Here is a 57,671-nt window from a genome sequence, read left to right on the forward strand (position 1 = left end):
CCTGAAAGCTGGTACCGACATTATAGAAACCAATACCTTTAGTACACAGCGTATTTCACTGGCCGACTATCAGATGGAAGAGCTAGACTATGAAATGAGCTTTGAAGGTGCTAAAATCGCAAAAGAAGCCGTCAATGAGTTTATGGCCAAAAATCCAGACCGCCGGTGCTATGTAGCAGGTGCGATTGGACCGACCAACCGGACTCTATCCATTTCACCAGATGTGAACGATCCTGGTTACCGCGCTTTAACATTCGACGAACTTTCAGATGCCTATTTTGCGCAGATCAGAGGCCTGGTAGACGGTGGATCCGACCTGTTAATGATCGAAACTATTTTTGATACACTGAATGCAAAAGCAGCGATTATTGCCATTCGTAGATATGAAGCAGAGATTGGCCGTAAAATAGAGATTATGATCTCCGGTACCATTACCGATGCCTCCGGAAGAACCCTCAGCGGCCAGACTGTAGAAGCTTTCTTAAACTCGGTAATCCATGCCCGTCCGCTAAGTATTGGTTTTAACTGTGCTTTGGGAGCTAAAGACATGCGTCCGCATATTGAAGAGCTTGCTGCAAAAGCTAACTGTTATGTATCGGCCTATCCAAATGCCGGATTACCGAATGAATTTGGCGCATACGATGAAATGCCTAACGAGACAGCAAACCTTGTAGACGATTTTATACAGCATGGCTTTGTCAATATTGTGGGTGGTTGTTGTGGCACCACACCAGAGCATATTGCTGCTATTGCAGCGAAAGCCAAAGGAATCAGGCCAAGAGTTCTCCCCACACCGGAGCGTTACCTGCGCCTAAGCGGATTGGAACCCGTAACTATCACCCCCGAAAGCATCTTCGTCAATATCGGTGAAAGAACCAACATTACCGGATCTCCTAAATTCTCTAAACTAATTCTGAGCGGTGACTATGAAGCCGCTTTGACAGTAGCCCGACAGCAGGTTGAGGGCGGGGCACAGGTCATTGATGTCAATATGGATGAGGGAATGCTGGACTCAGAAGCGGCAATGACCAAGTTTTTGAATCTTATCGCCTCAGAACCAGATATATCTAAATTACCAATCATGGTAGACTCCTCTAAATGGAGTGTTATCGAAGCCGGCCTGAAATGCCTTCAGGGTAAGGGCATTGTCAATTCAATTTCCCTGAAAGAAGGCGAAGATAAATTCCGTGAAAGTGCGCGTAAGATTATGGATTATGGCGCAGCGGTCGTAGTTATGGCCTTTGACGAGAATGGACAGGCCGACAACTATGAACGCCGTAAAGAAATCTGTAAAAGATCTTACGATATTCTGGTAGATGAAATAGGCTTCCCTGCAGAAGATATTATCTTCGATCCGAATATTCTGACGGTTGCAACCGGACTGGAAGAGCATAACAATTATGCTGTGGATTTCATAAATGCTACACGCTGGATTAAAGAAAACCTGCCTTATGCTAAAGTAAGCGGGGGTGTCTCCAATATATCCTTCTCTTTCCGTGGAAATAATACGGTAAGAGAGGCCATGCACTCGGCGTTCCTGTACCATGCGATCAAAGCAGGTTTAAATATGGGAATTGTAAATGCCGGAATGCTCGAAGTATATGAAGCTATCCCACCTGAAATGCTGGAAAGAGTTGAGGACGTCCTGCTAAACCGTAGAGAAGACGCAACAGAGCGCCTGGTAGATTTTGCAGAAACCGTCAAATCAAAAGGAAAAGAACTCGTAAAAGATGAAGAATGGCGGAAAGCAAGTGTAGAATCACGCCTTTCCCACTCACTGGTTAAAGGTATTATCGAATATCTGGATGCCGACGTGGAAGAAGCCAGACAACAATATCCAAGACCGATACATGTCATAGAGGGGCCTTTGATGGACGGAATGAACATTGTCGGTGATCTGTTTGGTGCCGGAAAGATGTTTCTGCCGCAGGTAGTTAAATCTGCGCGTGTCATGAAAAAAGCAGTGGCCTATCTCCTACCCTTTATTGAACAGGAAAAACTAGATAATCCAGATGGTGATCAAAGCTCATCAGCAGGAAAAATATTACTTGCCACCGTGAAAGGTGACGTTCATGATATCGGTAAAAACATTGTAGGTGTAGTACTCGCCTGTAATAACTTTGAAATTGTGGATCTAGGCGTTATGGTTCCCGCACAGGAAATCATTAGAAAGGCTAAGGAAATCAATGCAGATATTATAGGCCTGAGCGGGCTGATCACACCTTCACTGGATGAAATGGTGCATTTTGCTAAAGAGATGGAACGTGAAGGATTTACTTTACCTCTGTTGATTGGCGGAGCGACGACTTCAAGAATCCATGCAGCGGTAAAAATTGCACCTAATTATTCGGGACCTGCGATCCATGTGCTGGATGCATCCAGAAGTGTAACCGTTTGCAGCACACTTATGAACCCCGATAACCGGGGGGAATATATTCGGCAGATCCGTGAGGACTACGATAAGGCCAGGGAAAACCACCTGAATAAAAGATCAGATAAACGTTTCAAATCATTAGAAGAAGTAAGAGCAGACCGCTTTAAGATAAATCCGGCACTGGTCGCTCCTGCTCCAGCTTTTACCGGCACACGTACATTTGAAGACTATCCGCTTGATATTCTGGTACCCTATATAGACTGGACACCATTTTTCCATACCTGGGAACTGCGCGGCAGTTACCCGAAAATATTCAGTGATAAAAACGTCGGTATTGAGGCTCAGAAACTTTTCGATGATGCCCAGGTACTGCTTAAAAAAATAGTAAAAGAGAAGCTTCTTACCGCTAAAGCCGTTATTGGTTTCTGGCCCGCCTACGCACAAGGAGATGATATCTTTCTGGAAACAGAAAATGGCCCCGTAACCATTCACACACTTCGCCAGCAGGCCGAGAAAGTAGCAGGGCAGCCCTATTATGCCCTTTCGGATTTCGTAGCAACCAAAGAAGATCAGGTAGCTGATTATTTCGGTGGTTTTGCGTTGACAACCGGAATAGGCTGTGATGAAATGGTGGCTGAATTTGAAGCTAACCACGATGATTATAACAGTATTATGGTAAAAGCTCTGGCCGACAGACTTGCTGAGGCCTTTGCCGAGAGAATGCATGAACTTGTCCGCAAAGAATACTGGGGATATGCCAGAGAAGAGTCTCTGACCAATGAAGAACTGATCAAAGAAGAATATGCCGGTATTCGTCCTGCGCCGGGTTATCCGGCCTGTCCTGACCATACAGAGAAAGATACCTTGTTCCGTTTACTGGATGCAGAAGCCAAAATCAACCTCAAACTAACCGAAAGCTTTGCCATGTATCCTACTGCAGCTGTCAGCGGTTTCTATTTCGCCCATCCGGAATCGCGTTATTTCGGATTAGGTAAGATTACTAAAGACCAGGTAGAAGAATACGCCCTGCGAAAAAACATGAGTCTTGAAGACACAGAAAGATGGCTTAGCCCGAATTTAGCTTATTAAACCAAACCATGAAAATTACCGACCACATTAGTAATGCCGGGGATAAAACCCTTTTTTCTTTCGAACTTCTTCCTCCCTTAAAAGGCAAGAGTATTCATGAAATCTATAAAGCTATAGATCCGCTCATGGAATTTAACCCGCCATTTATTGACGTAACCTATCACAGAGAAGATTATATCTATAAACAACATACCAGCGGTTTACTCGAAAAAGTTTCTTATCGCAAAAGACCGGGTACAGTAGCAATTTGTGCAGCAATTATGAACCGTTATAAGGTAGATGCCGTACCCCATTTAATCTGCGGTGGATTTACCAAAGAAGAAACAGAAAATGCATTAATAGATTTGCAGTTCCTGGGTATCGACAATGTACTGGTACTTCGGGGAGATGCCCGTCAGGCAGACTCCGGCTTCATTCCGACACCCGGTGGTCATGCATTTGCGACAGATCTGCTGGGTCAGGTAAAAAGCATGAACGAAGGCCGGTACCTGTTCGAAGATCATTCTGCTTTTCAAACAAATTTCTGCATCGGAGTTGCCGGGTATCCCGAAAAACACTTTGAGGCACCTAACCTGAAAGCAGACTTCAAATACCTAAAGCAAAAAGTAGATATGGGTGCAGAGTTTATTGTGACCCAAATGTTTTTTGACAATGCTAAATATTGTGAATTCGTAGCTAATTGCAGGGCGAATGGGATAAATGTCCCCATAATTCCCGGGTTAAAACCTATTACGAGTTCTAAACAACTGATCAGCCTGCCTAAGATATTCCATATAGATCTTCCCGAAGACCTGACAGAGGCGGTTCAGGCCTGTAAGAATGAGGAGGCTGTAAAAGAAGTAGGAATTGAATGGATGATCCAGCAGTGCAAGGAGTTAATAAAAGTTGGCGCCCCGGTATTACATTTTTATACCATGAGTAATCCCGAGCCGACCAAAAGAATTGCGAGAGCGGTCTTTTAAAAAAAGCTTTAAAAAAAATCGAATCCTTATTCTGGCAGATTCTTTGTATATTTCATTGACGAGAAATCTGCTAAAGCTATGAGAAGAACGACATTATTATTGCTTGCTGTGACAGGCACATTAACCTCCTGCAATACATTGAAGAACACAGTAGATGCTAGTTCCGACCTCTCTAAACTAGGAGGTAACTGGGAACTGAATTATATATCGGGCCCTAGAATTGCATTTAACGGTCTATATCCTGGGAAGAAACCTGTATTAACTATTGATCTGCTGGAGAAACGGGTAAATGGTAATACGAGCTGTAATTCTTTCTTCGGTAAACTGGTTGCTGACGATACCTCTATCAATTTCAATGAACCTATGGCGATGACCAAAATGGCCTGCCCGGGAGAAGGAGAAAATATATTCATTAATACCCTGAAAAAGGTAAATAAGTATACGATAACAGGAGATACCACACTGAACTTCATGATGGGTGATATCGCCATCATGAGATTCAAAAAGGTTAAGTAACTGAAGGGATGTTATTCCCCTTCAGCATTTAATAGATATTTTTTAAAAGCATTAAAGTCCGCGTCCATTGCAGTCGCGGATTTTTCTTTTCCAAGCATTTCCGCTACCTGCTCCGGCAATTCTATCCGGCGGGCAATCTCCTCAGGAAAAACATCCGGGAATTTACAAGCATGTGCTGTAGACAAACAAACATAAACATCCTCATTATTTGCTTTTTGTTCTTGCACTTTCTGCATAGCCAGCCAGGCAATAGCAGTATGCGGACACGCTATATAATTATACCGGTTATAGATTTCAGCAATTGCTTCCAGCGTCTGCTCATCCGTATAACTGACACCAAGAACCATTTTTAATGCCTCTTCGCGGTTTCCCTTAAACAGTTCCATAATCCGGACCCAGTTACTTGGCGCACCTACATCCATAGCATTAGCGTAAGTCTGTACAGATGGCCTGGTCTCATAGACTCCACTTTCCAGGAAGCGCGGGACGGTATCGTTCGCGTTGGTAGCCGCAATAAACGACTTTACCGGAAGTCCCATTTTCCAGGCAAGTAAACCTGCGCCGATATTCCCGAAATTACCACTTGGAACAGAGAACACTACCGACCGCTTACCTTTTCTGAATAACTGAGCAAGCGCATGAAAATAGTAAAATGTCTGCGGAATCAGTCTGGATATATTAATTGAGTTTGCAGAAGTCAGACGAAGAGATGCATTGAGCTCGGGGTCTGCAAAAGCCTGCTTAACCAGTTGCTGACAATCATCAAAAGTACCTTTTACAGTAATTGCCCGAATATTCTGTCCATTGGTACATAATTGCAGTTCCTGAATAGGACTAACTTTTCCCTCCGGATATAAAATTGTCACCCGCGTATGCGGCACGCCTAAAAAACCCAGTGCGACAGCTCCTCCGGTATCTCCCGAGGTTGCTACCAGTACATCGAGCAGTTGCTCTCCATCTTTCAGGAAATAAGCCATTACTCTGCTCATAAAACGTGCACCAAAATCTTTAAAGGCCAGAGAAGGTCCGTGGAAAAGTTCCAGCACGTAGTTCTTTTCATCAAGCTCATGAACAGGCGCATCAAAATTTACCGCATCCGCAATGATTGCCCGCAGATCATCGGCAGGGATTGCGTCTTTCAGCAAAGCTGAAGATACTTCAAATGCGATTTCCTGTAAGGTATACCGGTCCAGATTATCCAGAAACTCCTGACGCAGCACAGGAATGTCTACAGGCATATATAAACCTTTGTCCTGGGGCATGCTGTTAAAAACAGCAGTCTGAAAATCGACCTGGTTCTGTTTGTTTTGTGTACTATATAATTTCATAAATTTCAGCTTGGTTTAGATTGTGGTTAATGTTAGTCCAGTACTACCGGCCCCTTAGCATTAACCGGTGATACAAATGACAGACTATTAATCTGTACAGTTTTCAAACGTGCCTGCAGCGCATCTGTGATTTTCCGGGCAGTTTCCTGATTCCGTGTAAGCGCAAATACAGACGGTCCGGAACCGGAGATACCAAAACCTACAGCCCCCAGATCCATAGCCAACTGCCTCATAGCATAGAATTCCGGGATCAGAATAGAGCGGACAGGTTCTACCAGAACATCTACCATGCTGCGTCCGATCAGGTCGTAATCACTAGTATACAGACCCGACACCAGACCGGCGACATTACCCCACTGCTTAACGGCGTCTTTCAAAAATACTTTGGAACGGATCATCTGCCTGGCATCCTTAGTAGGCACATCCACTTCAGGATAAACAATTGCTGCACAAAGATCTTCCGGGAAAGGCAGGCTGATTACGTCCAGCGGTTCGTAACTACGAACCAGCACAAATCCACCCATCAATGCCGGGGCAACATTATCTGCATGCCCGTAACCACAGGCCAGCTCCTCCCCTTTCATTGCGAAAGGCACCAGCTCTTTCCTGCTTAAGAGGTTTCCGAACAATGTATTTACTGCAAATAATCCTGCTACAGTACTTGCCGAACTCGAACCCAGACCACTGCCAATAGGCATCTTTTTATGCAGCTCAATCGTAATTCCAGCATCTTCCCTGCCGATATGTTTCAGGTAATCCTGTACACTCGCACTTACTGTATTTTTAGCAGGATCTAGCGGAAGACGACCATCATCTCCCGTAATTTTTGTGATTTTAACACCCGGCTCATCAACCAGACGCATGATAACTTCATCACCGGGCGCATTGACTGCAAACCCGAGCACATCAAATCCACACACCACATTCGCCACTGTGGCGGGGGCAAAAACCTTTACTGAATCTCTCATTGTTTACCTGTATTGATTATATCTGCAAATACGCCTGCTGCTGTAACTTCTGCACCGGCACCTGGTCCCTTAATAACCAGCGGTCTGTCTTTGTAACGGTCTGTTGTGAATGAAATAATATTGTCACTGCCTGAAAGCATATAAAAAGGATGCGAATCATCAACCATCTGCAACCCGATAACTACCTTTCCATTTTCCAGTTTACCGATATAACGCAATACCTTTCCAGCTGCAGCAGCTTCCTCTTTTAAGCCTTCAAAATAAGCTGCATTCTTTTCCAATTCCTCATAAAACTCCGGCACCGAAGCTGCAGCAAGGCATGCGGGAGGCAACATACTTTCTATCTGCACATCATCGGCTTCCAGCGGGTATCCGGCATCTCTGGCCAGGATCAGCATTTTACGCATAAAGTCTTTGCCATTTAAATCATCCCTTGGATCCGGTTCGGTATAACCTTTATCCTGCGCTTCTTTCACGACTTCATGGAAAAGCACCTGGTCTTTATAATTATTAAAAATATAAGAGATCGTTCCAGATAAAATAGCTTCAATACTGAAGATATTGTCACCGCTCATCATCAGATCCTTCAAGGTGCGGATAATAGGGAGTCCGGCACCAACATTCGTCTCGTACATGAAATCAACGCCATGTTTGCGTGCTGCATCCTTAAACGCTGCATACTGCTCGTACTCCGCAGAATTACCAATCTTATTGCAGGTAACCAGAGAAATACTCGATTCCAGGATCTGCTGATAATAATTTACCGGATTAGCACTCGCCGTATTGTCTACAAAAACACAATTTGGAAGGTTCATTGCTTTCATTCTAGTTACAAATTCTTTCAAATCTGCCGGTTCTGCAAACTGTTCGAGTTCCTGAGGCCATTGAGCCAGGTCTATCCCCTGCGGTGATAAGTACATCATTCTGGAGTTACTAATTCCCATTACTTTCACCTCCAAATCATTATTTACTGCCAGCAGCGGTCCCTGAACCAATAACTGACGGAATAAAGTCTGACCGATATTACCTGTACCCAGGCAGAAGACATGAAGCGTTTTTTTACGATCCGCAAAAAAGGCATCATGCACAGCATTTACAGCTTTCGATAAATCGGTTTTAGACAGGATCACAGAGATATTATACTCAGACGAACCTTGTGCAATTGCACGTACATTTACACCATTACGTCCCAGCGCATGAAACAATTTACCAGACATCCCTGACGTACGCTTCATATTCTCTCCAACAATAGCGAGTACTGACAACCCATTTTCTACCTGCGGATATTCCAGTTTTTTAGCCTGCAGCTCGAGTTCAAATTCTTTACTGATTATTGCCAGTGCTTTCAACGCATCTGCCGGGTTAACCGCAAAAGTAATACTGTGTTCAGAAGAACTCTGGGTAATCAGGATCACATTGATCTGCTCTCTGGACAACAAAGAGAACAGTCTCCCGCTAAAACCAGCCTTTCCTACCATTCCACTTCCTGAAAGGTTCAGCACACTGATCTCGTCAATAGACGAGATCCCCTTAATTGGCAGATTGGAACTCTGCACGTCATGGCGAATATAAGTACCTTCAAAAGAAGGCTCAAAAGAATTCTTAATAACTATAGGAATCCGTTTTAAAAACGCAGGAATCATTGTCGGCGGATAGATAACCTTGGCACCGAAATAAGAAAGCTCCATTGCTTCAGTATAGCTCAGTTCCGGCAGGGAGAAAGCTTTTTCTACCATCCTGGGATCTGCCGTCAGCATACCATTTACATCTGTCCAGATCTCAATTCTGGACGCACCCAGTGCCGAGCCCCAGATTGCTGCGGTATAATCACTTCCTCCTCTGCCCAGTGTGGTGGTTCTGCCTTCCGGGTTACTGGAAATAAAGCCTGTAACAATGAGCAATTTACCTTCATTCGCCTGGTAATAATCACGAATCAGGATTTCAGTCAGTGGCATATCTACCTTTGCCTGTCCGAAATGGCTGTCTGTTTTAATCAGTTCTGATCCATCAACACCAATTGCATCCGGAAACTCCAGTTTGGCAATATGACTGATCATCAACACGGAGCATCGCTCGCCATAACTCAAGATCAGATCTCTGGTCTGGGCACTCAATTCCTTTAGCAGAGATACCGAGCTTAAAATATCTTCCAGTTCATTCAGGTAGATCTTTAACCGGGTATAAACCGGATTTTGTGCCGCAGCAGGAAGTAAAGTTCTGATCACCTCAAAATGCTTTTCCTCTATAGTTTTAAGCTCCACGCTGTAATCTTCTCCAAGGTTAGCTTTCTCTGCCATCGTTTGAAGCAGGTTGGTTACTCCGCTCATTGCAGAGAGTACCACGACCGGATAGGGTTGCTGATCCTGCTCCCGAAGGATACTGATCAAGGCTCTTATACCTGCTGCTGAGCCGACAGAAGTTCCTCCGAATTTTAAAATGTTCATAGTTTTTATCGCTTTAGGTTAAAAAAAAAGCGCCTTCCCGGTTTAGAGGAAGGCGCTTCAATGGTTATTTTTTTTATGATTTACTCATATACCATTATTCACCTCCCTCTGGTTTCCCCGATGGTGGTAATAATAATGGATGTAATTGTTGAATTATTTATCATATAGAATAGCGGATATCGCTTCGTGTTTCGCTATGGCATAAAGTAAAGTTATATTTCTCTAAAAACCAAACCTTTTTTCTTTTTCCTTACCTTTACAGCAGAATATGCGAGGATTAGTAATTAAATCAACAGGAAGCTGGTATCAAGTTCACGGAGAAGATGGCCGTGAATATGACTGCCGTATTAAGGGTAAATTCAGGATTAAAGGCATTCAGACCACTAATCCTATCGCGGTCGGCGACCAGGTGGAGTTTGAGATGGAGCCTAATTCTGATAATGGTGTCATTCACAAACTTCATGTGCGGAAAAATTATATTATCCGTAAATCCATTAACCTTTCCAAACAGGCGCAAATAATTGCAGCCAATATGGACCAGGCTTTTTTAGTGGTTACCCTCGCCTCGCCCAGAACATCACTGGGTTTTATAGACCGTTTTCTGGTCACAGCCGAAGCTTACAGTATTCCTGCGGTTCTCATCTTTAACAAACTTGATTTGTATAATGAAGACGGCCTGGAGGTATTGGAAGAATATAAAGCTATTTACGAACAACTGGGTTATCCCTGCTATACAGTCTCAGCAATCGAAGGCACAAATATTCCTTTAATAGAGAGTCTGCTAAAAGACCAGACCACTCTGTTCTCCGGACATTCAGGTGTTGGTAAATCCAGCCTGATCAATGCCCTGCTTCCTGGCAGAAGCATTAAAACGGGAGAAATTTCTGAATCGAGCGACAAAGGGCAACATACCACAACCTTTGCTGAAATGCATACTTTACCTTTCGGTGGTTATCTGATAGACACCCCGGGAATCCGCGAACTGGGTATCTATGATATCAAACCCGAAGAACTCAGCCACTATTTCCGCGAGATGCGGGATCGCATGCACCTGTGTAAATTTCATAACTGCCGCCACCTCAATGAACCGGGATGCGCCGTATTACAGGCTGTAGAAAATGAAGAGATAGCGGGCAGCAGGTACGATAGTTATCTTAGTATTTATCACAACAACGAAACCCGCTCCTGATTTTACGCTTATTTTCGGCTGCAACTTTGTTAAAATAGAAAAAAGATAGGAAGGACTATCTTTTTTTATTTTGCCTCGTTTCGCGAGAAAATAAAGCATAAAATAGTTTGACATATATGGAAGGGTGGAAATATATGGAGGACTTTATCGGTTCATGGAAGACTTTTTGTATGGCTTTATGGAAGGCTTTTGTTTAGCTTCATGGAAGGCTTTTGTTTAGCTTCATGGAAGGCTTTTGTTTAGCTGGGTGGAAATATATGGAAGGCTTTGTACAGTTTCATGGAAGGCTTTTGTTTAGCTGGGTGGAAATATATGGAAGGCTTTGTACAGCTTCATGGAAGGCCTTTGTTTAGCTGGGTGGATATGTGTGGAAGGCTTTGTCTCGTTTCATGGAAGGCTTTGTACAGCTTCAGGGAAAGAATTTGAAATTGTTATTTTAGCGGTAATATGAGAGCTGTAATACAAAGAGTAAAAAGGGCCAGCTGCCATGTAGAGGAAAAGCTGACCGGTGAAATTAAGGATGGGCTGCTGGTGCTGCTGGGAATTGAAGATGCAGACGAACAAGAGGATCTGGAATGGCTTGCTGCGAAAATATGTAACCTGAGAATTTTTGGGGACGATGCCGGGCTAATGAATAAATCACTGCTTGATTTAGGTGGTGAGATACTTTTAATTAGTCAGTTTACTTTATTTGCTGCGACAAAGAAGGGCAACCGACCGGGTTTTACCCGGGCAGCGCGACCGGAAAAAGCCATTCCGCTTTACGAGCAGATGCAGCAGCAACTAGCCAGATTACTGGGTAAACCAGTTGCTACAGGAATATTTGGGGCAGATATGCAAATCAGTTTAGTCAATGATGGTCCGGTAACCATTACTATAGATACAAAAAATAAAGAATAGCTATGACGATAGAAGAAGCTCAGCAGACTGTCGACCGGTGGATACAGACTACCGGCGTAAGGTATTTCAACGAATTAACAAATACAGCTATCCTAATGGAGGAAGTAGGTGAAGTAGCCCGTATTATGTCACGTAAGTATGGCGAACAGAGCTTTAAGAAAAGTGATGAAGCCGTTGATCTGGGAGATGAGATGGCAGATGTACTTTTTGTCCTTATTTGCCTGGCCAACCAGACTGGGATTGATCTGAATGCTGCACTGGAGAAAAATCTGGAAAAGAAAAGTATCAGGGATGCCGACAGACATCATAATAATCCAAAACTGAAGTAAGGAAGTATCTTAAAGTTTAAGCGGTTAAGCAAAAAAAGTGGGTGTCTGAAATTATCAGACACCCACTTTTTTACTAGCAAAGATGTGTATCAGATGGTTATTAACCTCTGGTATTGTCAGATAGTTCAGCTCTGATTTTTGCAGCAGCCTCTTCCAGTTCTTCCTGCGTAGGATTCAACTTAGGCTTGCTGAAGTTCATATCCCCAACATGATTCATTGGAATTAAATGGATATGTACATGAGGAACTTCAAGTCCGATTACAGCCATTCCAACCTTAACACAGGGAAATGCCTTTTTTAATCCTTCAGCGACAATCTTTGCGAAAAGAGTTAGTCCGAAATAGCTTTCCTCGTCCATATCAAAGATATAATCAATCTCCTTTTTAGGTATAACCAGGAGATGGCCTGGCGCTAGAGGGTTAACATCCAGAAAGGCCAGAAAGTCTGCTGTCTCTGCAACGATATGTGCCGGAATTTCACGGTCTGCGATTTGTGTAAAGATAGTAGCCATAATTACCTGATTTTATCTGCTGATTTCTAAGATTTCAAATTCAATTTTTCCTGCCGGAACTTCAATTTCAGTTGTATCTCCAACTGACTTTCCTAATAAACCTTGTGCAATCGGAGATTTAACTGAGATTTTGCCAGTCTTCAGATCAGCTTCAGTTTCTGCAACCAGCTGATACGTCATGGTTGCACCGTTTTTCACATTTTTAATTTTAACTATAGAAAGTGCCAGCACCTTAGAAAGATCCAGCTTCGATTCATCTATTAATCTTGCAGAAGCAAGCGTAGCATTTAATTTAGATATTTTAGCTTCATGCAGACCCTGCGCTTCTTTGGCAGCATCATATTCCGCATTCTCCGAAAGATCACCTTTATCTCTTGCTTCAGCTATCGCTTTAGAGATTTGTTGTCTCCCTGTAGTCTTTAAGTAATGTACCTCTTCCTTTAGTTTATCTAGTCCTTCCTGAGTATAGTATGTTACTTCTGTCATAGCTTTTTTATTGTTTGTAAATCCTGTAAAAAAAGAACAAGACTACACCGGCATAATAGCCCACATAGTCTTGCTTCATATCAAACGAAGATAGCAGCCAATTCTTATAAAAGCAAATCTTTTAAATCTGAATACGAAAACATCCGTGTAAATAGACCGTAATAACATTTAGACTAGCATTCTGCGTTTGAACATGACATAACAGGATTTTATGCGAAGAGTTTTAAAAAATCATAACATCACAATGTACTCCCGTCAATGTCCAATATAACCGGATTAAGCACTACGGCTTCTATATTTTCTCCAGCATAAAAACCTGTTGGAATTATCGAAGCAAAATGAGCGGTGAAACCTGTACCCACTTCTATTTCGTGCTTATCAGCCTCCGCTTTTTTTACCCAGACAGGCAGCAGAAACCTGGAATTAATCTGATTCCTTAAAAGACCACTACTATCTTTTTTTATAGACTTTGTGATTTGTTTATAGCGCAGCACTTCATCCGATATTTTACTCCTGTTATAGTATGTCACTTCTATACTACCCCTGTTATCTACAGAAACCATAATGGAAAGCAGAAAAGATTGTTCCTGCTGCGGAAGCTGTCTAAAATACGCAAGCCCGGATATTTGATAGGGAATCTTCCGTAATACATCTCCGAGTTCCTTTGCACAATCCTGAATCTGACTGAAAGCCTGAATTTGAAAGAGTAAAATTATCGCTGCCGTGGTACTTATCTTCTTTAACATCGTTCTTAAGTCTATATGTTTTGTATTAGATTCGACTTTTTGGAGAATTTATCGTCTGTCATAAGTAACCTCCATCACATGTAATATCACTGGATTAAATACATAGCCCCTTATTCCTTTTAAAGTATAGAAATCTGAGGGTATTAATTTGGTGAAATTGTTTAAAAACCCTGCATCAATCTCAATATCCTGTCGTCCGGTGCGGTAGGTCTTAGCCCAGATGGGCACAATAAATCTTGTATTTTTATATTGTTTCAGCAGATTATCAGGATCCTCTACGATGGCATTCCTTACGCGATCATAACCCATCACTATATCTGATTTCGAACTTTTGTTGAGGAATTTAACGGAGATACCGCCCTGTTCATTGACGTCGACCTGCATTGTCAGCAAAAAAGTTCGTTCTTTATTCGGAATTGTATCAAAATAATAGAGCCCCTGGGGATCAAAGGATTTCTTTATTAATACAGTATTAATAAATTTCTCACACGCTTCAGCCTGACCGAAGGCGTGAGCGCCAAAAATAATTACAAGGGCAAATATGAAATTGAGTTTTTTAAGCATATCAATTTATATGTTCAATAAGAACTATATGTTCGCTGAGAAGGCCCTAAATTGGCCGCTTTTGTAAATGAATTTTCATCACTTGAATAGATAATGGATTCAAAACATATACCTTTTTGCTTTTGTCCTGGTAAAGATTTTCAGGTAGAATTTTTCCGAAGTTTTTTATGAACTCCGGGCCTATTCTTATTGATTCTACCCCCGATCCTTTCCCCCAGACAGGGATCAAGAAATTTGTATTAGTACTATTTTTAAACAGGTTATTTTTATCTGCCTGAATTTGAGCGGTGAGTTTCTGATAATTCAACAAGTAATCTGACATCTCATTAGTGTTCAAATAATTGACACCAATGGATCCATCATTATCCACCGAAATTAGGATGGAAATTAAAAACGCCCTTTTCTCCTCCGGGTATTCCGCCCAATAGACAGTTCCCTTAGGGCTTAGAATAAAGTTATCCAATATAGCTTTAATGTCATTCTCGTATCCAGCGGTCTGACCAAATACATTCCCTTGAAAGAATAGACATACGGCAATTAAAACACGAATTTCTTTTCTCATGTAAACTTATTTTATTCAAATATGATTCACCGGATTGACTTGTGGAATTAAATTACATAAACCCACGTATTGTCATTATTAAACAATAAGATCACTATGACAGAGTGGTCAGGTAATATAAATCCGCGAAACCGCTGACCATTTTGATCCCTTTCTTTCAAAAAATCGTCAGAAACTTATACAATAAGATATATTTGTCCAAGACAGGATGCAGGAAAAATCTGAAAAACAGATAGCCGGTGCTGTTGCAATACGCATTAACAAAAAAACACAACATCAATGAAAACCACAATCTTCAAAGTACTTACTGTACTGGCCATTGGTAGCCTTCAGGCGCAAGCCCAGGAGCTTTATATGCCCAGGAATATAAAAGCAGCTTATGAGAAAGGTACACGCGCACTGGACGGTAAACCTGGTAAAAATTACTGGCAGAACAGTGGAAAATATGATATGACTATCAGTGTTACTCCTGCCACCAAAGTAGTTGCGGGTACACAGACTATCGTTTATACGAATAACAGCCCGGATACCTTGAAGCAGGTAACCATGCGCTTTGTGAATAATATACATAAACCAGAAGCACCCCGCTCCGGTTATACAAGTCCTGATTTTTTAACCCCGGGACTTGATATCTCTAATTTCGTGGTCGATGGCGAAAAGTATGCGGTGGATAGTAAGAACTGGGGCACTGTTGCCGACGTGAAATTAAAGAAAGCTATTGCTCCGGGAAAAAGCGCAAACTTTGAAATCAGCTGGTCTTACCCACTCTCCAAACAAAGTGGCAGAGAAGGACAGCTGGACAGCACTACGTATTTTGTAGCCTATGCCTTTCCAAGGGTGTCTGTATATGACGATTATAATGGCTGGGATAAGGTCCCACATACCGACAGAGGTGAATTCTATAATGATTTCAATGACTATAAGCTTACGGTAAAAGCACCAAAAAACTACGTAGTATGGGCAACCGGCGATTTGCTGAATCCTGATGAAGTACTGCAGCCGGCTTTTGCAACGAAACTTAAGAACTCTTATTTGAGTGACGAAGTAATCAGTATGGCCAACGCAACAGAAATGAAAGCGGGTAAAGTGACACTGCAGCAAGAATGGAACAGCTGGAAATTCAGTACTAAAAATATCACGGACATTACTTTTGCCATGAGTAATGTTTACGTATGGGATGCGGGAAGTGTGCTGGTAGATAGCTTAAAAAACCGTAGAGCAAGTGTACAGTCCGCTTATAGTGCGACTGCTACAGATTTTCCACATGCCGTAAAATGGACAAAAGAAGCCCTGCACTGGTTCTCTAACAACTGGCCTGGCGTACCATACCCATTCTCTAAAATGACTGCGGTACAAGGCTTCGCTGATATGGAGTACCCAATGATGATTAATGATTCTACCACACCTGATAACGAGTTCAGCCAGTTTGTATTAAATCATGAAATTGCACATACCTACTTCCCTTTTTATATGGGTACAAATGAAACCCGTTATGCGCATATGGACGAAGGTTGGGCGACTACATTGGAGTACCTGATTGCTCAGGATCAGTTAGGAAAAGAAAAGGCAGCAGAAAATTACAAAAACTTCCGTGTGAAGCGCTGGATCAACGATCCTTCCACAGAACAAGACCAGCCGATCATCTCCCTCTCTACACAGGTTTCCGGCTCAGGATATGGTAACAATGCCTATGTAAAACCTTCTTTGGCTTATCTGGGCCTTAAGGATATGTTCGGAGATGTATTATTCAAAAAATATTTACTAGGATATATGGACCGCTGGAACGGTAAGCATCCCATTCCCTGGGACTTCTTCTATACTATCAACGATGTTTCCGGACAAGATCTGAACTGGTACTGGAACAACTGGTTCTTTAGCAACAATTATATTGATCTGGCCCTTACTAAAGTGATGATCAAGGGTCTTAGCTATACCGTCTCCGTGAATAATATCGGAGGCTTTGCAATTCCATTTGACATGAAAATTACTTATACTGATGGCACAACTGCGGTCATTCACCAGCAACCTCAGGTATGGAGAGCGAATCAGAAAGCAGTAACACTGCAATTTAACGCGAAGAGCACAGTGTCGTCTATCGAACTGGATGGTGGAATTTATATGGACGCAACTCCTTATAATAACCGCTGGAGCAAATAAAAATCTTCGCATCAGAATATATCAGTTGTAATCATTGCGTAACAAAAAAGAGCGGATGTCTGTGTACAGGCATCCGCTCTTTTTGTCGTTTAAAATCACCTTATTCAATAGGTTTCACAACCCTGTCCCTGAAAAGCGGCAGCGGATCTTCTGCCAGATAATCCCGGAGAATTTTTGGTTTATCTTCCAATGCAGCAAGCTGATAAGCTCGCTGAAAAATTTGTGAAGATTGGAAATTCATTTAATGAATATAAATAGAATTTATAATATAACGACAAGAGGAATAGTCGTAACGTATCTCGTGGCAATCTGATTCGAACATTAATGACCAAAAATCCACGGTTATCTAATAAATCACACAATCTTGTGGGTAAGATGTGGGTTCTCTGTGGGTTACGTATGGGGTTATTGTGGGTTTCATACGAGTGAGTTTAAGAGGATACCTGACCAAGACCCGACCAAAACCAGAAGATAATCTGGTTCGGGCATTAGTTTTGTCCGGATTCTAAATTCAGGAATAAATATTAAGGTTGACATGATAAAACAATGTGTTATTCGGGTCAACCTCGGGCTAACCCCATATAAAATCGGGTCAACTACCAACGACACACGACCAAGACCCGAACAAAACCTTAATATGCTACCAATTTATAAAAAAAGCTCCGCAGGTTTTGCCTTTTACTGGGCTACCTGCGGAGCTCTTGTCATTTATGCTGACCTTTAAAAAGAGGCAGCTTCCAGTTTGTCGGCCAGTACCGAAGATATTTTACGGTAGGATTCAAAGGTCCATCCGCCTACGTGTGGGGTCAGCATTACATTTTCGTTCCCTTTCAAAGCTTCATACCAAGGTTGCTCACCTAATTTTGGGAATTTCTCTACTTCCAGAACATCTAGTCCTGCACCGATAACCTTACCGGATTCCAGCGCAGCTAGCAAGGCAGTGGTATTAACCACTTCTCCCCTTGCCGTATTAATCAGGAAGATATTCTTCTTAAAATGGAATAAATACTCTTCGTTAACCAACTGGGCAGTTTCAGGAGTAAGCGGAATGTGCAGGCTCAGCACATCACTATGCTTTACAATTTCTTCCATGCTGCATTCCCGCACATACTGGTCTGAGAAACCAGTTTTATATTTGTCGTATGCAATTACATTTACTTCAAAACCGGCCAGCTTACGGGCAAAACTGCTCCCCATAAATCCATATCCGATTATACCGACAGTCTTACCTTTCAGCTCATAACCCCTGTTTCCTTCACGGTCCCAGATGCCATTCCGAATTTCCGTGTCTGCTCTGCGAAAATGATTAAGCAGGGACAGTAAAAGGCCAGTCGCATGTTCACCGACGGCATCGCGGTTTCCTTCGGGTGCATTCATTAACAGAATATTTCTTTCTGCGGCATAAGCCTCGTCAATATTATCCAGGCCTGCACCTGCACGGGCAATGAAACGCAGATTTACACCTGCCTCCATAACCTCACTGTCTATTCTGAACTTTGTTCTTACTGCAATGCCGGTATATTCACCTATTACAGCCAGTGTTTCCGCCCTGGTAATCTGCGGCAGGTCATCTACCTCATAACCCGCCAGTATTGCCCGCTCTTTAAACTCGGGATGTAAGTCATCAATAATTAAAATCTTTCCTTTCATTGTTTATGCGTTTAAAAGTGCGTTAACATGCTGCGTCAAGCTAATAAAATCTGCAACAGTCAATTGCTCTGCACGTTTATCAAAGAATGGATGCTCATCCATTTTAATTTTAGGAACAACTCCGGAAAGTGCATTCCTTAAGGTTTTACGACGTTGGTTGAATCCGGATTTTACAACAGCCCAGAACAATTTCTCATCACAAGGCAGTTCTTTCATCTCGTTCCGGCTTAAGCGGATAACTCCTGAGTTTACTTTTGGTGGCGGGTTAAACGTCCCCGGCTTCACTGTAAACAAATAATCTATATTATAATATGCCTGGATCAGCACACTAAGTATGCCGTAGTCTTTGGTCCCGCTTTTAGAAGCACAGCGTTCCGCTACTTCTTTTTGAAACATCCCGACCATCTCTACAACCTGATCGCGGTGTGCAAGAATTTTGAATAAGATCTGTGAGGAAATATTATAGGGGAAATTACCAATCACCGCAAACTTGCCGGAAAAAACCGCCCGCAGGTCCATGGCTAGAAAATCTCCGTTAATTAGTCTGCTGCCCATTTGCGGGTACTTGTCCTTCAGGAAATTATAAGATTCGGTATCGATATCAATCATATAGGTTTCCAGGTGCTCTCTTTCCAATAAAATATCAGAAAGTATTCCCATTCCCGGTCCAACCTCCAGCACCTGTTTGTACTGATCGGTATGAACCAGCCCGTCAACAATTTTAGCGGCTATCTTTTTATCCGTTAAAAAATGCTGCCCTAAATGTTTTTTCGCCCTGACCAAACTCATAAAATTCTCCTTTATTATCCTGATTGCAAAGGCACATGCCAATGCGGCCGCAAATTAAACAAGTTTTATGAAATGAGCCGGTTAAACATTAAAAACCGACGAACAGGTAATGACAATTTATAATAATGATGACCATCTTACCTCAAAAACCTGCGCGGCGAGGCCTTGCTGGAAGAGCTGGGAAAAGTACTGAAATAGGAAAGCTGCCATCTCCAAACTGCTACAGATGTGTTTTTTCATATCTTTACGGTTACAGCATGTTAAAATGGCCAAAGAAATCTTATATCTAAAGATTGCGAATACACTAGAAGAGCAAATCTTATCCGGTACTTTAAGGATGGGAGATAAACTTCCTTCAATACGTTCGGTACAAAAGATTTATAAGGTTAGCATAAATACTGTCATCCAGGCATTTTTATTTTTAGAGAGTAAATCTTTAATAGAATCCCGCCCCAGATCTGGCTTCTATGTTAGTAAGACCTCAAATAGAAAATTTGCCCTTCCATCTGCCAGTAAGCCTAAGGTAGCGGAAGGCACAAATAATCCAGAAAACCTGATTGTAAGGGTATTTGAAATTCTAAAAGATAAGGATATCAGGCAATTTTCACTCGGCATACCCGATAATGCACTCCTGCCTATTGCCAAGCTCAATAAAGGTTTAGTCAAAGTGATAAATGGTATCGAGGCAAGCGGCACTGCCTTTGAGCCCGCACAAGGTAGCCTTAACCTGAGAAGAAATATTGCAAAATGGTCTTTGGTCATGAATGGCAAGTTAACTGAGGACGATATAGTAACGACCGTTGGAACCACCAATGCGATCTTCCATTGCCTGATGGCAGTAACCAAGCCTGGAGATACCATCGCAACGGAAAGTCCGGTTTATTTCGGAATTCTGCAGCTGGCAAAGTCTATGGGGCTAAATGTAATTGAACTGCCCACCCACCCTGTTACCGGAATAGATATCAGTGCGTTGAAGAAAGTCCTGCATAATATTAGTGCCTGCTGCTTCACCACCAATTTCAGTAATCCGATGGGGAGCTTAATGCCCGATGAAAACAAAAAGGAGTTAGTCGAGCTATTGACACTGCATAATATTCCATTGATTGAAGATGATCTTTTTGGAAATTTGTTTTTTGGAGGATCCCGGCCAAAACCCTGTAAGCTATTTGATTCGGAAGGAATTGTAATGTGGTGCGGGGGAGTGTCCAAAACTCTTGCCCCGGGATATCGTGTTGGATGGGTGGCACCTGGCAAATTCAAGGATAAAGTAATCCGGCAGAAACTGGTACAGACCGTTGCTCTGCCCTCTCTCTATCAAGAGGTTATTGCAGATTTCATGGAATATGGACGGTATGACCACCATCTGCGTGGCTTTCGCCAAACTCTGCATACCAACTGCCTGAAATTTCAACGGGCGATAGAAGAATATTTTCCAGAAAACACCAGAATTTCCCAACCTCAGGGTGGTTTATTCTTATGGCTGGAACTTGGCAAGAGTATAGATACATCTGAGCTTTATGATGTTGCCTTAAAACAAAAATTAAGTTTTGCGCCGGGTAATATGTTCTCTCAGTATAATCAGTTCAAAAACTGTATGAGACTGAATTTCGCATTACAATGGGACGATAAGATTGAATATGACCTGATGCGTCTGGGTAAAATTGTTAAGCAGGCTCTATAAATCTGTACCCCAATTAATACAAACAACTGTATCTGTTTCTTCTTGCCTTAACGTGATAGTTTTGACCAATTCATAATAAAACACGATTAACTTGAAGCCGAAACATCTTTTGCTCGCTATCCTCACTGTTGTTATCTGGGGTTTAAACTTTATTGCTATACATTCTGGTTTAAAAGTTCTTCCGCCTTTCCTGCTTTGTGCAATCCGCTTTGGGCTGGCTGCACTCCCATGGGTGTTTTTTATTCCAAAACCGAAAGCGAAGCTTAAACTCATTCTCGGTTATGGAATATTTACATTTGCCGTTCAATTTGGGCTGCTTTTCACTGGTATTCACCTTGGCCTGTCACCCGGTCTTTCCTCATTGGTTATACAGGTTCAGGTTTTCTTTTCCATGGGGCTGGCCGCACTTCTCTTTAAGGACCGGCCGAGCAACTGGAAGATTATCGGGGCATTGATTTCCTTTGTCGGCGTAGGACTCGTTGCCACTCAGGTTGGCGGAGGCTCTACTCTGATCGGTCTTATACTCACACTGCTCTCTGCATTGTCCTGGGCGGTGGGAAATATGTTCACTAAAAAAGTCGCTGCAGAATCACCTCTTGCCCTTGTGGTTTGGGGGAATTTAGTGGCCTTTCCTATAATGATGGGGATATCCCTGTTCGCAGAAGGACCTGCTTTAATTTACTCCTCTTATCAGGAAATATCTCTCGAAACAATTCTTGCCATTATTTATACGGTGTACCTTTCGACCTTAGTAGGTTATGGCGCCTGGGGGTTTCTATTAAACAATTATTCTACGGGAGTAATCGTGCCCTTCACGTTGCTTGTCCCTGTTGTGGGTCTGCTCAGCTCTGCATTTTTTCTTGGGGAGGCTCTGCCGTCATGGAAGCTTTGGGCTTGCCTTTTTATTATCCTTGGACTATTGTTCAACTTACTTGAAAAGCAGATTCGCGGGGTGCTTTTAAAAGCATCGCATTCCTGAAAATATCTTATTTAAATAAAACATCATGTCTCAACATAAAGAAATTAAAAGAATCACCACCAATACCCTGCAGAAGATGAAGGATGATGGTGAGAAGATCGCCATGCTGACTGCTTATGATTACTCCATGGCAACTGTGCTTGATGATGCAGGTCTGGATGTACTGCTAGTCGGTGATTCCGCATCAAATGTGATGGCTGGTCATGAAACTACGCTTCCTATAACGCTGGATCAAATGATTTATCATGCTCAAAGCGTTGTGAGAGCGGCAAAAAGATCGCTGGTCCTGGTTGATCTGCCCTTCGGAACTTACCAGGGAAATTCCAGGGAAGCCCTAAACTCAGCCATTCGGATAATGAAGGAATCTGGCGCACATGGACTTAAACTGGAAGGAGGAGCAGAAATCATGGAATCTGTAGATCGGATTCTCTGCGCTGGTATTCCTGTAATGGGCCATCTGGGTCTGACGCCGCAGTCAATCTATAAGTTTGGAACCTATGCAGTCCGGGGAAAGGACGAGGCGGAGGCTTCGAAATTAATCGAGGATGCTGCATTGCTTCAGCAGGCGGGCTGTTTTGCCCTGCTTCTTGAAAAGATTCCTGCGAAACTTGGAATGGAGGTTTCCCTGATGCTGAAAATACCGACCATTGGAATAGGTGCAGGTAATGGATGTGATGGCCAAGTTTTAGTGGTCAACGATATGATAGGATTAACAAAGGGATTCAGACCGAGGTTTTTAAGACAATACTTAAATGTGTATGAAGAAATTCGCCTGGCAGGAGAAAGCTACGTTTCCGATGTTAAATCAAAAGCATTTCCGAACAACAGCGAACAATATTAGCTTTCAAAAAGAGACAAAACTCCGATTAAACCTTCATGCAAATATCCTTTACACGAGGGACTCTTCATGTAAAAAAAGTAAGATTATCTTTATATGAAGAGTCTGTCATGTAAAGAGATTGCTCTTCTAATAAGTGGTGGCGTATGCGTGGTGAGAATTTAACCTCTGTAGGACGAAAAAACCCCTCCGTATAAAGGATTTTCTGTTGTAAATCCTTTATACGGAGGGGTAATTACAGGCTTATTATTGCAGAATTTGCTATTTTAAAACAACCTCTGCCAAAATAGGGAAGTGATCTGAAGGGAATTTACCAAAATAGGTATCTGTTAAAATCCCCCATTTTTTAGCGGTAAAATGCCGGGTAGAAAAAATATGATCAATTACCGCATTACCTTTCGGAGTTTTAAAACCATTCGCGGATGAATTATTGGCATAGGGATGACTCACGTGTTCATAAACGTCACTGATCAGCCCGGAAGTCGCCAATGCTTTATACCATTCAGTATCACGGCTTCCGTTAAAGTCGCCAGTAAGTATAGCTGGCATATCGCCTGCAATTTCCTTAATCTTCTGTAACATTAACTTGCTGCTTTCCTGTCTTGCAATTACCGCCTGATGATCAAAATGAACATTAAAAGCATAAAACTTTTTCTTGCTCTGTTTATCCTCCAGAAAGACCCACGAGCAGATCCGGTTACAACAGGTCACATCCCAGCCTTTACCTGGTTTATCTGGAGTTTCCGACAACCAGAAGTCCCCACTTTTAATCAGCTTGAACCGCTCCTTCTTAAAATAGATGGCAGAGTGTTCCCCGCCATCTTTTCCGTCATCACGCCCCTTACCATAACGTTCATATTCCGGTAAAGCGGCAGATAGGTCTGCAACCTGGTTTTTAAGTGCCTCCTGAACACCCAGCACATCGAAATCATGAAAACGGATCAGATCAGACACAACAGGTGCCCTGTCCTTCCAGAGATTTCCACTGTCTGCGGGATTATCAAAGCGGATGTTAAAAGACCCAATTGTAAGGTTCTGCGCTTTTAGTGCAAAGTTTGTACTAAGCAGTAGTGCTGCAGCGAGCACCGTTTTTTTATAGAAATTATTTCTCATTTTCATATCGGTTTATTGCCAGCCCGGATTTTGTTTCAGGTTAGGGTTACGCTGTAAATCATTCAGAGGAATAGGATAATAATAGTTCCGCTCATCCCATTTTCTAGGTATTTCATTCATCCAGGTCAATTCACCGGACCGCCCGTTTTTTAACAGTTGGGAATTGATTGCATTACCGTTTGTTGCGGAAACGTCCACATAAGTCACACCGGCAACTGCAGGATTAGGACGTGTACCCTGATAGAACGCAACGTCCAGAATACCATCTTCATTTAAGTCCATCGGTGTATTAAGTTCGGGCACATAGAAGCCATTCCACTCCTGCTCCATTAAAGCGCCTCTTTTCCACCTTAGAATATCTGGAAAACGGAATCCTTCCAGACTTAATTCTATTCCTCTTTCTCTTCTGATTTCAAGTATAGAGGCATCTGCTATTCCGGGAAAGTAATTTGTCATTAAATAAGGGTCTGGAACCATTGGCTTCGCGGAAAGTCCTCCAGTAATTCCGGCTCTTGATCTTAATGCACCGACCGTCAATGCCCAGTCAGCATTGGTCAGCGTACCTAGCTCAGCTTTTGCTTCGGCATAGTTAAGCAGCACTTCCGCATAGCGAAATAATGCTATTGCATTTGTATTTAAAGATCCGGCATCAAAATTAATATCATCCAGCGTCCATTTGATTGGCTGATAGCCCGTAAACGTATAAGAAAATAATGGAGGTGCAGGAACCTGCTTACCACTGCTGATCCGCTTATAGTCACCAAGGCGTATTGTTTGTTTCAAACGCAAATCGCGGTGTTTCACTTCGTCTTTAAATACCATGGTACGGTAGGCCGGGTCATTTGTGAAAGGAGTACCATCAAGTTTAAGATAGGTATTGATAAATGTACGGGTGAAACTTGCTTTAGCACCATAAGTTCCACTAGTCCACCACCAGTTAGCATCATGCAGAATACCCAAATTTAGATCTGACACTGCCGCCTGTAATACTTCACCGGCAACGGGTGTGTTACTGGTAAATACCTGACGGTAGGACGCATCTGGTCCGCCCGCTGTATTTAAAGAGTAACCTCCGTTTTTAATAACATTATCTGCTGCGGATGCTGCCTCTTCGAGCCACTTATTTGCAGTGCCTGTTAAGTTTAGCTCCGTGTGATACTTTCTATATGTTCCTTCGAATAAACACAACCTGGACTTATAGGCATTTGCTACCCACTTGGTCACCATCGTCCTGCTGGGATCATTAGTTGCCAGGATATTTTCGCAGGCAAAATTGATATCTGCAAGCACAGAATCCATAACCAGTTCCCTCTTGTCGCGACCTGCATTTAATGACGGGTCGTCTATATCCATTGCTTTGCCAATCCAGGGTACATCTCCAAATCGCTTCACTTTTTCCATATAAAAATAGGCGCGGAAATAGCGTGCAATACCGATATAGTTATTACGGACGGCCACAGGGACAGCGGGATCATTACAATTTTCAATAAAGTAATTGATGTTTCTTAAATCTGTCCATTTCCAGCCATCGCTATTATTTGCACCGAATCCACCGGGACGGATAAAATCCTGAACCGATCTGACTGCCAGGTAATCTGACATAGCATCACCGGTAGTAGACCTTTTGGGTAGAAATTCCATGTTATAAAAGGAATTGGTATATAATTTAAGCCCATTTTCCGTACCGAAAACGGCATTTTTGGTAGCGGTTGATTCAGGTTGCTGATCTAGCTTTTTACATGCTGTAAAACTCATGCATCCTAATAGAAACCATATATAATATCTTTTCATCTTAATCTTTGTCTTTAGTATTTTCTTAAATTCCAATATTCAAACCGAATGAAACTGCTTTCATTAGGGGATAATTGTACCCGTCGCCGTTTTTGCTGTCTTTATTAAGATCCTGGTCTGAAGGAACAGCATTCTCCACGTCGATGGTATTTTTTACGACTTTATACATTGGTGAGTAAGTGAACAGGTTTTCTCCTGAAAGAAAAACTTTGGCAGAACGGACGCCAATTTTGTTTATCCATTTCCCAGGTAAGGTATACCCAACCTGAATATTCTTCATACGCAGATAAGCTACATTCTGCAGGTAACGTGTCTGCGCTACTCCAAGTGTCCGGTTTGTATTGCTTGATGCAGCCCTGGACATAGTTCTTGGAAAATAAGCATCGGTATTTTCAGGTGTCCACATATTACCTACATGGAATGTCGGGATGTTGTTATATGGCCTGTTGTACTGTCCCCAGAACATTTCAGTCTCTGTACTTGGATACCATTGCTGCTTAGCTATACCCTGAAAGAAAACGGAAAAAGAGAAATTGTGGTAGTTAGCCCCAAGATTGATCCCGTACATATATCTCGGAGCGGAATTTCCAATTATTTTTCTGTCACCGGAATTACCAACTTTGTTTTCGCCAACATTGATAAAACCGTCACCATTGAGGTCTTTGAGTTTAATATCTCCAGGAAACCATTTTCCGGTTGGCGAAGCTCTCATCTGCGGATCTTGCTTGGCATGTGAAGCGATATCGGCCTCATCAATAAAAAAGCCTTCCGTTTCATAACCCCAGATCTCACCCAGCGTTTGACCTTCATAATAATCACTTAACAATTTGTCAGGATTATTGTACTTGTCAATCTTACTCTTGTTATCAGATAAAGTTAATCTTACGTTATAACTGAAAGGTTTATCACCATTTCCGATCCTGTCGTTCCATCCAAGAGAAAGTTCCCAGCCTTTAGTGGTCAGGTTCGCATAATTACCCTTTGGAACATCTGCACCGAAAACTGCCGGAGGAGTTAAACCAACCGTAAACATATCTTTGGTTTTACGGGTATACATATCGCCTGTAAATGTTAACCGTCCGCCGAGCATGGTCAGATCAAGTCCGAAATTGCTGGTTGTAGAGGTCTCCCAGGTTAGTCCGTTAGGCAACACTGCAGGTGACTGCGTAGTCTGTGGTCTTGTACCATTTAAGATCATATCAGATTGTTTGATATTGAAAGTTTCCTGAAAGGCATAGGATGCAATGTTACCATTACCCAGCGAACCGTAGGATGCTCTCAACTTTAAATCAGATACAAGCTGGTCCGATACATTCCAGAAAGGCTCTTTATTGATTCTCCAACCCCCTGAAACCGATGGAAAAAATCCGTAACGCTGATTAGATGGGAATTTCGAAGACCCGTCATACCTGGCGTTTACCTCTATCAGGTAACGATCTTTGAAGGAATAGTTCAATCTTGAAAATCCACCCAAAATTGCCCATTGCTCATAGCCGCCACCAGTGGTGATAGATTGTCCAAGTGCAAGGTTTAAATCCGTTGCATCTTCAAAAATAAGTCCATTTCTTTGTACCGATACACGGTTATAAGTAGACTCTTCATAATTATAACCTGCCATTGCCTTCAGGTAATGGTCTGCACCAAACCGGTTTTCATACTCCGCATAAATATTGGTAGCCAGATACTTGGTTTCCTGCATATCGAAAAGCAAATCATTTGTCGCTGTTCCAACAAAAGAGGTTAAACCACGTGTGCTGCTATAAGGAACCTGAACTCTTTTTTGCTCTTTATCATTATTCGTATTACGGAAAGTAAAATCTGCATTGACACGGAATTTATTATTGAAGAAATTACTCCTCAAGCTGGTAATATTTCTAAACACCTCCCGTTTCGTATCAATTCCGTTCTTCCCGTATATGAAATCTCCGATAGTATAAGCAGAGGCAAACGTTAGTGTACCGTCGGGATTAAATAAAGGAACTGTAGGTTTACCCTCGTCAGCGATGTTTCGCCAGATTCCTCCGCCTTCACCGACGTTGATCGGATTATGATACTTCATGATGGAATAATCTGCGTTGTTTTCTATACTCAACCAGGGAAATACCTGAACAGATCCGCGGGCACGAATATTTTTCATATCATAATCATCGCTGTTATACTTAAATAACCCTTCCTGCTTTAACATACGACCGGAAACCAGAAATGAAGCCTTATCGCTGCCACCGCTTACCGATAAGTTGTTCTCCAGCGATGCCGTATTCTTTTTATACAATTCTGCATAGTAGTCAGTACTGCCATAATAAGTATACTCACCAGTAATCGGGTCTACTTCCACCTGGTTATAAGGCTGTCCGGACTCTGATCTTCTCTTAAATTCGTCCAGATATGCTTGTGAAAACTTCTGCGTCTTATTGGCATTCTGAGGAAAAGCTCCATCTCCGTTTATAAAAGCTTCGGCAAACATTTTCGACCAGGTATAACCGTCCGTTACATAGTCAGGAACCTGTAAAGGGCTTTTGATAGCGTAATTGGAAGAGTAACTAATGTTGGTACGTCCTTTGACTGCTTTCTTGGTTGTAATTAATACTACACCGAAAACTCCTCGCGCCCCGTAAATTGCAGCAGAGGCCGCATCTTTCAGGATTGAGACACTTTCGACATCATTGGGGTTAAGTAAACTTGGATCACCTTCAAAACCATCTATTAGGACGAGTGCGCTACCACCCTGGCCGATTGAAGTTGTACCCCGGATATTATAACTTGGAGATTGAGTAGGTTTACCATCCATCATCTTAAGATTAAGATTGGGAAGCAAACCCTGCAGACCCTGGGTGAGGTTAGTAATTGGCCTGTTCTCTATATTCTTCGCCGTGATCTGATCTACCGCACCAGTTGAATTTTCCCGCTTCTGCGTTCCATAACCTACAACCAGTACTTCATTCAGGGAACCAGCCTCGCCTTTTAATACCACATTCAATGGTGTTGTTTCGCCTTCCCTGACCACAGTTCGCTCGTAATTCACTGTCGCATAGGAAATAAAACTAACGACAATATCGTACGTCCCTGCTGGTACAGTGATACTAAAGGAACCGTCGGGACTGCTTTGCACCGCCTTGTTTAATTGTTTAATGTGCACACTTGCCCCGGGCAGTGGTTCGCCTTTCTCATCAACTACCTTTCCACTGACTGTTCCGGATCCCTGCTTTGTTATTAAATAGGAAAGCCCCGGCGGATTCTTAGCTGCCATGGCAGGCACGGATACCGAGCTTACCAATAAGCATGCTGCAACGGCATACATTACATTTCTCTGTTTAAAGAGTAAAGGTTTTTTCATTTTCGCGTTCTTTAAAATATTTGTACTAAATAGTTTTAGCACACCTCAATCATAAATATTCCGCAAAACTACAGGCCCATTGTAAACCTGATGTTAACCTATTATAACCTCTAGACTCCGGATCAATAACATTTCCTGGAATGTTTAAAATCTCCACGCTTTGCAAAAACCACCGATCCTATAATTTTTTCCGTATTTTGCGGACAAATTTCGATTTGAGCATGAGCAATAAGATTAAAATAGGTATTAGTATCGGTGATGTAAATGGTATAGGTCTGGAGGTCATTTTGAAGACTTTAGCGCATCAGAGCGTTTTAGACTTCTGTACAGTGATCGTTTACGGGCATACCAAAGTGGCTTCCTATCACAGGAAAGCGCTGGGCCTGGGAGATTTTAATTTCCAGGTGATCACTGACGCTGCATCGGCCAATCCCAAAAAAGCAAATATGATTAACTGCTGGGAAGAAGATGTGAAGATTGAGCTGGGCTCTTCTACTGAAACAGGCGGTAAATATGCCCTGCTTTCTTTGGAAAAAGCGACGGAAGATCTGGTAAGTGGTGCTATCGATGCGCTGGTTACTGCACCGATCAATAAACATAATATTCAGTCTGAGAATTTTCAATTTGCCGGACATACGGAATATCTTCAGGAGCGTTGCGGCGCTAAAGACGTACTCATGTTCCTGGTTAGTGAAGAAATTCGGGTGGGTGTAGTCACCGGTCATATCCCGGTCGCACAGATTCCTGAAAAAATCACTAAAGAGGCTATTGTACAGAAGCTGCTTTTAATTAACCAGAGTCTGAAGAAGGATTTCTGGATCGAGAAGCCTAAAATTGCTGTCCTGGGATTGAATCCTCATGCAGGAGACAATGGTTTACTGGGTAAAGAGGAGCAGGAAACTATTATGCCGGCTATACAGACTGCTTTTGATAGTGGCGTAATCTGTTTTGGTCCTTATCCTGCTGATGGATTCTTCGGTAGTGGTACGTACAAGAAATTTGATGCTGTGCTGGCTATGTATCACGATCAGGGACTTATTCCTTTTAAGACCATTTCGTTTGGCCACGGCGTGAATTATACAGCAGGTATGAAGTTTGTAAGGACTTCTCCTGACCATGGCACAGGCTACGACATTGCTGGTAAGAACCTTGCAGATCCTTCTTCTTTCGTAGAAGCTATTTTTGCAGCAGTAGATATCGTGAGAAAACGAAGAGAACAGGAAGCGTTACTGAGTAATCAGCTTAGAACCGGCGGTAAAGTCATTGAAACAGCTTCCGACGTGAAGGATGATGCGAATTAGTTAGCGCTAAACGATTGACCTGATAAATCTTAATCAAGTTGGCCGGGCAATAATATTTGCAAAACATTTTATAAATGTCAAAATAATTCATACATTTGCGGGCTAAAATTTTGTTACAATTGAAACCTTTAAAGCAATTTTCAATTCCGTTTACAGGCTTAAAAATTGGCACACATCAATTTGATTTTGAGATTGATAACAGCTTTTTTGATGCTTTTGAATACTCGCTCGTTAAAAGCGGGGATCTTAAAGTAGATGTAGAACTGGATAAGCAGGAAACCATGCTAATTTTAAAAATCCGCGTAAGGGGAACAATAAAATTAGATTGTGACAAGTGTTTAGCTGAATTTGATTACCCTGTTGATGTAAGGGAAAGACAAATAGTCAAATTCGCTGAAGATGAGCTGGAAAGTGATGATCTGGAGATCATCGTCCTGAATAAAAAAGAAAGCAGCCTTGATATCGCTGAGATACTCTATGAGTTTATCAATGTATCAGTGCCTTATATTAAATTGTGCGAGCAGGCTGGTGCCACGTGTGACCAGGAAATGATAGCGAGACTGGAAAGTTTAGCTAACCCCGCTCAGCAGGAAGAAACAGATAACGATGCGGACCCGAGATGGGAAGCATTAAAAAAATTAAAATAATACTTAAATAAATCAGCAATGGCACATCCAAAACGCAAGATCTCTAAAAGCAGAAGAGATAAAAGAAGAACACACTATAAAGCGGTAGCTCCTTCTTTAGCTACTTGTCAGACAACCGGTGCAATCCATGTTCCACACCACGCATACAACGTTGACGGTAATTTATACTACAACGGTAAACTAGTTATTGAAAACACCTCAATAGGGTAATTTTCCTGAGAAATTGTTTGTGTTTTCAGCCGGTATAGGTTTATCTTAGGCGCTTGAAAAAAAAGGCAATAATGCTTTACTCACAAACTGATTTTTTACTATGAGAATAGGTCTCGATATAATGGGCGGAGACTATGCTCCCAAAGCAAATGTTTTGGGAGCAATAGCTGCTCATGAATTCTTATTGCCGAATGAACGACTCGTTCTCATTGGCGATACACAGCAGATTAAGCCGTTAATCGCTGAACAGGGTTTCAATCCCGATCACTTTGAATTCATACATACTGATGAAGTTGTAGGAATGGGTGAACATCCTACCAAAGCCATTACCCAAAAACCAAATTCCAGTATAGCTGTCGGTTTTTCCATGCTCAAAAAAGGCGAATTAGACGCTTTTGTCGGTGCAGGAAACTCTGGTGCAATGATGGTTGGTGCTGTCTTCAGTGTGAAGACCGTTCCCGGCATTATCAGGCCCTGCCTTTGCACAATCGTACCTAAGCTGGACGGCGGTCGCGGCTTAATGCTTGACGTAGGTGCCAATGCTGACTGTAAACCGGATACTTTACTGCAATTCGGTGTACTGGGCAGCCTGTACGCAGAAAATGTAATGCAGATCGATAATCCGAAGGTCGGACTAATTAATATTGGTGAAGAAGATGAAAAAGGAAATATGCTGAGTCTGGCTACTTTCCCATTAATGAAAGAATGCAATCTCTTTAATTTTGTTGGAAACATTGAAGGACGTGATCTGTTCAATCAAAAAGCCGATGTAATTGTCTGTGACGGGTTTACAGGTAATATTATGTTAAAGCTTGCAGAGTCATTTTATATCATGACCATCAAAAAAGGATTGAAAGACGAGTTCTTTGACAGGTTTAACTACGAGAATTATGGCGGAAGCCCTGTTCTTGGTGTAAATGCACCTGTAATTATTGGTCATGGTATCTCTACCCCTACTGCCGTAAAAAATATGGTATTCCAGGCGAGAGACATGATAACTACAGGTCTGGTAGATAAAATACAGGCCGCATTTAAATAAAATTAATCGAAAAATGAATAAGATTCACGCTGCAATTACTGCGGTTCAAGGTTACGTTCCTGAATATGTCCTTTCTAATCAAGAGTTAGAAACAATAGTAGACACAACAGATGAATGGATAACTTCTCGAACGGGTATTAAAGAGCGAAGAATATTAAAAGAGGAAGGCGCAGGCACTTCTGATATGGCTGTACATGCTGTAAACGGCCTGTTGAAAAAAAGAGGAATTACCGCAGAAGAAATTGATCTTATTATTTTCTGTACAACTACACCCGACCATCCTTTCCCGGCGACAGCCAACATCCTGGCCAACAAAATTGGTGCAGTGAATGCATGGGGTTTCGATCTTCAGGCTGCCTGTTCGGGTTTCATTTTCGGATTAACTACGGGTTCGCAGTTCATTGAGTCCGGCAAGCATCAGAAAGTATTGGTTGTGGGCGGCGATAAAATGTCTTCCATCGTTGATTATACCGACCGAGCTACCTGCATTATTTTTGGAGATGGCTGTGGTGCGGTATTACTGGAGCCTAATACAGAAGGTAATGGTATAATGGACGCTGTGTTAAAAACTGATGGTTCCGGAGAACAGTTCCTACATCAGAAGGCTGGCGGTTCGGTTAAACCGGCTTCCCATGAAACTGTCGATCAGCGTGAGCATTTTGTCTACCAGGAAGGTAAAACCGTATTTAAATTTGCGGTAACCAATATGGCAGATGTAGCTGCGGAAATCATGGAAAGAAATAATCTGACTTCTGATGATGTAAAATGGCTTGTCCCTCACCAGGCTAACAAAAGAATTATTGATGCCACTGCTGCCAGAATGGGCGTGGGTTCAGAAAAAGTAATGATTAATATTGAGCGTTACGGTAATACAACCAACGGTACTATTCCTCTTTGTTTATGGGAATGGGAAAGTCAGTTGAAAAAAGGAGACAACATTGTTCTCGCTGCTTTCGGCGGTGGCTTCACCTGGGGTTCGGTTTACCTGAAGTGGGCTTATTAAAATACATAATAAAAACATTAACTTAGTGTCCTTAAAAAGACAGTAATCTTTTCAACAAAACACCAAAAAATGGATATCAAGCAAATTCAGGAACTCATTAAATTTGTTTCTCGTTCGGGCGTAAATGAAGTGGCAATTGAGCAGAAAGAGTTCAAAATCACTATCAAAACGAACCAGACACCGACCGTGATCAATACGACTGTACCTGTACAGACAGCACCTCAGGTTCTGCCTGCTGCACCGGTAGCACCACAGGCTACAGCTCCGGCTGCACCTGCACCGGCAGCTGATGACAGTTCCAAATATATCACAGTTAAATCTCCGATGATCGGTACTTTTTACCGCTCTTCAAGCCCTGATAAACCATCATTCGCAAATGTAGGTGATGAAATTACTTCAGGAAAAGTGATCTGTATTATTGAGGCCATGAAATTATTCAACGAGATTGAAAGTGAAGTTTCAGGCCGGATCGTTAAAGTTCTGGTAGAAAACGCTACTCCGGTAGAATATGATCAACCTTTATTTTTAGTAGAACCAATGTAATACTTGCCCCAGGCAGATTCACATTTTATCAAAGATATGTTTAAAAAAATATTAATTGCCAACAGGGGCGAGATTGCATTGCGCATTATTCGTACCTGTAAAGAAATGGGCATTAAAACTGTCGCGGTTTACTCTACAGCAGACCGGGAAAGTTTACACGTTCGTTTCGCGGATGAAGCTGTCTGCATCGGGCCTCCCCCGAGTAAAGACTCTTACCTGAGTATTCCTAATATTATTTCAGCAGCAGAATTAACTAATGCTGATGCAATACATCCGGGTTATGGATTTTTGTCTGAAAATGCAAAATTCTCTTCTGTTTGCAGAGATTACGGAATCAAATTTATTGGTGCTACTCCTGAGCAGATTAACTCAATGGGTGACAAAGCGTCGGCTAAGGAAACCATGAAAAAAGCTGGTGTTCCAACCATCCCAGGATCGCAAGGTCTGTTGCAAAGCGTAAAAGAAGGTATCGTTCTGGCCAATGAAATTGGTTATCCGGTAATTTTGAAAGCTACTGCCGGTGGCGGTGGCCGTGGTATGCGTGTGGTTTGGAAAGATGAAGATTTTGAGAACGCATGGGACAGCGCAAGACAGGAATCAGGTGCCGCTTTCGGAAACGATGGTTTATACCTGGAAAAATATATTGAAGATCCCCGTCATATTGAGATCCAGATTATTGGTGACCAATATGGTAAAGCATGCCATTTATCTGAACGTGACTGCTCTATTCAGCGTCGCCACCAGAAACTGGTAGAGGAAGCTCCTTCTCCGTTTATGACTCCTGAATTAAGGGAACGTATGGGCGAAGCTGCAATCAAAGGTGCTACTGCCGTTCAGTACGAAGGTGCAGGTACAATTGAATTCCTTGTAGATAAACACCGCAACTTCTACTTTATGGAGATGAACACCCGTATTCAGGTGGAGCACCCCGTTACAGAAGAGGTTATTAACTACGATTTGATCAAAGAACAAATTAAAGTAGCAAGCGGTATACCGATCTCAGGTAAAAACTACCTGCCGCATATGCATGCTATTGAATGCCGTATTAATGCGGAAGATCCGTTCAACAACTTCAGACCTTGTCCCGGAAAGATCACTAATTTCCATTCTCCGGGTGGTCATGGTGTACGTGTAGATACACATGTGTATGCAGGCTACCAGATTCCTTCAAACTACGATTCCATGATTGCCAAACTAATCTGTGTTGCACAGACGCGTGAAGAAGCAATCAGCACAATGGAGCGTGCTTTAAGTGAATTTGTAATTGAAGGTGTAAAAACGACTATTCCTTTCCATTTGCAACTAATGAAAGACCCGAATTTCCGAGCTGGTAATTTTACCACGAAATTCATGGAAACTTTTGTTTTTTCTGAATAGAACAATCTAATTCTTATATTTAAAACCGAAATACCATTCTATTTAATTAGAATGGTATTTTTGTTTATACACAGAAAGCTACATGAGTGATAATAAAGCGCAGGACCTGATCGGGGCCATTAAAGAAAAAGGAAAGAAACTGGAAGCGGAGATGTCTTTCTTCGACCACATAGATGTATTAAGGAAGCATTTACTGCGATCACTGCTCGTTATTGTATTAATTACAATAGGCGCATTTTATTTCTACGACTTTATTTTCAACACAGTGATCATGGGTCCGAAAGACCCGAATTTCTGGACTTACCGCATGATGTGTAAACTGGTTGCGGCCTACCCTTCACTGGGTACAGAATTCTGCATCACCGAGATTAAAGGTAAAATTATTAATACAGAGATGGCCGGGCAGTTCACGCTGCAGATTAATTCCTGCGTAATGACAGGTGTGATCTTCGGTGTACCCTATATTCTGTTTGAGCTTTGGTTATTTATTAAGCCTGCGCTGCATGATAAAGAACGTAAATCGGCAAGTGGATTTGTATTCTTCTCTTCCCTGTTATTTTTAATCGGGATTATGTTCGGTTACTTCATTATTTGTCCGCTTTCCATCAACTTCCTGACTAACTTCTCCGTGAGTCCGATGATTGAGAATACGTTTACAATTGACTCCTATCTTTCTTCTGTAATGACCTTAACCATAGGTACAGGAATTATTTTTGAGCTACCGGTACTGATCTATATCTTATCGCTGTTTGGCATCATGACACCAGCATTTATGCGTGCAAGCCGCCGCTATGCTATTGTTATAATCTTAATTATTGCAGCTATCGTAACTCCTACACCAGATATGGTAACCATGATGGTTGTTGCATTCCCACTGTTTATTTTATATGAACTGAGTATTTTCATCTCTGCCAGCATCGAACGTAAAAAGAATAAAGAATTATACGGAACAGTAAAAGCACCTTCCAACTAAACCAAAAAACCATTTATAATTTTTAACCTGTAATGCCCTTAAAAACCTTCAAAATCGCCATCGGTTCTGACCATGCCGGTTTCACGTACAAAGAAATGCTGAAAGAGTTTTTAGCTGATTTCCCGGTAACAGACTTTGGTCCGGCTTCTGCCAGCTCTGTTGATTATCCTGATTTTGCACACCCGGTAGCACGGGCGGTAGAAAGCGGTGACGCGGAATTTGGAATCCTGATTTGCGGAAGCGGCAATGGTATAGCCATTGCAGCCAACAAACATCAGGGAATCCGTGCAGCAATCTGCTGGGAAAATGAGCTTGCAGCCTTATGCAGACAGCATAATAATGCAAATATTCTTTGTATCCCTGCCCGTTTTGTACGTCAGGAGCTGGTGCAGGAAATGGTGATGACCTTTTTACAAACTGAATTTGAAGGTGGCAGACATGCAGACCGTGTGAATAAAATATCCTGTTAACCCTGAATTATAAACTATGAACAAATCATTTTTAAGCACCAGTCTTGCTTTATTACTCTTTATCGGTGTTTCTGCACAGGATAAAACAGCAATAAAATTTAGCACGACGATCAACAAAGATCACGGCTATAAGCATTTATCAATACTGGCTTCTGATGAGTATGAAGGTCGTGAGACCGGTAAAAAAGGCGCCTGGATGGCCGCTGAGTATATTCGCAATCATTTTAAAAGCATAGGGCTTAAAGGGCCTGTCAATGGAGATTATTTTCAGCCGATAGACATGGTCAGCTACCAGCTTACGCAGACAGTATTATCTATCAACGGCGTAGCTAAAGAAGAGGGCAAGGATTTTGTAATTCCAACTTCCGGCGTCTCGCTGAAAGGTTTTGCCTTCCACGGTGACGATGTAGTTTTTGCAGGTTATGGCCTGAATAAAGATGGATATAATGATTTCGCCGGGATAGATGTAAAAGGTAAAGTGGTAATCATTTTCGCTTCGGGTGATCCAACGGCAAAAGGTGCTGCTGCCCCTGAAGACCGTGCAGCCAGAAGAAAAGCTATTTTAGCGCAACAGGCTAAAATCAAATACCTGGCAGATAATCAGGCATTGGCTGTATTACAGATTGACCCGACACTGGACAACCTGACCCCAGAATTAAAGGCTATGTATTCCGGCGCCGGCCAGGTAGGTCTCAAAACAGCAGAAAGAACAGCCAGAATGGAAAAAATGTCAACCTTCCCTTCTATCCTGATTTCTCCTGCAACTGCAGACGAGATCTTAAAGGCTGCAGGTACAACGTCTGCTGCTTTAAAAACTCAGATAGATACTGATGTTAAACCGGCATCACGTGCATTCCCTTTGACTGTTAGCGGCACTGCTGTTAAAGAAGAAGTAAAAATACGGGCAGAAAATGTATTGGGCTTCCTGGAAGGTTCTGATCCTGTTCTTAAAAATGAAGTATTGGTTATTACCGGCCACTACGATCACATTGGTTTAACCTTATCTGGTGAAGACAAAGTTAACAACGGTGCTGATGATGACGGATCTGGTACAACAGGTGTTTTAATGATTGCTGATGCTTTTGCAAAAGCCAAAAAGGCAGGTAAAGGTCCGAAAAGAAGTATCCTGTTCATGACGGTTGTCGGTGAGGAAAAAGGTTTATTGGGTTCTGAATGGTATTCAGAACATCCGGTATTCCCGCTGAATAAGACAATTGCCAACCTGAACATTGATATGATCGGCCGCGTAGATAAAGAGCATGAGCAAAATCCGGACTTCATTTATATTATTGGATCTGACATGCTAAGTTCGGATCTGAATGCAATCGGTATTAAAGCAAACGAGACTTATACAAAATTAAACCTGGACATGACCTATAACAACAGGACTGATCCTAACCAGTATTATTACCGTTCTGACCACTACAACTTTGCTAAACATGGCATCCCGGTAATTTTCTATTTTAACGGTGTACATGAAGATTATCACCAGCCAGGAGATGAAGTGGAGAAAATCCATTTCGACTTGTTAGCAAAAAGGGCACAACTGGTATATTTTACCGCATGGGACCTGGCTAACAGAGCCAAAAGACCGGCAGTTGATAAGAACGAAGACGGAACGCCTAAAACGGCCCAATAAATTAAACAAAAAAACCTGCCCCTAAACGGCAGGTTTTTTTGTTTAAGGTTCCCAAGAGAAGATAAAATTTTTATCTTGTTGTGCGTATAGTAACAATTTTATCTAAGTTTGAAACATGACGAAGATTGCTGAGGAGTTTTTGGTAAAGGCAGATGAGAAGGCATTTGATATGGACCACCGCAATATAATTAACCACAATATTGGAAAATATAATGTGGCTGTTGAACGCGGTTTATCCAGGTTCGCAAACCTGGAAGCTTCCAAAAAGAAGGCCCATGTTATCAAATGGCGTGTAATGGAGAACCTGGACAAATTCCTTCCGGAATTTGAAGCCAACTTTCAACGTCGCGGAGGAAAAGTGATCTGGGCAAATGATGCGGCTGAAGCGCAACAGGAGATTTTAAATATCATCCGTAAAAATGGGGGTAAATCTGTCATCAAATCCAAATCGATGACTACAGAGGAAATTCATCTGAATGAGTTTCTGGAACAGCATGGGATTGATTCACTGGAAAGTGACCTGGGTGAATATATCGTTCAGCTTCTGGGGCAAAAGCCATATCATATTGTGACGCCTGCCATGCACCTGAGCAAGGAAGATATTGCCAAACTTTTTCATGAGAAATTCGGTACCCCACTGGATTACACACCGGAACAACTGACACAAAAAGCGCGGGAACTGCTACGCGAGAAATACCTGACTGCCGATATCGGTATTACAGGCGGCAATTTCCTGATCGCAGATACTGGCAGTATCGCCCTGACCGAAAATGAAGGCAACGCACGTCTGACAACAACATTTCCTAAAGTACATATTGCCATTGTCGGCATTGAAAAGGTAATCCCCACGATGGCCGACCTGGATCTTTTCTGGCCATTATTGTCCAGCCATGGAACAGGACAAAATTTAACGGTCTACAACACTATTCTGAGTGGCCCGAGACAGACACATGAGTCTGATGGTCCTGAACAGATGTATGTAATCTTGCTGGATAATGGCAGGACGAACCTACTGGCCCAGAAAGATCAGCGCCAGGCACTTTACTGCATCCGGTGCGGTGCTTGCCTGAATGCCTGCCCGGTGTATAAAAATATCGGCGGCCATACTTATAATACAACTTACAGCGGACCTATCGGTTCTATCATCACACCGCATCTGCAGGGTATGAAGGATTTTAAACACCTGAGTTATGCCTCCAGTTTATGCGGTAAGTGTTCTGAGGTCTGCCCTGTTAAAATAGACATTCATAAAATGCTCCTGCTAAATCGTCACGACGCAGTAGAACAGCACGAAAATACCAAAACTGAAGATCTGAGCTGGAAAGTTTGGAATGCAGGAATGGCCAAACGTTCAAGAATGGATGTTTTTGGCGGCAAGATTAAAAATTTCTTCATGAAGCTTCTTTTCAAAAAGATGTGGGGAAAATACAGGGCTATGCCTGAAATAGCTGAAAAATCTTTCTCCAGCCAGTATCAGGATCACCAGAAAGCAAAAAATAAATAGGGATCATGTATTTCGACCGTAAAGATAAAAGCGATCAGACGCTGCTGGATTTCTATCAGCGCCTGCTTTTTCCCAGACTGGTCGAGGAAAAAATGCTGATCCTGCTCCGCCAGGGCCGTATAGGTAAATGGTTTTCCGGCATCGGTCAGGAAGCAATTGCTGTTGGCGCTACCCTGGCCATGGATTCTCAGGAGTATATTCTGCCAATGCACCGAAACCTCGGTGTTTTTACCACCCGGGATATTCCAATGCGCCGGCTAATGGCCCAGTGGCAAGGTAAAACAACAGGTTTTACCAAAGGCCGTGACCGGTCTTTTCATTTCGGCACTCAGGAACATCATATTATTGGAATGATCTCCCATCTCGGTCCGCAGCTCGCACTAGCAGACGGAATTGCCCTTGCCGACTTACTGAAAGGTGAAAAAAAAGCTACGCTCGTTTTTACCGGAGAAGGTGCTACAAGCGAAGGCGACTTCCACGAAGCACTGAATGTTGCTGCTGTCTGGAACCTGCCGGTTATTTTCCTCATCGAAAATAACGGATATGGTCTCTCCACTCCTGTCGCCGAACAATACCACTGCAAAAATCTGGTTGACAAAGCCGCAGGTTATGGAATGAAAGGGATTCAGATCGATGGAAATAATATCCTGGAGGTATACGATACAATCAGTGCACTAGCTCTTTCCCTGCGAGAAAATCCGGAACCTGTACTGGTCGAATGTATGACGTTCAGAATGCGGGGTCATGAAGAGGCCTCAGGTACCAAATATGTCCCTGCAGATTTACTGGAACAATGGGCAATCAAAAATCCGCTGAATAATTATGAGCGTTACCTGCTGGAAGAAGGCGTCCTCACTGAGCAGCAGATTACTAAAATGAAAGTTGCTATGCATGCGGAAATTACATCGGGAATTGAACAGGCTTTTCTGGATCCTGAACCAAAAGCAGATCCTGATATAGAACTCGCAGATATGTATGCCCCGGCATTGTCGCAGCCGGTTGCTCCACCTCAAAATGCATTAACTCCTAACCTTCGGTTCTTAGACGCTATTAGCGAAGCTTTAAGGATCGCTATGGAACAACATAGCAATCTGGTGCTGATGGGTCAGGATATCGCCGGATATGGCGGTGCTTTTAAAATAACCGCAGGGCTGAGCGATTCGTTTGGAACTGCACGTGTACGCAATACACCGATTTGTGAATCGGCCATTGTCGGAGCCGGATTAGGTCTCTCCATAAATGGCTGCAAGGCGGTGGTGGAAATGCAATTTGCCGATTTTGTAAGCTGCGGATTCAATCAGATTGTCAATAATCTCGCTAAAACGCATTATCGCTGGGGAGAAAAAGCCGATGTTGTGATTCGCATGCCCACTGGTGCTGGTACTGGCGCAGGGCCTTTTCACTCGCAAAGTAATGAAGCCTGGTTTACCAAAACACCGGGACTTAAAATTGTCTATCCTGCATTTCCACAGGAGGCTAAAGGACTATTGCTTGCCGCTATTGCCGATCCTAATCCTGTGCTTTTTTTTGAACATAAATCGCTCTACAGGAGCTTGAGCGGCCCCGTGCCGGAGGGTTATTATACACTGGAGATTGGTAAAGCCATCCGCCGTAGAAATGGTACACAGTTTACACTGATCACCTATGGAATGGGTGTCCACTGGGCGATTGATTACCTGGATGCACATCCTGAACTTCAGGCGACTTTGCTTGATCTCTGCAGTCTGCAGCCCTGGGATAAAGCAGCCGTAAAACAGGCTGTGGCAGATACCGGAAGGGTTATTATTCTGCATGAAGACACTTTGAGCTCTGGATTCGGCGCTGAAATTTCTGCATGGATTGCTGAACATTGCTTTGAATTACTGGATGCGCCAGTGCTTCGTTGTGCCAGCCTTGATACAGCTATCCCAATGAATAAAAATCTAGAACACCAGTTTCTCGCTGCTTCCCAACTGGGACAAAAAATAGAGCAGCTCATGGCCTATTAGTGCATTGGCACGATAATAGACTGCTTCGGGATAATCACACACTGCACATGAAATTCAAGCTATTATCCGGTCTGGCAATTATTCTGCTTTTATTTTCTTCGTCCTGTAAGTATTTCCGGTCGAGCCACCCTCAGGCAGATATCCTGAGTGATGAAGTGGCCACCAATCTTAATGACAAGACTATTCTGAATTTTGCAGCTGGTATTGATCGTGAATTGCCCAAATTCAGAAAGCAGTTCAGCCTGATTTTCACTTCGGGTGATCTTTCTGTCTATACCGAAAAATACAGTGACTACAATAATAGTATGCTCTACCGGATCTACAGTAACAATGGAAGCCTCAATTCTTCTGTTAAAAGTTATTACTTCCGCGCGGACAGCCTGATGTTGATCAGGGAAAAAAGCAAATTCATGAATCAGGATGCGGAATTATTCAGGGACAGCAGAACTTACCTGCGCAACGGTATCGTTTTTGGCATGGACACCCGTACTGCCAGCTCAGCGGATGCTTTGCGTACGCTTCCTTTTTTACCGCTTTCTGCAGCTGAACTGAAACTGCGTGAGGATAATTTCGCAGATGACGTTAAAGGCATGAACGACGCACTTACGGGTAAAGATAAATTTGAAATGGTATTTGATAATATCACAACTTATCCTGATGCCCGTTATATTATGCTGAAAAGTAAATCGCGAAGTAATTATAAGGCAGCAGTTCTGGTTGAACAAAAGGATACTTTCATTGACAGCCTGCTGAATTACCCCGGGAAATTCAGGGACACCCAGCTCAATTTTAAATGGAAAATAGACGATAAACAGGCTGTCTATGTACCCGTCTCTGCAATGAATACTTCTGCAAGCGGGCTGAATAAATAGATATTTCCATTATCAAGACATTCGCAACGATAACGTTTCCTCAACCTTTCCCCCTTTTTAAATCTTCTGCCGTCTTTAATGCGGAATACTGTATGGGTATCTAATTCTTCGAGCCTGGTATGGTCACCACGGCTGTCATATTTTTTTAAAGCACGTGATAAATGAAGATCTGTACAGCTGGAGGCAGAAGGATTGGTTAGATAAGTTGAAATTGCCTTTTCCAGGTCTTCCGGAAAAACCCGTTGTTCCAAAAATGGAATCATCATCTTTTTATAATTAGATTTCCACTCGGACCCATGTGGCTTTACCTTATGCTGAAATTCGTTCCAGGTTAACAGATGTGCGAATTCATGAACAGTGGTAACCAGAAATGCATACCGGTTGAGATTGTTATTTACAGAGATTTGATGTCCTGTCTGGCGAAAGGGGTGCCTGTAATCGCCGAGCTTAGTTGATCTGCTTTTCGAAATTTTAAACTCACACTGAAAATAATCGATCCATTTGGCGATTACCGGTGCGGCTTGTTCCGGCATGTACCTGGCTAAGACTTCTGCTTTTTCCAATTTATTTGTGCTTGATGAGCGATACTATTGTTTATGACCATGTTCCGCTTACAACGTAACATGGTCATAAAGATAGGATTTACCTTAATAACTGGTAGGCTATCAGGCTGGCAAAATAGGCTAATGCTGTCATATAAACTAATTGTATCATTGGCCATTTCCATGACTTAGTCTCGCGATAAACAATTGCAACGGTACTCATACACTGCATTGCGAAGGCGTAGAAGAGCATAAGCGAGAATCCGGTGGCAAAGGTAAACAGCGGTAGTCCTGTATTGGCATCTGTTGCTCCTTTCAATTTATTTCTGATGGTTGTGGCTTCTTCATCTGCGCTGTCAACACTATAAATAGTGGCCATCGTGCCGACAAAGGCCTCCCTTGCAGCAAATGAGGTAATTAAAGCTATTCCGATCTTCCAGTCAAAGCCTAACGGTCTGATTGCAGGTTCTATAGTCTGGCCCAAAATACCTACGTAAGAATTTTCTAGTTTTTCTGCGGAACGATCACGCTCCAGTGTACTGATTGCTACGCTATCCTGCTGTAACTCTATTTTTTCATATTTCTGATCAATTTTTTCAAAACGGTCTGAAGGACCGTAACTGGCCATTACCCATAATACTATAGAAATCGCAATAATTACCTTACCTGCTTCGAATACAAAAGTCTTAGACTTTTCATACATGGTTAACAGCACATTATTCCATCTCGGTTTCTGATAAACGGGCATCTCCATGATGAAGTATGATTTCTCTTTAGCCTTAATCAGGAATTTCATGACAAAAGCGACGAGTACTGCAGCTATTATACTAATCAGGTACATACCCATTAGCGTCAATGCCTGCAGGCTGATAAAACCGAGTACTTTTTCATCGGGAATAATCAATGAGATCAACAGGGTATATACAGGTAAGCGAGCAGAACAACTCACTAACGGCGCAACCATAATGGTGATAATTCTGTCCTTCCAGTTTTCTATATTCCTGGCACTCATGATAGATGGTACGGCACAGGCCAGACTTCCGATCATAGGAACGACTGACTTTCCGCTTAAACCGAATTTACGCATAATACGGTCCATCATAAAGGTAACCCTGGCCATATAACCGGTATCTTCCATAATGGATATCAGTGCGAATAGGATAGCGATTTGCGGAATGAAGATTACAATTCCACCTAAACCTGCCACAACACCATCCAGTAACAGATCGGTGAGCATACCTTCCGGCAGATGTTCATGTCCAAGGTCTGTTAACCGTGCAAACCCCTCTTCAATCATATCCATCGGATAAGCAGACCAGGAGAAAATTGCATTAAAGACAAATAACAGAATGAGCAGGAAGATAGCGAAACCCCAGACTTTATGAGTCAGGACTTTATCTATCCGGTCACTCATAATGAATTTCTTCTGTGCACCAGTATCTGTAATAATACCGTTTAATATAGTACCCAGGTACCGATATCTGGCGACAGTTTCGGCAGTCTGTATTTTGGATGATTCAAAGTTATGTTCAGCTGCAATCTGGTTCAACTGCTGATGTTGCTCCGGGGTATAAATATCCAACTCGCTATGCTGGTGAAGCACCTGCAGCGCGAAATAGGGATTAGTTGTCTGGATTAATTGACCGGCTGCGGCAATGGCTTCGGGTGCTAAGACCTGAATATCCGTTCCCGGCTCTTGTGTAGGGATTGTCGGTGCATTAGCAATTGCATCTTTTAATTCTTTTAATCCGATATTATTTCTGGCAGAAATGGCTACAACCTGAACACCCAGATTTTTAGAAAGCTGATCGATGTCTATCGCAAGGCCTTCTTTTTTAGCCATGTCAGTCATATTCAGTGCTAAAATCACCGGGATCTGCAGGTCTGCAACCTGCGTGTACAACAGCAGGTTCCGGCGCAGATTGGTTGCATCGGCAACAAGTACAATCAGATCGGGATGACTGCGGTTCTCCCGGTCAGCCAGGATCTGGAATACTATACTCTCATCCTTACTTTTAGGATAGAGACTATAAGTGCCCGGCAAATCCACCACCTCAGCGGTTTTATGGTCACCAATTTTACAAAAACCTGTCTTCTTGTCGACGGTTATCCCGGGGAAGTTTCCAATCTTCTGGTTGAGCCCGGTTAATAGATTAAAGAGTGTCGATTTCCCTGTATTGGGGTTACCAACAAGTGCAATTTTCAGATCAGCAGCCAAATTTTCTAAGAGATTATAATTACAGATGCTTCATTTTTTCGTAAACAAAGCTGATATCCTGCAACCCGGATCGCGATAGGATCACCAAGCGGCGCAAAACGCTCCACTTCTACAATTTCTCCAGGCAAACAGCCCATTTCCATCAACTTTACTGACATTTCTAAATCTGTAAATGAGACAATTGTGCCTCTTTCTCCTGGAGTTAACTGTGAAAGGTTCATATCTTATATTAAGGCCGCAAGTTACCCTTTATCTATAATAAATACAAATAAGAACAAACCTTAGTCTGACCGGCCACTGAATTATTACATACCTCTTCTGCCACCACCAAAGCCACCACCGCCACGATTGCCTCCCGGGCCTTGCTGTCCGCCAGGGCCGTCAGATGGTCCCATGCGGTCGGTACGTTTGCCCCCCATCTGACTTAGAGAGTACGTAAATGAGAGCATTGCATACCGTTTCAGAACATTATACCTGATGTCTGTAATTGTATTATTTGACGAAGTTCTGGTAATTCCCTGATTCTGATTCAAAATATCATTCACCGCAAACTTGAATGTTCCACGGTTTTTAAAGAATTGCTTACTGATATAACTGTTAAGCAATGTATAATTGGTGTCATACGCCTCACCTCTTCCGGTATTCTGATAGTAATCGACATCTACCGCTAAACGGATGTTTCCAGGAAACATATAGCTTACGTCAATAGTAGGATTAAGTGTATAATAAGTGGTATTGGCAGATGGTTGAGCTGAGTAAGTGGCCCGGTTAATGGAACCACCAATGCCAGCTGTCAAATCGAGTTTATCCATAGAGGATACCAGTCTGTATCTGTTGGTAACAGATACATCGTTAGTAATATTCTGAAGGGAGTTCGTGAAATTGACTCCTCTAGCATAGTTACCGCTTAAGTCTATATTCAGGTTCAGTTTGTTCCCTTTGATGATTGGCAAACCTAAGGAAGACCCTAAAGTCCCTGAATAAACGCCGTTGACGTTAACCGGCACAACTTCCAGTTTTCCAAAGTTCTCACTCGCCTGATCGGTTATGAGTGTACTGCTATTACCAAAGGCATTGAAAGTCTGGCTAAAGTTTGCAAAGACAAAAAGTGAACGGAATTTAGCAAAATCAAAATTATTATAAAATACGGTCAGATTATTACTGAAAGACGGTTTCAGATCTGGATTACCAATGGCTATACTTTGTGTGTTGGAGTTATCCAGAATAGGTTGGATCTGGCTGATGCTCGGCTGCTGGGTATTTCCACGATAACGGATAACCAATCTTTTACTTTTACTGAAGTTATAGCGTAGCTGTGCTGTCGGAATAAAATTATAGAAGCTCTGGTTAAGCAGATTTCCGGTGGTCAGGTTATCATTTTTCCGATCTGTATGCTGTACGCCAACACCAACATTCCAGTTATATTTTGCACCTGTTTTATTTAGGCTGGTACCCAATGCATTGGTCATTGTCCGGTTTTCGTAGGTATTAGTATACGTGAAATCCGGAAGATCGTACTGACTGGTTAATGGGTTAAAATTAAAAGTCATACGCTCACTGCGATCGGTGCTGTACATATTCTGGTAATTGACTTCCAGGTTTAAAGTCTTATCCAGTGGCTCGGTATAAACTAATCTGGTGGTATTATTCAGTGATTTTGCATTCTGATCATTTAGTTGCCTGGTCTGCTCATTGGTTTCCACACCGCCATTAACCGTATTGTTCAATATATCATTATAGTTCGTAGCATCACTGTTATTGATACTGGTATTGACGTTTAAGGAAAGCGTACGTCCTGCTTTACTGAATTTTTTACGTAGTAACAGACTATTACTCAACGTAGGTGCTGTAGAATTAGTCCTGTAGGATTGTGTTCCTGTAGTCACATAACTTCCATAGTTATTCGTATAGATACTGTTCTGACTGAGGTCTGTTTCTGTATAAGTGACATTCGGCTGAACCCGGAGGGAAATTGTAGAGTCCAGTTTAGTGTCCAGCATGAAGTTAAATCTATGGTTTTTCTTGTCGGTCTGGCTGTTTAATGCTTCGTCAAAAGTAGTCCTGCTATCTCCTAGTAAGTTCTGTCTGAAACTTGTCTGCTGATTGTCTAATGCAGTTTTATTGAAAAAGTAACTGGCTGTGAGCTTTGTATCGTCTTTATAGATGTCTGCAAAGTTTAATCCGATAGCGTTGGTTGTAGTAATTCCCTGCTGGCCGGCTCCTGTATTTCCACCTCCCGGATTGAACCCCCCTCCACCGGATCTTCTTCCGCCACCACCGCCACCGCCTGTGTTACCACCGCCGAAGCTTTGCTTGTTAACGTTATTAAATTGTCCAATCAATGAGAATTGCTGATCGTTTTTAAATTTATTGACATTCGCACTCCCATCATAACGTCCATCCGTACCGCCACCGACACTGGAGTTACCGAAATAACCGTGCTTCATGTCTTTTTTAGTTGTTATATTAATAATTTTCTCCCTGTTACCGTCATCTACTCCTGTAAATTGTGCCTGATCGGATAGCAGGTCTATAACCTGAATCTTATCAATCATATCTGCCGGCAGGTTTTTAGTAGCCAGCAGAGGATCACTTCCAAAGAAGTCTTTGCCATCTACCCGAACCCTCGTCACTGTTTCACCCTGTGCTTTTACTGAACCGTCTTTAGCAACCTCTACTCCCGGAAGTTTCTTTAATACATCTTCAACAACAGCATTTTCCCTTACTTTAAATGCTCCTGCATTATATTCTACAGTATCTGTCTTAACGACTACAGGGGTTACTGCGCCAACAATTTCGACAGTTTTAAGGTCGAGACCGGTATTCTCCATCGACAGCGATCCGAGATTTACTTTCGGAGCAGCAACGGTTACGGTAAAATCTTTATTTAAACTTTTCAGCCCGAGATAGGCTACAGAAACGCGATAAGAACCAGGAGCCAGTCCAGCGATGGTAAATGTCCCGTCGGGTTGGGTGTTAGTAACACCTGCAACGCTGGAATCAGTTAGGTTCTTAACTGCGACAGAAGCGAAATCAACAGCGAGTTGATCCTTTGAATTAACCACTTTACCGCTCACAGAGCCGTTCTTGGTTTGCGCGTAAATTGAAGAGCTGCTAATTAAGATAAAAAGCAGAAGTAGGTTCCTGTAAAAATTCATTCTGTAGTCTCGTAAGGTTTTATTTTCAGACTACGAAATGGATAAATGGTTTGTTTAGTCCGTAGAAAATATTGAGTAACATTTTAAATACGTTTCAACACAGGAAAGAAAGGCCTTCAGCTCCGGGATATCTGAAATTTACTGACTGGTTTTTTTCGGGTGCAAATTGCCGTCTTTATCAAAATTGAACCTATGTAGCAAAACGTAGCTAAATACGCCCATAAAAACACCAATCATATCGCAACCAAGGTCCCACCATTCGGCAGAACGATAAGGAAAAAAGAAGTATTGGATAACTTCAACAGAAGCGCCTACGATAAAGGTCAACAAAATGATCTTAAAGATCGTAAGGGACCGGAAACTGTAATTATGCTGATTACTAATCTTTCCGTAAAACAATAAAATGGTTAGGACGTAGAAAAATCCAAGGTGTACCAGTTTATCAAAACCTTGAAAGAAAATGCCCGAACCAGTGGATTCGGGCATTTTCATTGTACAAAGAATTAAGATGAACACCGTCCAAGCAAGCGCCCAGCGCTGATAGCTTAATGCTTTGAGTTTATTATTCATAAATTATGCGCCTACTAAAGCCTGATATGCTTCTGCAGTTAATAATCCTTCAATTTCTGATACATCAGCAATGTTTGCCTTTACCATCCAGCCATCTCCATACGGATCTGAATTCACCAGCTCAGGATTATCATTCAATGCAGCGTTAACTTCTGTGACGGTACCAGTGACAGGCATGTAAAGATCTGAAACGGTTTTAACAGCTTCTACAGTACCAAATACCTCATCTTTACTTACTTCTTCACCTACACTATTGATATCGATATAAACGATATCACCCAATTCGCGTTGCGCGAAATCTGTAATACCGATAAAAGCTTCATTACCATTTACTCTAACCCATTCGTGGTCTTTAGTGTACTTTAATTCTGATGGAAAGTTCATTTTCTAATATTTTGATTGTTCAAAGGTAATTATTATCCGTTGTATCGCAATTCTAATTCATCGTTATCCTTAAACTAAAAACAAAATCGCTTTAAGGGTTTTATTTATTATAACTAACCATATTGATCTGCTAAAATAGCTTAACGCTCAAATAGCGATTTAGTATATAATACGCTGATTTTTAAACCAGTTTTTATAAGTTTTTGAGTGCAATTTTGATCAGCTGTTCCACATTCAATTCATCCGTGGCATTTTTAATGGCCTGATCCAATGTCTTTTCAGCAGGAAGTTTCGCAAATCCCAACATCATCAGTGCAGAAAGCGCTTCTTCTCTGACAGTTGCATTTAAAGGAGCTGCGATGAGTGAACCTGTACCTTCTTTTTTTAGTTTATCCTGCAGTTCAAGAACCAGTCTTTGCGCAGATTTGACACCTATCCCTTTAATACGCTGAATTAAAGGTAAATCTGCATTAACAATTGCCGTCTGAATCTCCGCAGGTGTAATTGACGACAGCATCATTCTCCCCGTATTTGGTCCGATTCCGGAGACAGATATCAGATGGAGGAACATTCTGCGTTCACCCTCATCTAAAAAACCATACAAAGTATGTGCGTCTTCTTTAACATGCAACCAGACGAAAATTTTGCAGCGCTCTGCATCACCTAATGCTCCGTAGGTATTTAATGAAATATTGACATGATACCCAATTCCACCAGCTTCAACAACAATATAAGCAGGACACTTAAAAGTGAGCCTGCCATCTATATAATCATACATATCTTCTATTTTTTATAATACCCCGCCGTTTGCGGTTTTGGACTTACCCTTATAGGTAATGTACTTTTTCGATGTTCGCAATTCTTCTTTTTTTGCTACAGAACCCTTGGAAACAATAAGCCGCTGACCGGGAACAATCGTATTTCCCTTGAGATTATTCCAAACCTTAAGATCCTGTACTTCAACGCGGTATTTGCCAGCAATTGCATGCAGGCTCTGTCCTGATCCTACTTTATGATAGACCGTCGCTTTTCCCTGGAGGTTACGCGATGTATTCTTATTACGCTGCAATCTCCTGTCATCATTTGAAGCAAGTATTATGCGCGTATCTGCACTCACTGTGCTGTTATTTAATACGTCATAGATACCCGCAAATACGGCTGTATTTACCTTCGGCATAATAATACGCCGCGGAGTCTCAGAAGAACCATTTACAATCTTCTTTTTGTAAGAAGGATTCAAGGTGAAAAGATCGTCTTCGTCAATTTCCATAGCCTGAGCAAGTTCTGCCAATGAAACAAACCGTTCCACCTGAATTGTATCAGTCTTAATAGCGAATAAAGACTTCTGAGCTTTGATGTGATGCTGGTCTGCAAAATTCATTACGTAAACAGCTGCAATAAATGCAGGTACATAATTCCGGGTTTCTGCAGGAAGAAAGTTTCTGATTTCCCAAAAGTCACGACTGTTCGCCTTTGCAATGGCACGGTTTACATTTCCGGTACCACAATTATAGGCAGCAATAGCCAGCAACCAGTCACCGAGTTCTTTGTAAGCATCCCTAAAATAAGCTGCAGCTGCATAGCTTGCCTGAATGGGATCCTTCCTTTCATCGACAAAATTATCCATATTCAGTCCATAACCTTTAGCTGTACCAAACATAAACTGCCATAAACCGGTCGCGCCCACTCTGGAAATGGCATGAGAATTCATGGAAGATTCAATAATAGGAAGGAATTTAAGTTCTGCAGGCATATTATAAGCCTTTAGTGCATTTTCGAAAATGGGAAAATAATATTCAGACAGACCAAGCATTTTGCCCATCATGTCTTTACGTCCGCTGTAAACATCTATATAACGCTGTACGGCTTCATTATAGGCAAGAGGGATCTGGCTTTGGATAGAATCAAGCCGCTTTTTATAGGTAAAGTTATAGTTATAGAACAGAGGGTTTTCCAGTACATCAGGCACTGCTGTCGTGTCGCCCTGATAAGCTGTCTGCAGTATACTAATCTTAGGAAGAGAGTCCAGTGCGGGTAATTGACGCTGAGCTTTCGCGGTAAGGGCGGCCATCAGACACAAAGAACCAGAAAGCAAAAGTACTTTTAGTTTCATAAGCTATTAAATATTTGTAGGAATGAAAGCTGTAAGAACCTTGAAATCCGGCCATAGAAAGGAAAACCATCAGTTGTAAGAATATTCTATCTGAAAATGAATATGTATCTGATGGTTTCATAGGCCTGTTCAAAACAGCTGTATTAATTAAAAATATGATTAGGTATAGGCTTCGGCTTTAAATCCGGCAGTAAAGGCAAGAAGAAGCCCCTCATTGAAGTGTTTTGCACTCAATTGAAGACTTAACGGCAAACCAGCCTGATTATTGCCAAGGGGAACGGCTATCGAAGGGATACCACTTAACGAGGGTAGAACTGTGAATATATCGGCCATATACATAACCAGAGGATCCTGCATATTTTCTCCGATCTTAAACGCAGGAGTTGGTGCAACTGGAGTAAGAATCAAATCGTAATTGGTAAATAATGCTTCTACCCGCTCCCTGATCAGACGTCTGACCTGCTGCGCTTTCTGGTAATAAGCATCGTAATAACCGGCACTCAATACAAATGTACCTAGCATAATCCGCCGTTTCACCTCGGTACCAAAGCCTTCGGCTCTGGATTTTTTATATAAGCTATTTAGATTTTCAGCCTGCAGATTACGGTAACCATAATGCACACCGTCATATCTGGACAGGTTAGATGACGCTTCCGCCGCAGTAAGCACATAGTATGCAGGAACAAGGTAATCGAGCAGATCAAATGAGACTTCGTCTACCTGATGTCCCGCAGCTCTGAACCCGGCAATTGCCTGCAATATTGCATGCTTAGTTTCGGGATCAAGTGCCTCACTTTCCATCGTCTCTTTAAGGACCGCGATACGCTGTTTGCCAGGAGAATTCAGTTCTTCGCTGTAAACTGGAACTGACTTCGCAGAAACCGTACTATCGTACGCATCTGCTCCCGCTAAAATCTCCATTAACAGCGCTGCATCACTAACTGATGATGTTAGCGTTCCAACCTGATCGAAAGAAGAAGCATAAGCTATTACCCCATAGCGGGAAATCCGACCATAGGTAGGTTTTAAACCGAAGCAACCGCAAAATGCTGCGGGCTGACGTACTGAACCGCCTGTATCGGTACCTAATGCAGCCAGACAAAGATCTGCCTGAACCGCCACTGCAGAACCGCCGGAAGAACCTCCTGCAACCCTCTGGTTATCCGCGGCATTACGCACCGGACCAAAAAAAGAGGTTTCATTTGATCCGCCCATTGCGAATTCATCACAGTTAAGTCTGCCTATAATTACAGCGTCTTCAGCTAAAAGCCTGCTTACCACTGTAGAAGAATAAGGCGCTATAAATCCATCCAGCATTTTTGAGGATGCTGTTGTCTGATGGTCTTTATAAAGAATATTATCTTTAATCCCGATAACCATTCCAGCCAGACGCCCGGCTTTGCCAGCATTAATCTTTTCCTGTACAGCTAGAGCCTGTTCAGTTGCAGAGGAGACAAACACTTCGTTGAAAGCATTGAGTTCCGGTTGTTCACGAATCTTATCCAGATAATAAGCCAGTAAATCGGGCATATTAAGCTGTTTACTTTCGATCAGTGATTGTACCTCCGTAAGAGATTTATACTTTTTCAAATTGTCAGGTGAGGTGAAATAGGTTTCCCGGTTAAGATTAAAGTGGTTTTTGTGTATTGTTGGTGTTTGATTCTACGGTTTCATCCGCACCATCTTTTCCATCTTTAAATTCTTTCACACCTTTACCTAATCCACGCATCAGTTCCGGAATTTTCTTACCGCCAAAAAGCAGCAGGACAACGACTAAAATGATTACGATTTCTGGAGTTCCCAGGGCTGCTAATATTGTTGTGTTTAACATGATATTTGGTTTAAATATTATTTTTCTGTGGTTCTGTTTCTGTAGTATGTTCCGCGGTGGCAGGAGCTGACGGATCTTCCGTTAAAGCATCCCCTTCCTGTACTGTACTTCTTGACATATCAACTGGTACTGCACCTTCCGGAGCTGGGTAAACAACCGGCTCTTCTGTTACCGGAGCAGTGGCTGCTGCCGTATACGAAGAAGCAGGAGTTTCATCCTTCTTCAGTTCATCATCAATATCCATCGCATTGATATTCCGGTGAATTTCTCTTTTGACACCTTCAGAAGCATCTTTAAAATCCTTAATTCCCTTACCAAGGCCTCTGGCCAGCTCAGGCAATTTCTTTCCTCCGAAAAGGAGTAAAACAACGGCCAGGATAAGCATGATTTCTCCGCCTCCCATATTTAAAAATTCTGTTATCGTACCTGAATACATATTATTAATTATCATTTATTATATACAAATATAAACATTTTAGCTGCAATTTTTATTTAGCTATCCAGGCCTCAGGATTCAGCTTTACCTGGCCTCTCATAATTTCAAAGTGAAGCATAGGGCCATCAGAGGTCGTGGCAACGGTACCGATAGTCTGACGCGTCTCTACTTTATCGCCTTTTGCAACATTTGCAGAACGTAAATTTTGATAGATAGTGAAGTAATCACCATGACGGATTGCGACTACGTAAATTCCTTGCATCATCGTTACAAATAAAACGTCGCCGCTAAAAACAGCCCGTACAGCGGCGCCATCTGCAGTCATTATATTCACTCCATCATTAGTATAACCTGCCTGTCCTTCCGTATGCCTGCCGAAGTTCTCTGTAATTGTACCAGATCCTACGGGCCATGGTAAACGGCCTCTGTTATTTTCAAATCCTGCAGAAAGCTTCGCAGCCTCCGGTGTAGCAGTCAAATAGTTTGTTGTCGTCTTTGGCTTCTCTGCAGGAGCAGGTTTATTGTCTGCTCTAGCTTTAGCTGCAGCAATCCTGGCTTCTTCTTCTGCACGTTTTCTTGCCAGAGCAATCTCACGCTGAATTGCATTCCGTATCTGCCTGTCTATTGCTGCCTGTTGTCTCTTCCGCGTAGCAATATCTTTACTAAATTGTTTTTCCTGCCTGCTGAACTTATTGAGTACTGAAGCCTGCTCAGTTTTGTTCTTAGCCAATTTATTCTGCTCATTCTCCTGTTCTTTCAGAAGATTACTCTTCTCTTTCAAACTTTTATCTAGAATAACGATCTTATACTTCAGGCTTTTTTCTGTACCCTGAATATAATCTGCCTGTTTCTTTCTATACTGACCGAACTGCTGCAGATACTTAATCCGCTTATATGCCTGATTAAAGTCACTCGCAGCGAAAATGAACATCATCTTATCATACGAGTTTCTGTTTCGCTGCGCAAATCTGATCATACCTGCATATTCTTTCTTCAACTGAGAAAGCTGGGTCTGTAAAGAATGTACGGTATTTGTGTTCTCATGGATTTCGCTATCAAGATTCTTGATTTCAGAATTGATCACGCCAATCTTACTCTGCATCAATCGAATCTTCGCATTCAGCGCATTAATCTCACCTAGAGTTAGTTTTTTACTCTGTGCGGCCTTATTCAGATTTTTCTGTAAAAGTTCAATTTCGCGCTGAATAGCTTCTTTCTTCTTTTTTAGTTGGGAACTGCTTTGTGCTACAGCAGAAGACGCAAACGTAACAAACAAAAGAAATAACAGTAATTTGTGTAGCTTCATTACATCAAAAGTATAAATTTTTTTAGTTTATTATCTCAAACCTCTTTGGAAGACTAAACGGAAAATCTAATTGAACATTGCGATCTATTTTTGTGAAGTCCAATGAGATATTGGTCTTTTTGTTACCGCTTTGCGAATTTATCCTCAATACCGTCGGCAAAACTGCATCGGTTACCTGCTGGTATTCTGAGTAGACGACCTTCATTGCCTGGCCTGCTTTGACATCATTAAGCAAAAGCTCCCCGGGTTTAAACAAAGTATTAAAAAGGATTGAGTAACCCAGTCCGGCTTGTCTTCCGTCAAGCTTAAAAACACCTGCGTCACTTTGAAGATCGACCTCGGGCAGCATAAGCTCAGCAATCGTATTGCCTGTAAGTACCGACTGTAGCATATTGAAGTTAAGCTGCGCTGTGCTAAAGCGATATAAATAGCTAAATGGTTTTCTGATTCCAACCGCCTGGATATTATTACGCACAAGAATACTATCGGGTGTAATCAATGCTCTGGCTACTTCAATACCTGCAATTGCCGTCAGGCTTACCCAGATCTTTTCATTCTTCTGAATACGTACTGTCATAGTTACCTGGTTTGAATTACCATTCATGTCCAGGGTAGCTTTGCCCCTCATAGATAAGGTATTAAATGGAATATCTTTCGAACGCAACATCCTGAGATTCTCCTCTTTCAACTTATTCACAGGCACTTTTGCCCCTTCATCAGGTACCTTCACTAATTGCTTTTTGGTCTTGCACGCAGTAAGCGTGGTAAAAACCAGTAGCAAAAGCCAATAATTTTTATGCACTATTCTCATCTTTTCCTCCCTTTAATCCTCCTCCCTTTCAGGAGAGCTGTTTATTTTCCGGTATGACCGTAACCGCCGGCTCCACGGTCTGTGTCCGACAGTTCTTCTACTGAATCCCACTGCACTGTTTCATGTTTTGCAATTACCATCTGCGCAATACGGTCTCCGTTTTGCACCACAAAATCCGTGTCAGATAAATTAATTAACAAAACTTTAATCTCACCGCGATAATCTGCATCAATTGTTCCGGGCGCATTAACAATGCTTATTCCATGCTTATAAGCCAAGCCGCTGCGTGGACGAATTTGAGCTTCAAATCCAACCGGAAGTTCAATATGCAGACCTGTTGGAATCAAAATACGCTGTAAAGGTTTAATTATAATTTCTGATTCAACAAAAGCTCTCATATCCATCCCTGCGGCATGAGCTGTTTCATACTGTGGCAAAGCCATTCCTGATTTGTTGATAATTTTAATCTGCATTATATATGTATTTAGTTCTTATTAATTCTGTTTTTTCCTGAACAGCAACGTCCGGAGCTGTTCCTTTTCTGCCCACCAGATAGCCGCCATAAAGGCTATCAGCATCGCATTTCCAATATAGATATTCCTATGGAATACCCAAAATGAGAGGATCACCAGTATCACTGATGTCAAAAGATAGATACTGATTCTTTTTAATTGATAGGGTATCGGATAGTATTTCTGCCCCAGTACATAGGAGATGACCATCATACTGAGGTATGCGATCATAGAAACCCAGGCAGATCCCATATAGCTGAACTTTGGAATCAGTAGAAAATTTAGCACGATTGTTAACACGGCTCCTACCACCGAGATGTATAAACCGAAACGGGTCTGATCAGAAAGTCTGTACCAGATCGAAAGATTTGTATAAATACCCAGGCACACATACCCAAAAAGCAAAAAGGGTACCGCGGGCAAACCAACCCAATAACTGCCCGGATCGCCTTTACCCCGGACAATAAAATACTTAAGGATTTCAATATTAGCAACCAGCGCAACAAAAAGCAACGCCAGTACAATGACGAAATATTGAAGTATCATTGCATAGGTTTTCCGGGCATTGGCTTGTTTAGCATGGCTGAAGAAAAATGGCTCCGCCCCGAGTCTGAAGGCTGTAATGAAAATACTCATAAACATAGCGATCTTACAAACCGCTCCATAAATACCAACATCTACGTCTGCAATAGCTTTAGGCAGTAACTGACTAAGGACTATTTTATCGAGATTTTCGTTTACGATAAAGGAAAGATTGGCAATGAGTATCGGCCAGCTGTAAGAGAACATCTTTACAAAGAGTTTTTTATCGAATTTAAACCGCAGCTGAAGAAATTCCGGAAGCAGCATAATCATTGTTATCCCACTAGCCATCAAGTTGGATATAAAAACATAACCTACCCATTTTGGTTGGTACCAGCTAGC

At 42.2% G+C, this 57,671-nt stretch carries 52 protein-coding genes (2 of these 52 cut by a window edge); 23 read left to right on the forward strand and 29 right to left on the reverse strand.

Going from position 1 to position 57,671, the window contains the following annotated elements; genetic code table 11:
- From metH to BLR53_RS10185, 3 genes are all read left to right on the forward strand, one after another.
- Positions 1-3,463 carry the 3' portion of a methionine synthase gene (gene metH / locus BLR53_RS10175; protein ID WP_074589360.1) on the forward strand. 197 nt of this gene lie to the left of the window's left edge, so only the last 3,463 of its 3,660 coding nucleotides appear in the window; its start codon lies beyond the left edge, outside the window; its stop codon occupies positions 3,461-3,463.
- 8 nt (positions 3,464-3,471) lie between these two features.
- Positions 3,472-4,425 (forward strand): methylenetetrahydrofolate reductase [NAD(P)H], encoded by a 954-nt coding sequence (gene metF, locus BLR53_RS10180; protein WP_037441027.1) that lies wholly within the window; start codon positions 3,472-3,474, stop codon positions 4,423-4,425.
- A gap of 78 nt (positions 4,426-4,503) precedes the next feature.
- A complete protein-coding gene (locus BLR53_RS10185; RefSeq protein WP_037441024.1) occupies positions 4,504-4,941 on the forward strand; it encodes an META domain-containing protein in 438 nt (145 codons plus the stop codon).
- 11 nt (positions 4,942-4,952) lie between these two features.
- Here BLR53_RS10185 and thrC read toward each other — a convergent pair whose 3' ends face one another.
- Genes thrC through thrA form a run of 3 tightly spaced genes read right to left on the reverse strand, consistent with a single transcriptional unit; the run spans position 4,953 to position 9,681 of the window.
- Positions 4,953-6,269 carry a threonine synthase gene (gene thrC / locus BLR53_RS10190; RefSeq protein ID WP_037441022.1) on the reverse strand — a complete coding sequence of 439 codons (1,317 nt, stop codon included), beginning with the start codon at positions 6,267-6,269 and terminating at the stop codon, positions 4,953-4,955.
- A 32-nt stretch (positions 6,270-6,301) separates the two neighbouring features.
- A complete protein-coding gene (locus tag BLR53_RS10195; protein WP_037441019.1) occupies positions 6,302-7,237 on the reverse strand; it encodes a homoserine kinase in 936 nt (311 codons plus the stop codon).
- Positions 7,234-9,681: a bifunctional aspartate kinase/homoserine dehydrogenase I gene (gene thrA, locus BLR53_RS10200; protein ID WP_074589362.1), complete on the reverse strand. Its 2,448-nt coding sequence runs from the start codon at positions 9,679-9,681 to the stop codon at positions 7,234-7,236. Before thrA ends, BLR53_RS10195 begins: the two co-directional genes overlap by 4 nt.
- A 268-nt stretch (positions 9,682-9,949) precedes the next feature.
- On the opposite strand from thrA, the gene rsgA reads away from it, so the two are divergent.
- The 3 genes from rsgA to BLR53_RS10215 all read left to right on the forward strand — a co-directional run bounded on the left by rsgA (position 9,950) and on the right by BLR53_RS10215 (position 12,099).
- Entirely contained in the window at positions 9,950-10,870 is a 921-nt protein-coding gene (gene rsgA / locus BLR53_RS10205; protein WP_037441013.1) for a ribosome small subunit-dependent GTPase A, read from the forward strand.
- Positions 10,871-11,317: 447 nt separating this feature from the next.
- Positions 11,318-11,770, forward strand: coding sequence for a D-aminoacyl-tRNA deacylase (gene dtd, locus BLR53_RS10210; RefSeq protein ID WP_074589365.1), 453 nt, complete (start codon positions 11,318-11,320; stop codon positions 11,768-11,770).
- Between the two features lie 2 nt (positions 11,771-11,772).
- Positions 11,773-12,099 (forward strand): nucleotide pyrophosphohydrolase, encoded by a 327-nt coding sequence (locus BLR53_RS10215; RefSeq protein ID WP_074589367.1) that lies wholly within the window; start codon positions 11,773-11,775, stop codon positions 12,097-12,099.
- Between the two features lie 100 nt (positions 12,100-12,199).
- Here BLR53_RS10215 and BLR53_RS10220 read toward each other — a convergent pair whose 3' ends face one another.
- The 5 genes from BLR53_RS10220 to BLR53_RS10240 all read right to left on the reverse strand — a co-directional run bounded on the left by BLR53_RS10220 (position 12,200) and on the right by BLR53_RS10240 (position 14,968).
- Positions 12,200-12,610 (reverse strand): HIT family protein, encoded by a 411-nt coding sequence (locus BLR53_RS10220; RefSeq protein WP_037441001.1) that lies wholly within the window; start codon positions 12,608-12,610, stop codon positions 12,200-12,202.
- A 12-nt stretch (positions 12,611-12,622) separates the two neighbouring features.
- Positions 12,623-13,096: a transcription elongation factor GreA gene (greA, locus tag BLR53_RS10225; protein WP_037440997.1), complete on the reverse strand. Its 474-nt coding sequence runs from the start codon at positions 13,094-13,096 to the stop codon at positions 12,623-12,625.
- A gap of 239 nt (positions 13,097-13,335) precedes the next feature.
- Positions 13,336-13,842: a hypothetical protein gene (locus tag BLR53_RS10230; protein WP_074589369.1), complete on the reverse strand. Its 507-nt coding sequence runs from the start codon at positions 13,840-13,842 to the stop codon at positions 13,336-13,338.
- A 48-nt stretch (positions 13,843-13,890) separates the two neighbouring features.
- Positions 13,891-14,406, reverse strand: a complete 516-nt coding sequence (locus tag BLR53_RS10235; protein ID WP_074589371.1) for a hypothetical protein — start codon at positions 14,404-14,406, stop codon at positions 13,891-13,893.
- Positions 14,407-14,452: 46 nt separating this feature from the next.
- Positions 14,453-14,968 (reverse strand): hypothetical protein, encoded by a 516-nt coding sequence (locus tag BLR53_RS10240; RefSeq protein ID WP_074589374.1) that lies wholly within the window; start codon positions 14,966-14,968, stop codon positions 14,453-14,455.
- A gap of 279 nt (positions 14,969-15,247) precedes the next feature.
- Between BLR53_RS10240 and BLR53_RS10245 the strand changes: the two genes are divergently transcribed.
- The gene (locus BLR53_RS10245) at positions 15,248-17,125 is read left to right on the forward strand and encodes a M1 family metallopeptidase (RefSeq protein ID WP_170844855.1); all 1,878 of its coding nucleotides are present in this window, start codon (positions 15,248-15,250) and stop codon (positions 17,123-17,125) included.
- Between the two features lie 100 nt (positions 17,126-17,225).
- Here BLR53_RS10245 and BLR53_RS19940 read toward each other — a convergent pair whose 3' ends face one another.
- From BLR53_RS19940 to rsmA, 3 genes are all read right to left on the reverse strand, one after another.
- Entirely contained in the window at positions 17,226-17,366 is a 141-nt protein-coding gene (locus tag BLR53_RS19940) for a hypothetical protein (RefSeq protein ID WP_157282853.1), read from the reverse strand.
- Positions 17,367-17,845: 479 nt separating this feature from the next.
- Complete coding sequence (locus BLR53_RS10250) at positions 17,846-18,775, reverse strand: 2-hydroxyacid dehydrogenase (RefSeq protein WP_037440988.1); 930 nt, start codon at positions 18,773-18,775, stop codon at positions 17,846-17,848.
- Between the two features lie 3 nt (positions 18,776-18,778).
- Entirely contained in the window at positions 18,779-19,564 is a 786-nt protein-coding gene (rsmA, locus tag BLR53_RS10255; protein WP_037440986.1) for a 16S rRNA (adenine(1518)-N(6)/adenine(1519)-N(6))-dimethyltransferase RsmA, read from the reverse strand.
- Between the two features lie 265 nt (positions 19,565-19,829).
- Between rsmA and BLR53_RS10260 the strand changes: the two genes are divergently transcribed.
- From BLR53_RS10260 to panB, 3 genes are all read left to right on the forward strand, one after another.
- Positions 19,830-21,245 (forward strand): aminotransferase-like domain-containing protein, encoded by a 1,416-nt coding sequence (locus tag BLR53_RS10260; protein ID WP_037440979.1) that lies wholly within the window; start codon positions 19,830-19,832, stop codon positions 21,243-21,245.
- 91 nt (positions 21,246-21,336) lie between these two features.
- Complete coding sequence (locus tag BLR53_RS10265; protein ID WP_074589376.1) at positions 21,337-22,224, forward strand: EamA family transporter; 888 nt, start codon at positions 21,337-21,339, stop codon at positions 22,222-22,224.
- 25 nt (positions 22,225-22,249) lie between these two features.
- Positions 22,250-23,065 carry a 3-methyl-2-oxobutanoate hydroxymethyltransferase gene (gene panB / locus BLR53_RS10270; protein WP_074589378.1) on the forward strand — a complete coding sequence of 272 codons (816 nt, stop codon included), beginning with the start codon at positions 22,250-22,252 and terminating at the stop codon, positions 23,063-23,065.
- Between the two features lie 258 nt (positions 23,066-23,323).
- Here the strand turns inward: panB and BLR53_RS10275 are convergent, their stop codons facing one another.
- The 3 genes from BLR53_RS10275 to BLR53_RS10285 all read right to left on the reverse strand — a co-directional run bounded on the left by BLR53_RS10275 (position 23,324) and on the right by BLR53_RS10285 (position 29,300).
- A complete protein-coding gene (locus BLR53_RS10275) occupies positions 23,324-24,175 on the reverse strand; it encodes an endonuclease/exonuclease/phosphatase family protein (RefSeq protein WP_074589794.1) in 852 nt (283 codons plus the stop codon).
- Between the two features lie 12 nt (positions 24,176-24,187).
- Complete coding sequence (locus BLR53_RS10280; RefSeq protein ID WP_244889482.1) at positions 24,188-25,930, reverse strand: RagB/SusD family nutrient uptake outer membrane protein; 1,743 nt, start codon at positions 25,928-25,930, stop codon at positions 24,188-24,190.
- Between the two features lie 61 nt (positions 25,931-25,991).
- On the reverse strand, positions 25,992-29,300 hold the full coding sequence (locus BLR53_RS10285) for a SusC/RagA family TonB-linked outer membrane protein (protein WP_074589381.1): 3,309 nt from the start codon (positions 29,298-29,300) through the stop codon (positions 25,992-25,994).
- 221 nt (positions 29,301-29,521) lie between these two features.
- Between BLR53_RS10285 and pdxA the strand changes: the two genes are divergently transcribed.
- From pdxA to BLR53_RS10350, 13 genes are all read left to right on the forward strand, one after another.
- Positions 29,522-30,601: a 4-hydroxythreonine-4-phosphate dehydrogenase PdxA gene (gene pdxA, locus BLR53_RS10290; RefSeq protein ID WP_074589383.1), complete on the forward strand. Its 1,080-nt coding sequence runs from the start codon at positions 29,522-29,524 to the stop codon at positions 30,599-30,601.
- Positions 30,602-30,720: 119 nt separating this feature from the next.
- Positions 30,721-31,248, forward strand: a complete 528-nt coding sequence (locus tag BLR53_RS10295) for a YceD family protein (RefSeq protein WP_074589800.1) — start codon at positions 30,721-30,723, stop codon at positions 31,246-31,248.
- Between the two features lie 18 nt (positions 31,249-31,266).
- Entirely contained in the window at positions 31,267-31,458 is a 192-nt protein-coding gene (gene rpmF / locus BLR53_RS10300) for a 50S ribosomal protein L32 (protein WP_073238280.1), read from the forward strand.
- A gap of 100 nt (positions 31,459-31,558) precedes the next feature.
- Positions 31,559-32,497 (forward strand): phosphate acyltransferase PlsX, encoded by a 939-nt coding sequence (plsX, locus tag BLR53_RS10305; RefSeq protein ID WP_037440969.1) that lies wholly within the window; start codon positions 31,559-31,561, stop codon positions 32,495-32,497.
- 13 nt (positions 32,498-32,510) lie between these two features.
- The gene (locus BLR53_RS10310; protein WP_037440965.1) at positions 32,511-33,500 is read left to right on the forward strand and encodes a beta-ketoacyl-ACP synthase III; all 990 of its coding nucleotides are present in this window, start codon (positions 32,511-32,513) and stop codon (positions 33,498-33,500) included.
- A 69-nt stretch (positions 33,501-33,569) separates the two neighbouring features.
- On the forward strand, positions 33,570-34,043 hold the full coding sequence (gene accB / locus BLR53_RS10315; RefSeq protein WP_037440962.1) for an acetyl-CoA carboxylase biotin carboxyl carrier protein: 474 nt from the start codon (positions 33,570-33,572) through the stop codon (positions 34,041-34,043).
- Positions 34,044-34,079: 36 nt separating this feature from the next.
- The gene (accC, locus tag BLR53_RS10320; RefSeq protein WP_037441045.1) at positions 34,080-35,420 is read left to right on the forward strand and encodes an acetyl-CoA carboxylase biotin carboxylase subunit; all 1,341 of its coding nucleotides are present in this window, start codon (positions 34,080-34,082) and stop codon (positions 35,418-35,420) included.
- A gap of 82 nt (positions 35,421-35,502) precedes the next feature.
- On the forward strand, positions 35,503-36,393 hold the full coding sequence (gene tatC / locus BLR53_RS10325) for a twin-arginine translocase subunit TatC (protein ID WP_037440959.1): 891 nt from the start codon (positions 35,503-35,505) through the stop codon (positions 36,391-36,393).
- Between the two features lie 32 nt (positions 36,394-36,425).
- Complete coding sequence (rpiB, locus tag BLR53_RS10330) at positions 36,426-36,863, forward strand: ribose 5-phosphate isomerase B (RefSeq protein ID WP_074589385.1); 438 nt, start codon at positions 36,426-36,428, stop codon at positions 36,861-36,863.
- A gap of 16 nt (positions 36,864-36,879) precedes the next feature.
- The gene (locus tag BLR53_RS10335) at positions 36,880-38,502 is read left to right on the forward strand and encodes a M28 family peptidase (protein ID WP_037443316.1); all 1,623 of its coding nucleotides are present in this window, start codon (positions 36,880-36,882) and stop codon (positions 38,500-38,502) included.
- A 115-nt stretch (positions 38,503-38,617) separates the two neighbouring features.
- Positions 38,618-40,006, forward strand: coding sequence for a LutB/LldF family L-lactate oxidation iron-sulfur protein (locus BLR53_RS10340; RefSeq protein WP_074589387.1), 1,389 nt, complete (start codon positions 38,618-38,620; stop codon positions 40,004-40,006).
- A 5-nt stretch (positions 40,007-40,011) separates the two neighbouring features.
- Complete coding sequence (locus BLR53_RS10345) at positions 40,012-41,994, forward strand: alpha-ketoacid dehydrogenase subunit alpha/beta (RefSeq protein WP_074589389.1); 1,983 nt, start codon at positions 40,012-40,014, stop codon at positions 41,992-41,994.
- 47 nt (positions 41,995-42,041) lie between these two features.
- Positions 42,042-42,866 carry a hypothetical protein gene (locus tag BLR53_RS10350; protein ID WP_074589392.1) on the forward strand — a complete coding sequence of 275 codons (825 nt, stop codon included), beginning with the start codon at positions 42,042-42,044 and terminating at the stop codon, positions 42,864-42,866.
- Here BLR53_RS10350 and BLR53_RS10355 read toward each other — a convergent pair.
- The 15 genes from BLR53_RS10355 to BLR53_RS10425 all read right to left on the reverse strand — a co-directional run.
- Positions 42,815-43,399 (reverse strand): SprT-like domain-containing protein, encoded by a 585-nt coding sequence (locus tag BLR53_RS10355; protein WP_037439262.1) that lies wholly within the window; start codon positions 43,397-43,399, stop codon positions 42,815-42,817. The genes BLR53_RS10350 and BLR53_RS10355 overlap by 52 nt on opposite strands.
- A 109-nt stretch (positions 43,400-43,508) precedes the next feature.
- Entirely contained in the window at positions 43,509-45,626 is a 2,118-nt protein-coding gene (gene feoB, locus BLR53_RS10360) for a ferrous iron transport protein B (RefSeq protein ID WP_037439261.1), read from the reverse strand.
- Between the two features lie 5 nt (positions 45,627-45,631).
- Complete coding sequence (locus BLR53_RS10365; RefSeq protein WP_037439259.1) at positions 45,632-45,847, reverse strand: FeoA family protein; 216 nt, start codon at positions 45,845-45,847, stop codon at positions 45,632-45,634.
- 84 nt (positions 45,848-45,931) lie between these two features.
- Positions 45,932-48,784 carry an outer membrane beta-barrel family protein gene (locus tag BLR53_RS10370; RefSeq protein WP_074589394.1) on the reverse strand — a complete coding sequence of 951 codons (2,853 nt, stop codon included), beginning with the start codon at positions 48,782-48,784 and terminating at the stop codon, positions 45,932-45,934.
- 138 nt (positions 48,785-48,922) lie between these two features.
- Positions 48,923-49,354: a VanZ family protein gene (locus BLR53_RS10375; protein ID WP_037439256.1), complete on the reverse strand. Its 432-nt coding sequence runs from the start codon at positions 49,352-49,354 to the stop codon at positions 48,923-48,925.
- 3 nt (positions 49,355-49,357) lie between these two features.
- The gene (gcvH, locus tag BLR53_RS10380; RefSeq protein WP_037439254.1) at positions 49,358-49,738 is read right to left on the reverse strand and encodes a glycine cleavage system protein GcvH; all 381 of its coding nucleotides are present in this window, start codon (positions 49,736-49,738) and stop codon (positions 49,358-49,360) included.
- Between the two features lie 193 nt (positions 49,739-49,931).
- The gene (gene ruvA / locus BLR53_RS10385) at positions 49,932-50,516 is read right to left on the reverse strand and encodes a Holliday junction branch migration protein RuvA (protein WP_037439252.1); all 585 of its coding nucleotides are present in this window, start codon (positions 50,514-50,516) and stop codon (positions 49,932-49,934) included.
- Positions 50,517-50,528: 12 nt separating this feature from the next.
- The gene (locus tag BLR53_RS10390; protein ID WP_074964005.1) at positions 50,529-51,851 is read right to left on the reverse strand and encodes a lytic transglycosylase domain-containing protein; all 1,323 of its coding nucleotides are present in this window, start codon (positions 51,849-51,851) and stop codon (positions 50,529-50,531) included.
- Positions 51,852-52,010: 159 nt separating this feature from the next.
- Positions 52,011-53,441 (reverse strand): Asp-tRNA(Asn)/Glu-tRNA(Gln) amidotransferase subunit GatA, encoded by a 1,431-nt coding sequence (gene gatA, locus BLR53_RS10395; RefSeq protein ID WP_074589399.1) that lies wholly within the window; start codon positions 53,439-53,441, stop codon positions 52,011-52,013.
- A gap of 37 nt (positions 53,442-53,478) precedes the next feature.
- The gene (locus tag BLR53_RS10400) at positions 53,479-53,682 is read right to left on the reverse strand and encodes a Sec-independent protein translocase subunit TatA/TatB (protein WP_037439248.1); all 204 of its coding nucleotides are present in this window, start codon (positions 53,680-53,682) and stop codon (positions 53,479-53,481) included.
- A 10-nt stretch (positions 53,683-53,692) separates the two neighbouring features.
- Positions 53,693-54,133 (reverse strand): twin-arginine translocase TatA/TatE family subunit, encoded by a 441-nt coding sequence (tatA, locus tag BLR53_RS19685; RefSeq protein WP_234797557.1) that lies wholly within the window; start codon positions 54,131-54,133, stop codon positions 53,693-53,695.
- Between the two features lie 37 nt (positions 54,134-54,170).
- A complete protein-coding gene (locus tag BLR53_RS10410; protein ID WP_037439246.1) occupies positions 54,171-55,424 on the reverse strand; it encodes a murein hydrolase activator EnvC family protein in 1,254 nt (417 codons plus the stop codon).
- 22 nt (positions 55,425-55,446) lie between these two features.
- Positions 55,447-56,235: a lipoprotein insertase outer membrane protein LolB1 gene (gene lolB1, locus BLR53_RS10415; protein WP_074589401.1), complete on the reverse strand. Its 789-nt coding sequence runs from the start codon at positions 56,233-56,235 to the stop codon at positions 55,447-55,449.
- 41 nt (positions 56,236-56,276) lie between these two features.
- On the reverse strand, positions 56,277-56,708 hold the full coding sequence (dut, locus tag BLR53_RS10420; RefSeq protein WP_037439242.1) for a dUTP diphosphatase: 432 nt from the start codon (positions 56,706-56,708) through the stop codon (positions 56,277-56,279).
- 21 nt (positions 56,709-56,729) lie between these two features.
- Positions 56,730-57,671: the 3' portion of an oligosaccharide flippase family protein gene (locus BLR53_RS10425; protein ID WP_083332049.1), read on the reverse strand. It continues 570 nt past the right edge of the window; only the last 942 of its 1,512 coding nucleotides appear in the window; its start codon lies off the right edge, out of view — the gene reads right to left on this strand; it ends in the stop codon at positions 56,730-56,732.

Source organism: Pedobacter antarcticus (assembly GCF_900103515.1).
In the GTDB taxonomy this organism is placed as follows: Bacteria; Bacteroidota; Bacteroidia; order Sphingobacteriales; family Sphingobacteriaceae; genus Pedobacter; species Pedobacter antarcticus.

Coding starts and splice junctions, on each gene's coding strand:
- BLR53_RS10260 (WP_037440979.1), top strand. CDS start 19,830: ATGGCCAAAGAAATCTTATATCTAAAGATTGCGAATACACTAGAAGAG.
- BLR53_RS19940 (WP_157282853.1), bottom strand. CDS start 17,366: ATGAATTTCCAATCTTCACAAATTTTTCAGCGAGCTTATCAGCTTGCT.
- BLR53_RS10350 (WP_074589392.1), top strand. CDS start 42,042: ATGAAATTCAAGCTATTATCCGGTCTGGCAATTATTCTGCTTTTATTT.
- BLR53_RS10230 (WP_074589369.1), bottom strand. CDS start 13,842: ATGTTAAAGAAGATAAGTACCACGGCAGCGATAATTTTACTCTTTCAA.
- BLR53_RS10285 (WP_074589381.1), bottom strand. CDS start 29,300: ATGAAAAAACCTTTACTCTTTAAACAGAGAAATGTAATGTATGCCGTT.
- BLR53_RS10240 (WP_074589374.1), bottom strand. CDS start 14,968: ATGAGAAAAGAAATTCGTGTTTTAATTGCCGTATGTCTATTCTTTCAA.
- rpiB (WP_074589385.1), top strand. CDS start 36,426: ATGCCCTTAAAAACCTTCAAAATCGCCATCGGTTCTGACCATGCCGGT.
- BLR53_RS10335 (WP_037443316.1), top strand. CDS start 36,880: ATGAACAAATCATTTTTAAGCACCAGTCTTGCTTTATTACTCTTTATC.
- accC (WP_037441045.1), top strand. CDS start 34,080: ATGTTTAAAAAAATATTAATTGCCAACAGGGGCGAGATTGCATTGCGC.
- BLR53_RS10280 (WP_244889482.1), bottom strand. CDS start 25,930: ATGAGTTTTACAGCATGTAAAAAGCTAGATCAGCAACCTGAATCAACC.
- BLR53_RS10365 (WP_037439259.1), bottom strand. CDS start 45,847: ATGAACCTTTCACAGTTAACTCCAGGAGAAAGAGGCACAATTGTCTCA.
- rsmA (WP_037440986.1), bottom strand. CDS start 19,564: ATGAGTTTGGTCAGGGCGAAAAAACATTTAGGGCAGCATTTTTTAACG.
- BLR53_RS10195 (WP_037441019.1), bottom strand. CDS start 7,237: ATGAGAGATTCAGTAAAGGTTTTTGCCCCCGCCACAGTGGCGAATGTG.
- panB (WP_074589378.1), top strand. CDS start 22,250: ATGTCTCAACATAAAGAAATTAAAAGAATCACCACCAATACCCTGCAG.
- BLR53_RS10410 (WP_037439246.1), bottom strand. CDS start 55,424: ATGAAGCTACACAAATTACTGTTATTTCTTTTGTTTGTTACGTTTGCG.
- BLR53_RS10215 (WP_074589367.1), top strand. CDS start 11,773: ATGACGATAGAAGAAGCTCAGCAGACTGTCGACCGGTGGATACAGACT.
- thrA (WP_074589362.1), bottom strand. CDS start 9,681: ATGAACATTTTAAAATTCGGAGGAACTTCTGTCGGCTCAGCAGCAGGT.
- dut (WP_037439242.1), bottom strand. CDS start 56,708: ATGCAGATTAAAATTATCAACAAATCAGGAATGGCTTTGCCACAGTAT.
- BLR53_RS10235 (WP_074589371.1), bottom strand. CDS start 14,406: ATGCTTAAAAAACTCAATTTCATATTTGCCCTTGTAATTATTTTTGGC.
- BLR53_RS10185 (WP_037441024.1), top strand. CDS start 4,504: ATGAGAAGAACGACATTATTATTGCTTGCTGTGACAGGCACATTAACC.
- pdxA (WP_074589383.1), top strand. CDS start 29,522: ATGAGCAATAAGATTAAAATAGGTATTAGTATCGGTGATGTAAATGGT.
- tatC (WP_037440959.1), top strand. CDS start 35,503: ATGAGTGATAATAAAGCGCAGGACCTGATCGGGGCCATTAAAGAAAAA.
- accB (WP_037440962.1), top strand. CDS start 33,570: ATGGATATCAAGCAAATTCAGGAACTCATTAAATTTGTTTCTCGTTCG.
- BLR53_RS10375 (WP_037439256.1), bottom strand. CDS start 49,354: ATGAATAATAAACTCAAAGCATTAAGCTATCAGCGCTGGGCGCTTGCT.
- BLR53_RS10355 (WP_037439262.1), bottom strand. CDS start 43,399: ATGCCGGAACAAGCCGCACCGGTAATCGCCAAATGGATCGATTATTTT.
- BLR53_RS10220 (WP_037441001.1), bottom strand. CDS start 12,610: ATGGCTACTATCTTTACACAAATCGCAGACCGTGAAATTCCGGCACAT.
- ruvA (WP_037439252.1), bottom strand. CDS start 50,516: ATGTATGATTATATAGATGGCAGGCTCACTTTTAAGTGTCCTGCTTAT.
- greA (WP_037440997.1), bottom strand. CDS start 13,096: ATGACAGAAGTAACATACTATACTCAGGAAGGACTAGATAAACTAAAG.
- rsgA (WP_037441013.1), top strand. CDS start 9,950: ATGCGAGGATTAGTAATTAAATCAACAGGAAGCTGGTATCAAGTTCAC.
- BLR53_RS10370 (WP_074589394.1), bottom strand. CDS start 48,784: ATGAATTTTTACAGGAACCTACTTCTGCTTTTTATCTTAATTAGCAGC.
- lolB1 (WP_074589401.1), bottom strand. CDS start 56,235: ATGAGAATAGTGCATAAAAATTATTGGCTTTTGCTACTGGTTTTTACC.
- dtd (WP_074589365.1), top strand. CDS start 11,318: ATGAGAGCTGTAATACAAAGAGTAAAAAGGGCCAGCTGCCATGTAGAG.
- thrC (WP_037441022.1), bottom strand. CDS start 6,269: ATGAAATTATATAGTACACAAAACAAACAGAACCAGGTCGATTTTCAG.
- plsX (WP_037440969.1), top strand. CDS start 31,559: ATGAGAATAGGTCTCGATATAATGGGCGGAGACTATGCTCCCAAAGCA.
- BLR53_RS10310 (WP_037440965.1), top strand. CDS start 32,511: ATGAATAAGATTCACGCTGCAATTACTGCGGTTCAAGGTTACGTTCCT.
- BLR53_RS10345 (WP_074589389.1), top strand. CDS start 40,012: ATGTATTTCGACCGTAAAGATAAAAGCGATCAGACGCTGCTGGATTTC.
- metF (WP_037441027.1), top strand. CDS start 3,472: ATGAAAATTACCGACCACATTAGTAATGCCGGGGATAAAACCCTTTTT.
- gcvH (WP_037439254.1), bottom strand. CDS start 49,738: ATGAACTTTCCATCAGAATTAAAGTACACTAAAGACCACGAATGGGTT.
- BLR53_RS10250 (WP_037440988.1), bottom strand. CDS start 18,775: ATGAAAGGAAAGATTTTAATTATTGATGACTTACATCCCGAGTTTAAA.
- BLR53_RS10400 (WP_037439248.1), bottom strand. CDS start 53,682: ATGTTAAACACAACAATATTAGCAGCCCTGGGAACTCCAGAAATCGTA.
- BLR53_RS10390 (WP_074964005.1), bottom strand. CDS start 51,851: ATGAAACTAAAAGTACTTTTGCTTTCTGGTTCTTTGTGTCTGATGGCC.
- BLR53_RS10245 (WP_170844855.1), top strand. CDS start 15,248: ATGAAAACCACAATCTTCAAAGTACTTACTGTACTGGCCATTGGTAGC.
- rpmF (WP_073238280.1), top strand. CDS start 31,267: ATGGCACATCCAAAACGCAAGATCTCTAAAAGCAGAAGAGATAAAAGA.
- tatA (WP_234797557.1), bottom strand. CDS start 54,133: ATGATAATTAATAATATGTATTCAGGTACGATAACAGAATTTTTAAAT.
- BLR53_RS10340 (WP_074589387.1), top strand. CDS start 38,618: ATGACGAAGATTGCTGAGGAGTTTTTGGTAAAGGCAGATGAGAAGGCA.
- BLR53_RS10275 (WP_074589794.1), bottom strand. CDS start 24,175: ATGAGAAATAATTTCTATAAAAAAACGGTGCTCGCTGCAGCACTACTG.